Origin of the sequence: Mangrovivirga halotolerans, from assembly GCF_026241165.1 — a bacterium.
GTDB lineage: Bacteria > Bacteroidota > Bacteroidia > Cytophagales > Cyclobacteriaceae > Mangrovivirga > Mangrovivirga halotolerans.
The window spans coordinates 576713-628074 of sequence record NZ_JAPFQN010000002.1 but is presented as its reverse complement, the minus strand read 5'-3'; the positions used below and the strand labels follow the sequence as shown (position 1 = coordinate 628074).

Here is a 51362-nt window from a genome sequence, read left to right as displayed (position 1 = left end):
CGTTGATAGGCTGCAGGTGTAAAGTCAGAGATGGCATAGCCGAGCAGTACTAATTACCTGTAACTTTCCAAGGATCTCCTAAGGATCCGGTCTTAATGTACTTATGATTATTTTTAATCAAAGTTTACTTGTGTGTTTGATATGTCAAAAGATATTAGGTTGACAAAAGTGTCAACAAAGAGTTTATGGTGAAGATAGCGAGGGGGATCACCTTTCCCCATTTCGAACAAAGAAGTTAAGCCCCTCAGCGCTGATGGTACTGCAGTTAAATGTGGGAGAGTAGGTCATCGCCATTTTATTATTATAACCCTGACATCGTTAGATCGTCAGGGTTTTTTTATGCCTGATACTTATAAGAAACAAGATGCTGATAGCCGATAGGCTCGTCAGTATCATCGCCATTTTATTATCAAAGCCTCATCGATTTTCGGTGAGGCTTTTTTTTATGCCTCACACCAACCAAGATTACAGCCTCTCCACTCTCGCTCTCGCTCTCAAACTCACTCTCGCACTTTCTGTAAAGTTTATTATTATTGGTTTTATGCTTTATAATTTAAGTCGAATTATCTCTTTGAATTTTATTATTTCATATATACTATTGTAATTATTTTTTAAACTTTAATTTTTTTATTTATGCTGGGATTTATTTTTTTATTCTGGATTGGTAAATATTTTTATAACCTTGCTGAACGGTTTGGTCGATCAAAGTGGGGGTATGCTATTTTAGGAATAGTAGTATATTATACAGGCACTATAATTGGTGGTTTTTTATTAGGCATTAGCGAAGTGATTTTTGGAACTACATTCTTTACTGATCTACCAGATATAGTTTTTAATTTAATCGCCTTACCATTCGGCTTAATTTTTAACTATATTCTTTATAAGATCCTGGAAAATGCCTGGGAAAAAAGAGGGAAGATTGATGATCTGGATACTCTGGATGGGGGAATGATAAATAAGGGCTGATAATGATATTTTGATTACATCTCCACAGCCGATAATTGAAATGATAAGCTAACCTCTTCTTTAACTTTTACCATTCCAAAAAAACGGTCTGGAGTGTCAAGTCGGAAATCATTAAGTGATATTGTATTTGATCCTTCGCAATTGTATTGATTACTTTCTTTAGCCAGTTCTATTGGGAAGGTATACTTCTTATTTTGGCCGGCTATGTTCAATGTGATTTCTGCTGTGAGATCTTCAGGGGTTCGGTTTGCTTTAATGGAATTAATCCTGACTATTAAATAAGGATATTTATCAGAATCTAATGTTTCATGAAAGTCTTTTGTGAGTTGATTTATTCCGCAATTAAATGATCGGATTGGAACCTGAATATCAGCTTTGTTAAATCTGGCGATTGATTGATCTTTATAAACGTACACTTTAAGTGTGTCGCTTATCTTATCTGCTGATGTTGAACAGGTGAATGAATTGATATTGGTTTTGCAATGAACTTTAAACTCTGCCTGATCAATAATAAAGTAGTGTATGTCTGGTTTTTCTGAATTCGGGGAGATCAATCCGATTACTAACAGTAACATTATTGAATTCAGGAAAGACATACACTACTTATTGGTATTATTTAATAATTAGAATCTAATTTTAGAAACTGATACCTGCTTCTAGTACTACACCGTCAAAGCTTGCATCCTGGTATTTAGTTCCATTCCAGCCATCACCACTGTAATCCTGGGTAACGTATTCTAATTTCACTTTTACATTTTTAGTCATGAACCAGCCACCACCAATGTTCAATCTTGAGATTTCTCTTGTTGGATCGCCTTCGTTCATTTCACCGCTAATCATGTTATAGCGTCCACCTACGTAGAAGTTTTCAGTATTTCCAAATCTGTATAAAACTTCTCCAGCATACTGGTTAAAAGATCCTCCTCCTTCATCGTCTCCGTTTGATATATTTTCAAAGATTCCAAAGAACTCAAGGCCACCAACTTTTACGAATGGGTTAATTTGGAAAGAAGTGTTTTGTTTGAATCTTGGGCCAAATCTTGGTTCAAAATCGTTTCCTCCATCAATGCTATGAAGCACGCCATAGTATCTTCCACCTGCACGGTCACCATTGTAAAGGTAAGTTCCAGTTGAAGTACCACCGTTAGTATACCATGAACCAGTAATTCTGAATCTTACTCCTTCAGTAGCGTAGTTGTCATATCCTACTTTACCGTAGAAAGAAACTTTGTTATCAGTATTATCATTGACTTTTACATTCTGGTTTAGTTTACCATTAGAGATAGCTAACATACCGATGAAGTTACCAGGCATTAAATAAGCTTCAACAAATGCTTCTGTAGTAAATGAATCCATGATGTAGTTACCTACGAATGGGTTGAAAATTACTCTGGCATTATCAGATCTTCTGAAGTGAACGTCACCATAGTTAATTTCATCAAGACCAATTCTCAATCTGGCAATTTTCATGATATCTTCCATGAATCCTTCCTTAATGAAGTCTAGCTTATCAATTTGCAAGTGACCTCCTTTTACCCATGATTCTTCATGGTGTCTGGCAGATAAGTAGGTTCTTAAGTGCATCAACAGTCCATCATAAAGATAAACGTCGAGGTTAAGGTTTGCAGTAGGAAGGTTAAAGTTTGTTCCTAAATCTGATAATACAAGATCATCAGGATCACCTGCTCCATATGCGTTTTCCTGGTTTAATCCCTGGAATTGCATTGCGAAGTCACCTCCTATTAGAACCCTGATTCCATCTATTTCAGTCGTATCGACTTTTGGTGCTTCAAATACATTTAATCCTCTTTTATCATTATATCGATAGTAAGGTAGCTCTCTTTCAAACTGAGCAAACGCTGAACTGACTGTTATGAACATCAGTCCTACTAATAACGAAATTTTAATTAGTGGTTTCATAATTGAAATATGATTTAGTAAAGTCTATTTTATATAATTAACATTGAATTCTATTTTTACATCATCTCCGGTTTTAATAGTACCAAAGACTGCTGTTGGTGGATCGATATCAAAAGATGTCATTTTCATTTTATAACTTCCTTTAATATTTACCTTTGATCCTGATGCATCAGCTGTAACTGTCATTTTAACATTTCTAGCATTACCTGCTATAGTTAGTACTCCAGTAGCTTCTATCTTGCATTTGCCTCCACTCAGGGGTGTGATTTTGTTTACATCAGTAAGCTTGAAGGTTATTTTTTCGTGTTTCTTAGCTTCTAATGCATCATAAGTGTTGTTGTCCATTCCGGATTTCCCACTTTTCAAACTTTTTACTACTACCGAAAAAGTCAGATTATTGATGTCTTTCACTAAGCCTTCTGAAAGATCAAAATTTGCTGATCCTTGCAAAGTATTGGCTTCAATTTCCCAATCATGAAGGGAAGAAGTACCAAAGACTGATAGTGTTGAACTATTACTTTCTACTTTGTATTGTGCTAATAATTCCGAATTAAAAGCAGTCAACATTAAAAGTGAGAGTACAATTCCTATTATTCTGCTGGGATTCCTCATATCTATCGACTTTAATTAAACAATTCTCTGTTCTTTTATTTGTCTCAATTTTAGTAGGTATTTTGTGGATTAAAAGTGACAAATATTTGAGGGGGATATGATATTCGTCATATATGCTCTTTATTTATTAAAATTGATCTTTTAATTTTTGTGTTTATTTCGCTTATTATCAGGATGTTTGGTTAAGGCGTTATTGTCGATTTTTATTAAATTTAACGTGATACCAAAACAGGAATTTTACAATATAATAGTAAAGAGTAATTAAGATGATGGGGTCTTTTAGTAATCTGGGATGGATTCACCTGACTTTTGCTGTTCTTGCTCTAATAACAGGTACTTTAATATTAATACTAAAAAAGGCGACTACTATTCACAAAAGAATTGGCTATGTGTATGTATTTTCTATGGTAGGAGTTAATCTAACTTCTTTTTTTATATACAGATTATTTGGTGGTTTTGGGATATTTCATTTCGCAGCGATTATTTCAGGGGCCACTATAACATTAGGAATGATTCCTTTCATGTATAACAAGCCGAATTTATATATACATTTTTCTTTCATGTATTGGTCTGTGATAGGCCTTTATGCTGCTTTTGCCTCAGAAATACTTACCAGAATACCTGAAACCCCTTTTTTCTGGATCGTTGGATTAGCCACAGGTGTGATTTTCCTTTTGGGAGGAATTAATTTCAGATTTAAAAAGAAAATATGGGCTAAGAGATTTGTCTCTTCTGAAAGGTATGTCTGAATTTTTTAATGGCAGAGAAAAAATCTAACTTGTTCATATCATTTAACCTGGTTACATGTTTCTACATGAAGAAAAAGTATTTGATGATGGATTAAAGATCAAAATCTTTAATGGCAGAGAGAATTTTAAAAGTTGTTTGCTTTTTGCTCCTGCTAATGCAGTCCCCATGGTTTTTTATCAACCCTTAGCTGAATGGATAGCAAAAAATAACAATATTAAAGTTGTTATGCTGGATTATCTGGGTGTTGGTGAATCAACACCAACCCATCCTAAAAAGATAGTGCGAAGCGCTTCTGCCTGGGCAAGAAAAGACATCAAAAATGTAATTGATTATATTAGTGAGGAACTGGAAGTTGAGACTATAAACTATTTAGGCCACAGCATTGGTGGTCAGTTAGTCGGACTCATTCCCAACGTAAACAAAATTGACAAGATCATTTTGGTCGCGTCTCAGAGTGCTTATTTTGGATTTTGGAAGGGCTTTTCGAAGTTAAAGATGATGGCCAACTGGTATGTACTAATTCCTTTAATGGTGAAATTATATGGCTATTTACCAGGGAAGTTTTCTTCAATGGAAGACCTACCCCCTGATGCTGCGTTGGAATGGGCAAGATGGGCAAGGTCTGAAAATTATTTCATGGACCATCAGAATGAGGTTTATTTTAATGAAATCACCAGTTCGGTTGTTTCTATAAGTTTTTCAGATGATAATTATGCTCCATTAGATTCAGTAGAATGGCTGGCTAAAAGGTTTGAAAATGCTACTGTAGAAAGAATTCATTATCGGCCGGAAGATCTCAAAAAGGATAAGATTGGTCATTTCGGATTATTCAAAAAGAAGAATAAGGATCTCTGGCCGATCATTTCAGGACATTTAAAACTTATCTAATTACTATCATCGTTATTGAGTAATTTATTCTCCAGTTTTTTAGCATAATCTTTTAGAAAAGGAACAGAGAATGATACAATAAATTGCCATCTGTCCCATCTCAAATTTCCTGTATCTTCTGTATTTACAATTGGACCTGTATTATTTTCATCAGGGATATTAACTGGTCTGGAAAAATCTGTTTTTCCCCCCGTATGAGTTGCGCCTAAAGTAAAATCTGCTCCCTTGAATGATAAAAGCACACCAGCAGCAGCATGAAAATAATTTGCGTTGATGGCTGAGTTTGAAGCTACTGGTCGCTGATTCATAAATCCTACACCATCCTTTGGGGCAGCACTAAAATCAGTGCTGAAACTTCCATAAAGTCTGACTTTATCGCTTAGATACCATTCCGCACCAATTCCTACATTTAATATACTTCTATATGCATCTACGAGCCTGAAAGATATGACAGAATCAGGTCGGCTTTGCATAGTGTGAGGTTCGATTTCAAAGATGTTATATTGATTTACTTTGTGAAAATATTCAGCACTAAGGTGTATTTTTTTGTCTTTACCATAAGAGTAACTGGTTCCAACTCCAATGGAAAGAGGGGATCTTAATTTTATATTTATGTCATTTTGATAATTATTAGCATAAATGTCTTTCATGGTTGATGCAGAAGGTGTTGAAAAGTAAAATTGGTAATTGTAGGATGCATCTCCTAGAATGTGTAACCTTGGAGTGGTGATTGTTAATCCATAATCTAATTTTTCTTTTGAATAGGCAATTCCGAATTTTGCCAGAAGTCCATAACTATCCAGGCCATAATTTCTTCTATAATCATATATTGCTACCTCACCCTGACTGGTTAGTGCTCTAAGAGAATAATTAGTACCCTTACCAACCTGGCTTTTGGTGGCAAACAAAGAAACCCCAACGCTAAGATTTTCTTTGATCCGATATGCCCAGCTCCCTCCAAACCATTCTTCTCGAGAATTATTTTCAACAGTAACTTCACCTTCAAATAATTCTTCACCAGGAATGTTAGGAAATATGTCAGCTAGTACCTCTTCCCGATAGGTAAATCCCAGATTATTGTTATGTCTTAGAAGTACAGCATATGCGAAATGATGTTTTGGCCACTTTTTTATTTTATAAGAACCCGCTGCAAGACTTGGTGCACCTCCGAATGAATTTGTTTTTAGATCTGCCCGGTTACCTACGGCATCCTCGATTTTGTAAGAATTGAGTTCATAGACATCGGCGCTAATTATAAAAGCAGGGTTTTTAGTAAGGGCTAACCGTGCCGGGTTATAATAAACCGCACCCAGATCTGATACACCTCCGATTACCGATCCACTTAATAACATGGATTCGCTACCATAGTTTCTCGTCCAAAAATGAGAAGATTGAGCCTCTGAGTTTATAAGGGGAGATAATATTAAAACTAATAGTATCAGATATTTCATTAATAGCCAGTTTTCATTAATACCCAGTATTTAACGAATTCATTAAATAATTTACAATAATTAACGGTTAGATTTTACAATTTTTGGCATTCTTTATTTAAGGTTTTGAATCAGTTAATAGTATCTTCCAAAGATTACTTTTCATTTAGTCATAATGTTCACATATCAATTAAAAATAATATTTCGAAGGCTATTAAGATATAGGCTTAATGCATTAATTAATATAACAGGTCTTTCGATTGGGATTGCAGTGTCTTTCATAATAGGGTTATTTATTTATAGCGAGTTAAGCTTTGATACTTTTCACTCAAAGCATCAAAATATTGAAAGGCTTACAATGCATATTAATAAACCAGGATATGATATGCATTGGGCAAGAGTCAATAATGATATTATTAACAGATTCAAAAGTGAATTTGATGAGATAAGACAGCTAGTCAGATTTCAAGATTATTATTCCAGAAATATTAAGGTAGAGGAGCAGTTATTTTCTTTAGATCATGCATACTCAGTAGACAAAGAGGTTTTTTCTATATTTGATTTTAACTTTATTAGTGGGGATGAAACAGCTTTGTCAAAACCCAATACGGTTGTATTAACGAAAAGTATCGCCGATAAATTTTTTGGTGATAACGATCCAATCGGTAAAGAAATTTCAATTTTGCATGCTGATGGTCAAACTGAGGTAAGGTATATTATCACAGGAGTAATTCAGGATCTGCCAAAAAAAACACATCTTCCGGTCAACCTCTTAACATCTATAAACAGAGAGGAAGAAAGATCAGGCTGGGCGTATGTTTATTTATTATTAGATGAGAATGCTGATGCTAAGTTGCTGGAATCCAAAATAGCTTCATTTATTAATGATCATGGTGATGAGAGCCTGAGTGATATCTCGTTTCATCTGCAAAATATTAGCGATATTCATCTTTACTCAAGTTTGGCCAGAGAGATTGTACCTAATGGAGATATTAGCTATGTATATTTATTTGTAATTATTGGGTTTGTAATTCTGATTATGTCGGTGACAAATTTTGTGAATTTGAATACTGCTCAATCTATTAAATTCATGAAGGATGCCGGCATAAGAAAGTTTTTAGGATCTTCAGTTGGTGATCTTAAAAAATACTATTTTACAGAATCATTGGTAATAGTGGCAATTTCGGCCATTATAGCTGTATTCATTATTTTATTTAGCATTCCGTTTTTTAGAGAACTGGCAATTTTGGAATTTCCGGGAATGCTTTTGGGGTTATTTCTGATTCTTACCATTCCATTGATTTCGCTTGCCGGAAGTTATTTTCCTGCAAAAATTTTACCCTCACAAAAAGTATCGGATGCCTTTTCTAATAAATTAGCTGGGTTTACCCTTCATTCAAAATGGAGTCTTAAGAACTTTTTACTGGCATCACAAGTGGTTTTATGTGTAGTTACGATTTCAATAGCATTAATAACTAACTCACAATTTAAATTTATTGTCAATAAAAATCTTGGTTTAGATAAAGAACAGGTTATAGCTATTACAGAAATTCCCGGAGTTGTGAAATGGAAAATGAATAAATTCAGAAATGACCTTAATGCTATTTCAGGGGTAATAGGAGTAACAACATCGATGGAAGTCCCTTCAAGGGAAATCAGGGATTCAGGTCCGGTATATGCTGAAGGTAAAATAGGAGAAGAAAATAAGGATACTTCGATGGATATCCAGGTCGTGGATAAATCTTTCCTCAAGGTAATGGGTATTGATCTGGTTGCAGGCAGGAATTTTAATAAGTTTAAAAGCAATGATATTACCCCGGAAATCGATGTGGATATATATGGGTATTTACAAAGTGCACCAAGGGAGTACCTGATCAATGAAACAGCCATGCGAATGATCGGCTGGGAAGATCCAAATGAAGCTATTGGAAGAATGTTTAGCTGGAGCATTGGTGAAATCGAGCTTCAGAAAGGCCCGATAATAGGTGTAGTAAGGGATTTTCATCAGGAGACTTTAAAAAATAAGGTAGATCCTCTTGTAATGATAAATGAACCTGTTTGGGTAAATAATATTTTAGTGAAAATTGAAGGAAGTAATACGACTCAAACTTTATCAGCGATAGTTGATTCCTGGAAAAAAAATTACCCGGGCCTTCCTATTAAATATAGTTTTCTTGATGACCTGTATAACGATCTTTACAAGGCTGAACAAAATCAATTGAAACTGATCTATATATTTTCCGGGTTGGCAATACTGATCGCTTTTGTTGGAATGTTTGGAGTGATATCATATTCATTGCGATCGAGAGAGAAAGAATTAGCAGTGAGGAAGGTTCATGGAGCGAGTATTAAGTCCTTAGGAATTTTATTAAGTAAAGATTTTCTTATAATTGCTCTTCCCATATTACCGTTTGCATATTGGTTAACCTATACGGGAATGGAAAAATGGCTTCAAAATTTCGTCTACCGGATTGATCCCACAGTATGGCATTTCCTTATAGGTCCTGTATTTATTTTATTGGTAATAGCTATAAATGTTTTAATTCAATTGATTAAAGCTTCAAGTACAAATCCTGCAATAATCTTGAAATCGGAATGATAAAAACTAGTCAGGCTTCACTCCACTAACCAAGTACAGCAATACACCTCCGGAAGAATGAAATTCACCGTGCTGTAAGGCATAAGACTGCCGTGCATCAGAAAAGCTGTATTTGAAGTGGTAACTTTTGTAGAAATCTAAATACTTTGTGCCTAAAGCTTCAAAATAGGTGAGGTCAGATAACCCCTCTTGTTGCTGCATCCCGGCATCATCCCACTGGTCCAGTGCTGCCCGTTGCTCTTGCTTTTTGTATGGAGGGTATAGTGGAATTGCCTTGTCTGATTGGTAAACAAAAATGTTTTTCATTCCTAACCGATTGATAACCCCAGGAAGAAGATCTCCAAAGCTACTATCTCCTCTGCCTAATTTCTTTTTACCCTCTTCGACAATCATCGCATATTTAACATGATCGAGACGAGCTTCCAGGCTATCCTGCCTGCTCAGAGAAGTTTGAATCAATGCCTGGATTCCATTGTTTGGTTCGACGCATAAAAGAAGTCCTCCAGGTTTCAATACTCTGATCATTTCTTTCAATGCTCGTTCCGGATCAGGAACATGTATTAACAAAGTCTGGCAAGTGACCAGATCAAAGGTGTTATTTTCAAAAGGAAGTTCCGCTACATCAGATTGAATTACCTCAAACGAGTCAAGATTATCAAAGCTCTCTTTAAATTTTAAAACTGTTGATTCTGTATATTTACTTTCTTTATCGACACCAGTTAATTTGAGGGGAGAGCCAAGGTAGGGAATTAACTTTTTACTCCAGTGCCCATGTCCAAATCCAGCATCCAGTACTTTATTATATTGATTTAACTCCAGCCTATTGGCAATAAGTTCAAGAAAGTCCTCATTCCACCAATAATCACGATAGTTTCCAAAATATGCTTCTGAATGGCCACCTTTATTTTGATTCATACGTAAAATTAAAATATAAAGATGATTACTTCATCCGCACTTTTAAGAATTATTTGTTCTTAGAGTACATCAGTTCTTTCAATCCAATAAATAAAACCTACCTTTGTCTTATGAGTTTACCCATATCACCAAATTCCTTTATTGAATTAGATCCGGAACAAAGTGTTTTTCTGGCTGAGCTTTCTATGGCCGAGATAGATTTTATAATAGTAGGAGGTACTGCTATGAAGATCTACGGTATAGAAGCTTCTTCAGATGACCTGGATATTTATTTTAAGCCTGAAGAAAGTAATGTAAAAAAACTCATCAAAATAGTGCATGATATGGGATATATCGAAGCGGCATTTCACCTTATGCGCTATCATAAGCCTTTATATCTCGAATTGGGAATGGGCCAATCCAAAATTGATTTGTTAAATGAAACTCCTGGGCTGGAATTTCATGAAGCATATTATGATGCCTGTCAGGTTTTATTAAATAATGTTCAGGTTTCTGTGTTAAGTATTGAAGACCTTATGAGTAATAAGTCCATGCTTCAGCTGGGGCATCATCAAAGAGATGTGAACTATATCCTGGCAACCATGTCAACTCAATTCGCCAATTAAAATTTATAGTTTGATGGTGCGCTTTTCTTGCGAAGCTTTAAATGCGGCCTCAATTATTTTTATGGTATTATACCCGTCCAGGGCAGATACTTCCAGGTCTTTATTGTTATTTATTGCATCAGCTATATTGGAGTAATATCCGCGGTAATCACCTGGGATTGCGATTACTTTTTGCCTGGTGCCATCAGGATTTATTATAAGAGGAGATTTCTCATATGATTCTTTTCCCCAGTGATCTGGTAGATCTTGAGGTTTCGTACCCTCTTTTAAAAGATTTTCCTGTGGGTCAAGCCCGAACTTCAGATAGGCTCCCTTAGAACCCTGAACTAAAATTTTAGGACCGGGGTAGGAAGCCAGCATTCCTGCTTTTAAAATCACTTTGAGTTTCTGATAGAATAATATTATTAAAAAAGAATCTTCAATATTAGCTTCAGAACGTTCTTTCCTAATGTCTGCATATAATTCGACCGGCATTCCAAAAAGATTGAGTGCCTGGTCTATTAAATGAGGACCCAGATCATATAATATACCCGCTCCGGGAATTGCTTTTTCTCTCCAGTCATCTTTTAAATAGTCCCTGAAACGATTGAAATTAATTTCAGCCTCATGAATAGTTCCAAGTCTTTTTTCTGACAAGATATTTTTTAAGGTTAGAAAATCAGTATCCCATCGCCGGTTATGATATACGGATAAGACTAAATTTTTTTCTTTAGAAATTTTAATCAGTTCAGAAGCCTGAGTAGAAGTAATGGTCATTGGTTTATCAATAACGACGTTTTTACCAGCCTCAAGTGCTTTTTTAGCTAATTCGAAATGTGTATCATTAGGAGTGGGCAATACAATCAGATCAATTTCACTATTTAGCAGATCTTCATAAGAGGTGAAAACAGTAGTATGAGGGTAATTTTTCTTTATAAAGTCCCTGGCATCATCATTACTTGTATTTATTCCATAGAGTATAGTTTCATCACAAGAATTTATTATCGGAGCATGAAATACTTTTCCTGACCTGCCAAATCCCGAGATTCCAGTTTTTATTTTATTTTTAGTCCCACTCATATTTTTTTTACTTCTATTGATAAAAATTTAGCTAATACCCTCAGGTTTTGTAAAAGAGAATTTTCTTCAGAATCTTTTAATAAAAGAAAATTATCTTTTTCGGTATGTAAAAATGCTCTGAAGTTATTTTTTGGCTTGATTATCCCTTTCCCTTCATCTTTTTCGGTATTAACATAATAGATGTGGTCTGCAATAGAATATTGCCGCGGTTTGCCAATTCTGATAAACAAGACAGAAGTGTATCTTTTAACCGTTTTATTTTTTTTGTTTATTTCAACTCCCTCAAATGAAATAATAGCAATTAAGGCGGCAATAGCATTTATTATTCCTATAAGTGGTTGTGAATTAATATAATATATTCCGACGATGATTAAAACTATCCCAAATAAACGGAAGGGAAGGGCAAACATCTTCGGCCCCTTAATATCGATAATGTCTCCTTTCATAGATTAAAGATACGATTTATTAGTTCTTATTAAATCTGGCAGCTAATGAATATGAGTTCTGAAGGTGATAATGTATATTTATTAAAAGCCAAAAACCGAATATGGAAGGACTAAACGGAAATTTGTATACAGATTTATATCAGCTTTCAATGGGGCAGGCCTATTTTGAAAAGAACCGCCATGAAAATATTGCCTCTTTTGATTACTTTTTTCGGAAGATCCCATTTAATGGCGGTTATGTAATTACTGTAGGACTTGAGGATGTTATTGAAGCACTTGAAAATTTCAGTTTCGCAAAAGATGAAATTGAGTATCTTGAAAGCATAGGTTTTAAAGCCGATTATCTTAACTATCTCAAAAAATTGAAGTTTACCGGAGATGTCTTTGCAGTTCCAGAAGGAGGGGTAGTATTTCCGCAAGAACCTGTTGTGAGAGTGGTAGCCCCAATGATCGAAGCTCAGTTAGTTGAAACCATGATTTTGAATTTGATGAATTATCAATCTTTGATAGCAACTAAGGCGGCACGGATCAGGCAAGTGTCAAATGGACGGCCTCTGGCAGAATTTGGAATGAGAAGAGCTCATGGCTGGGGAGCCATGCAGGCATCGAGAGCTGCTGTGGTCGGAGGGTTTGATTCCACATCAAATGTCCTGGCAGGTAAATATTATGGTATACCTGTAACTGGAACTATGGCGCATTCATACATTCAAAGTCATGATGAGGAACTCACCGCATTTAGAAATTTTGCAGAATCAAGGCCAGATAAATGTGTTTTGCTTGTTGATACATATGATACTTTACGATCAGGAATTCCTAATGCAATTAAGGTTGCTAAAGAGATGCGTGAAAGAGGGCACGAACTTAATGGGATAAGGCTTGATAGCGGAGACCTGGCATATTTATCCAGGGAGGCAAGAAAAATGCTCAATGAAAATGACCTGGAAGATGTCAAGATAGTTGCTTCTAATCAGCTTGATGAAGGGGTAATTAAGAGTTTACAGGAACAAAACGCAGCAATAGATATATATGGGGTGGGAACTAACCTTGTGGTAGGTAAGCCAGACAGTGCATTGGATGGAGTTTATAAATTGGCATATGCGGATGATAAACCAAGATTGAAAATTTCGGAGAATATCAAAAAGTTAACTCTGCCCGGGATGAAGAAAGTCCATAGATACATAAACAATGACGGTCAGTTTGTAGCAGATGCCATAGCTACACTTGACGAAGGAGTGCCGGACAAAATGATTCATCCATATGAATTAGATAAAGAAATGTCACTCAAAAGATTTGATCAAGAAGAATTACTCACCCCGGTAATGAAAAATGGTGAAAGAGTAGCAGAAAAAAAATCACTTGATGAACTTAAAGAATCTGTACAATTCAATTTGTCCAATCTCCCGGATGAGCATAAACGTTTTAATAATCCCCACATTTATAAAGTTGGAATCAGTCAGAATTTATTGAAACTAAGGCAAGATCTTAAAAACGAAAAAACATCCAAGCTATGAAAACCTTATTAATTGTTGATGTTCAATATGATTTTCTGCCAGGAGGAGCATTGGAGGTTCCTGAGGGAGATAAAATTATAGATGGAATAAATGAAATTCAAGACAAATTTGACCTGATTGTTGCTACACAAGATTGGCATCCGGAAGGTCATTTTAGTTTTGCCAGTGGACATGAAGGAAAAGACCCATTTGATAAGATTTCTCTGGATAATGGAAAGGAGCAGATTTTATGGCCAGACCATTGCGTACAAGGATCAAAAGGGGCAGAGATCTCAAAAGATTTGAATACAAATAAAATTCAGGCTATTATTAGAAAAGGCACTAACCCTAAGATTGATTCTTACAGTGGCTTTTATGATAATTTCAAGGAGAAAAATACCGGATTGACTGGTTATCTTGAAGATCGTGAAGTTTTTGATCTTTATATCTGTGGACTTGCTGGAGATTTTTGTGTTTATTTCACTGCAATGGATGCTAAAGATGAGGGATTTAATACATTTTATATTGAAGATCTTACCAGGCCTATTGATCAGGAAGGTTTTGAGGAAGCCAAAAATGAAATGGAAAAAGGCGACATCAAAATTATAAAATCAAAAAATCTTGACTGGTAAAAGCAACTATCGGGTTGACTTTTGCATCTGAATAATAATATCTATCACAAAACCAATTATAGTATGAAGCCAGCATTGTTATTTTTAATTGTGTCCGTCTTATGTTTAGAAACATGGGCTCAGGATGAAGAAATAGAAGAAATATACCGTAAACGAATCGATAATACCTACCATAAGATAGGTGGTGAATTAATATTTCAGTTTGCAGATGTTGAAAGATTTGGAGTAGATCTGGGAAGTCCGGTTAGATTTAGTGCAGTTTTTCATATCAACCATGAATGGCATGTTGACTTTAGTAATAATTTTGGAATGTATTTTGGTGCATCAATCCGGAATATTGGCATGATTACCAGAGATGAGGCTCCTTATAGTGAAGAAGATAATAAAATAAAGAGAAGAGCATATACAATAGGAATACCTCTGGCTTTTAAATTGGGTAATTTTGATGAACGCATTTTTTTCTTTGGAGGAGGAGAATTGGAAGTCCCCTTTGTTTACAAAGAAAAACTATTTATTGAAGGTGATAAAGAGGCCAAAAATACAGAATGGTTTTCAGGTAAGGTAAATCCATTGTTACCAAGTGTATTTGCCGGGTTCCAATTTCCAAAGGGCACCAGTGTCAAATTTAAATATTACCTCAATGACTTTCTTGATGATAGTTATTCAGGTAGGTCTTTCGGGCAGGAAGATGACTTTTCATCTTTTGGTAAATCACAAATATTTTATATATCGATTTCTCACATGCTGCGTACAAGGAAGATTATGAGGGAGATTAGAGAATTGTAAAAACTAATTATTTACGACTTTATCAAAGTGCAATTAATTGAAATTGATTGCACTTTTTTTATTATAGAAATGTTAATCAAATGATATTTTTTTCATTTTCAGAATAAGTTGACAGGGTCTGGTAAAGAAAATTCCATTAATTATTAGTAATTTTACATCTCAAATCCAGTTCCGCCGATTCAAGGCGGTTTTTTTTAACCACTTTAAATTAATCTTAATGAGTAAACCTACAATTCAGAGAACCAAAGCACAAGAATCAAGACAAGCTATCGAGCGACTGTACATCGTAATGAGGCATTTATTTTACAGAGGGTATTACAAACCTCTAGGGGCATCAGGCCAGGCTTTGTTGAATTCTTTGAGGGTTTTAAGTCCAGAAATCTACGGCAGTATGAATGATACTGAGAAAGTAGAACTTGATGGTCTTGTGTATGTTATTGACAGGCTGCCTAAAGGAATCGAGGAATGTCGATTTGTTAAGCTAACCTCAGAAGAAGGGTATGAGCACAGTACTTTCGAGGTTATTGTTCCGTCTAAAAGACGAAGGAATTGTTATCGTGTGGATCGAGAAACGATGTGCATTGAGGTTACCAGGGGGCGCTCTGAGATTTATGACATCCTTACTCATCTAACTTTTATGTATAATGAGGCTTTAAAGATCAAAAATAATGCAACTAACGAAAAAGGGTTAAAAAGAAGAGAGTGGGAAAAACTGGAAGATATCGTATTAAAAAAAGGAGGAAAGCTCAATAAAGAAGATAGAGAAGTGGCATTTACTTATCTGTCAACTTTGTTAGGTCGAACCTATGAAGAAACTGAAAATGCTTACCTGCGACTTGAATCTAACCGGGCAGAAAATAATGGATTGTACCAGGTAGTATACTGGTTAGGTAAACTGGCCATAATATCCGAAGAAGATGGAGTCGGTAGAGAAGTGAGTTTTACTTCAACTTTAAGAGAACGAATCGGGCATCATATCTACGGTGAGCAGTGGGCAGATAGAATCAAGTCAGTGCTGGCTAAAAAAGATCTTCTCAGCAGACCTATACACATCATCAGTGCTAATTTACACTCGGTAGTCAATAGCATTTATGCAAAGGCAGCAATATCTGAATTTAAAAAAGAAGAAATTTCTTTTGATGATATGATCGTAAAGATCGCTAAGGATGATAGTGGAGCCCTGCAGAATAGTATTTACTCATATGCTAATAAAAATGGGCTGACATTTATCGAAAGCAGGAGTGGTACGAATTTATCCGTACAGATAATAGACACAAGCAAACTTCCTTTGACTAACGTCCATGAAGAGTTGGGGCTAGAAGCCGACTATATCAAAAATGAAAAACCAGTCATCTTCGTCATGGATTATGCTTTTGGAGAGCAGGCATTTGAGACGATGGATGAACTGTTAAAACCATATTACCGGGATGAAGAGGAGATTAAAATGAACATTGCGTCCATATCTATTATGGGGAAAGCCGGAATCCTCGAAGGTGATAAAGGTGACATTATGATACCAAATGCACATATCTTTGAGGGAACTACAGATAATTATCCGTTTAAAAATGATCTGGCTGCAGATGATTTTAAGGATGAAAAAGCAGATGCTTTTGAAGGACCAATGGTCACGGTATTAGGTACCAGTCTTCAGAATAAAGATATTTTGCAATACTTTAAAGAAAGTTCCTGGAAGAGTATTGGACTTGAGATGGAAGGGGCACATTATCAGAAAGCTATTCAGCTAGCGTCTAAGATCAGAGGATTTATAAAAGAAGATGTAGTCGTAAGGTATGCTTATTATGCTTCGGATAACCCGTTATTAACCGGTAAGACACTTGCCTCAGGCAGCCTGGGAATGGCAGGAGTAAGACCTACATATTTGATTACCAAGAAAATACTTCAGAAGGTATTTAAGCCTGCTGTTAACGAAAAAAATAATAAGGAAAAGGTTGTGACGGCTTAATTAGTCGTCATCATCTTTTTTGAGTGACTTAATGAACTTAGCCCAGTTAAATGGATTAAGCAGAGGGTTTGACCATGATCCATATCGTTGATGCATTCGTTCATATTGAATGTTTTGCATGTATCGATAATTCAGAGTTCCGTCATACGGAGTGTTACGGAGCATCTGCTCCATAGCTTTATCACCATAAAGCTCTCTATAGTCAATATTATTTCTTTCCTCAGGTAAATTAAGAGCCAATACTGCTTCTTTAAATAATTCTTCTGTGGGCAAAGGAAATACAGTTACTTCTGGTAATTGAGTGACATCCTCATTCATTTGTATTCGTACTGTATAATTATCTTCAACATCTGCAGGGATAACAATTCTTTTTTTCTTAAAACCAATTGCACTCACTACGATAGTATCACCTGCCAGAGTAGGCATGGAGAAAAAACCTATGTAATTAGTCGTGGTTCCTCTTCCTGTTCCGGGGACGTATAAGTGAACTCCTGGAATACCTATGGAGTCTGTATCGATCACGATGCCTGAGAATTGAATAACAGTTCTATCCTGCGCTTTAATATCGTGGTCAGAACCAAAAATTAATGCGAGAGAAAGTACTGCTGTGAATATAAATGCGTTGGAATAATTCAATACTTTATTTACCATTAGTTATCTTGCAAGATAGTAATCTTAACGCACTTCTCTTATCTTGTGTTTATAATATTGTGTTAAAATTCGATAAATCATGAGGCTCAAAAACTTTAGTCTTACTTTCGGAGTTCAGGTGTTTAAATCGCTTTCAGATGATGCCCGGGTAAGGATTTTAAATCTGATGCTTAATTATGGAGAACTTTGTATTACAGATATTGAGCTTATTTTATCATTTACTCAAACAAAAACCTCCAGGCATTTGTCTTATTTAAAAAATGCCGGCCTCGTGGGAACCAAAAGGTATGACAAGTACGTTTTCTATTATATCAAAGACGAGGTTCTCGACATTCTTCAACAGGTTTTTTCTTACCTTGAGAAAGATGTTCAGTTGACTGCAGATAAAGATACCTTTGTGGTGTTGTACAAAAACAGAGAGTTGGTGTTAAATAAATTAAAAGGTATACAACTTTATCCTGATTTATGAAGAAATCATATAAACATGTATTTTTTGACCTGGATCATACCCTTTGGGATTTCCAGGTAAACAGTCATGTCACACTTAAAGAGCTTTTTTTTGAGTTCGGTTTGTGTGATCTGGGTGATTTTCTGGTCGATGAGTTTATCTCAGTTTTTGAGGAGGTTAATTTTGAGTTGTGGGATTTGTACAATAAAAATCTTGTTGATAAAGAAACTATTCGTGATGTCAGATTTAAAAGAGCTCTAAGCAGGTTGGGAGTTGAAGAAAAGGCAATACCCGAAATGCTGGGTAAAGAATATTTGTTGAGATGCCCTACCAAACCAGCGGTAATAAAGTTTACTTTTGAAATACTTGATTACCTGAAGGAAAAATACAATCTCCATATTATTACCAACGGGTTTAAAGAAACACAGGCTACTAAATTAAAACATAGCGGATTGAATGACTACTTTCGATCGGTAGTCACATCTGAATGTACCGGATATAAAAAGCCTCATTTAGAAATATTCAGATTTGCTTTGGAAAATGTTGAAGCTCTGCCTGAAGAAAGCTTAATGATTGGGGATAATCTGGAAGCAGATGTCAAAGGGGCGATGCAGTATAATGTTGATGCTGTGTATTTTAACCCTGAAAAAGTCCGTCATAATTCTGAAGTAAGCTATGAGATAAGCTGTCTGAGCCAGCTTAAATATATATTGTAGTTCCATCAGGCGTGATTAATTAGTTATCAATTGGTGTTAAATTTTGCAATGGTTAACTTTGCGGACGAATTTAAACTAATTGTAAAATGCCAAAAGGAATATACGACATACCCTACCCAACTAACGAACCGGTAAAAAGCTACGCACCGGGGTCACCTGAACGTGCTGAATTAAAAGCAGCATTAAAGGAACTAAAATCTCAGGAAATTGATGTACCAATGTATATCGGTGGAGAAGAAGTAAGGACTGGAAATAAGATCCCTATGAATCCTCCTTACGAACATTCTCATGTTCTAGGGCATTTCCATGAAGGAGATTCTTCACATGTAGAGCGAGCTATAGAAGCAGCCTTAAATGCCAGAGAGCAATGGGCAAGCCTGCCATGGGAACAAAGAGCTTCAATTTTCTTGAAAGCTGCAGATCTTCTTGCCGGACCCTACAGAGCAAAGATCAATGCTGCTACCATGCTGGGTCAATCTAAAAGTGCCTTTCAAGCTGAGATAGATGCTGCATGTGAGTTTATTGACTTCCTTAGATTTAATGTTTATTTCATGCAGCAAATTTATGCTGATCAGCCTGATTCATCACCTGGTGTATGGAATAGAATGGAATACAGACCATTAGAAGGTTTTATTTTTGCTATTACTCCTTTTAACTTTACAGCTATTGCTGGAAACCTTCCTTCTGCACCCGCAATGATGGGGAATGTCGCTGTTTGGAAGCCTGCTTATACTCAGGTTTATTCAGCTAATGTCATTATGGAAGTATTCAGAGAAGCTGGACTACCTGATGGTGTGATCAACCTGATTATGGTTGATGGCCCGGAAGCAGGAGATGTAGTATTTAATCATCACGATTTTGCTGGTCTTCACTTTACAGGTTCAACGGGTGTTTTCAGACAGCTTTGGAAAACTATCGGGCAGAATATTGATAAATATAAATCATATCCAAGAATCGTTGGAGAGACGGGTGGTAAAGACTTTATCGTTGCTCATCCATCTGCCAATGCTAAAGAAGTTTCTACAGCTATCGTACGTGGAGGATTCGAATTCCAGGGACAAAAATGCTCTGCAGCCAGTCGAGTATACTTACCTAAGAGTATGTGGAATGAGGTGAAAGGATATATCGAAGATGATTTTAAGGATATTCAGATGGGTAGCCCTGAAGACTTTGAGAATTTCTTCAATGCAGTGATCGACAAACGTGCTTTTGATAAGATCTCTAAGTATATCGATGATGCAAAAGCATCTGATCTTGTAGAAGTAGTAGTTGGTGGTGAATACGATGATTCGAAAGGATACTTCATCCAGCCAACAGTATTATTGACTCAGGATCCGATGTATACCACTATGGTAGAAGAAATTTTCGGGCCTGTTGTAACGGTTTATCTTTATAATGATGAAAACTTTGAAGATACTCTGACTTTAGTTGACGAAACTTCTCCATATGCATTAACAGGTGCAATTTTCTCTAAAGATAGATATGCAGCTGACCTTGCGACTAAGAAGCTTGTCAATGCTGCAGGTAATTTCTATATCAATGACAAGCCTACCGGAGCAGTAGTTGGACAACAACCATTTGGTGGTGCCAGAGGCTCAGGTACAAATGATAAAGCAGGATCTATGCTTAACTTAATGAGATGGGTTAGTCCTAGAACTATTAAGGAAACGCTAGTTCCTCCTACAAATTATAGATATCCATTTATGGATAAAGAATAAGTTTCTGATAATCCGAGGGTTGTAAAAAACCTTCGGATTTTTCTTAAATTTTTTTGTTTGAAGTGTTGCAAAAAAGATAGAAGCCGACTAATATTGCATTCCCATTTGAGGGGAAAACAAATAAAAAAGATTCCTCAGTAGCTCAGCTGGTTAGAGCACCTGACTGTTAATCAGGGGGTCGTTGGTTCGAGCCCAACCTGAGGAGCAAAATTCAAAAGTCTTCCATAATAATATGGAAGACTTTTTTTGTTATAATGTTTCTTTTCAATTATCTGATTTCATAAAGTCTTTTGGCCTTCCCTGCCCGCTCTTATCATTTAATTTAAGTTTGATTACTTCTTTGCGATAATTTCAATATATTATATAATTATTTCGTGCTAGCACGTGTTTAAATAAAAATGCTATTAAAATCGCATTTAATAGAATTAACATCTTGTATCCAACTAATGATTATATGAAATTAATCCGTCCTTTTCCGGTTATTTTATTCGTTTTATTTTCTTTATTTCCCCGACAGGCTAACGCTCAGGTATTAATATCCTTGTTGTTGGGAGATAAACTGAATACCGAAAAGTTGGAGTTTGGTTTAGTTACAGGAATAAACAGGTCTTATTTATCAGGTATCGAATCGGCTAAAGGGCTTAATAATTTTAATCTGGGATTTTATTTTCATATTAAAATGCTTGAATCATCATATTTGAGTACCGGAGTACTCGTTAAGTCTAACGTAGGGGCTCAAAACATGTCTGTTTATTCTACAGGAGATGACAATATTGATGAAATATTTAATAATGGAGAATTAACTAAAAGAATCAGTTACTTCTATGTGCCTGTGCTGTGGCAGCAGCGATTAAAAGCCAGATGGTTGCTCGAGGGAGGTTTTCAGATGGGGTTAAGAAATAAGGCGAAAGATATTTTTGAAATTGATGATGGTAAAGGTGAAGCTACATATGAAATGGATGTAGGAGACCTTTACACACGATTTGATGCTGGGATTATAGGTGGTATTGGTTATAAGCTAAAAACTACTCCAAAAAGTATGAGTATAGGTGTGAATTATTATCAAGGGTTTACAGATATTGTAAAATCTGGATCCAATACGGTAAGGAACTCATCATTATATTTTTACTTTAAAGTTCCGGTAGGTACCGGTAAAGAAGCTTCAGTTGATTGATGATGCGAATGCTTGGATAGAAATGAAAAAATAAAAGTGTGACTACGTATGTTGATATAGTTCGATTTTCATGGGGTAAGAGAGTGTTATTACTATTTATGTTTTTGGCTAATAGTTTCGTTATAGCTCAAGAAACAGAAGACGAATCTTTAACAGTCCCTAGTGAAGACGAAATTATCATTACAGCAGAAAGGTATAAGCCCCGGCCGACTTTTTTAGAACTATCCTATGAATCATTTCAGTCTTTTTTTGTCAAAGCTAAATATCAGGGCTTAACAGAATCTGCTCAAGTCGAACAGAATCTGGTTAGAAAAATCAAATTTAGATTTCCTATTATTCTTAAAGAAAGAATGAATCTAATTGGAGGGTTTGGATATCGCCATGAGCAATTTAAGTTTGAAAACCAATCTGATCCCGATTTTCCATTATTTGTTAGATTTGAGGACAAACCCCTTAAGCAAATTGCTTTTAAGCTTTATTTTAAAAAAGATCTGGAGAAAGATCGATTTCTGTATATTTATCTCCAGAGTTCGCTGAACAGTGATGTTCCTTCATTTAATGATCTAAGTGATCAGCTAAAACTTTCGTTAACTTCTATTTATGGAAAATATATAGGTCCTCACAAATCTATTGGTTACGGTATATCTTTTGGGTATGATTTTGGAAGGCCTGCTATTTACCCTGTATTTATTTTAAATAATAACTTCAATTTGAACTGGGGGTATGAGCTTCTTCTACCTAAAAAGGCTCAGATCAGGTATTCTCCTAATAATTCCAATCATTTTTATACTGGGCTTGAAGTGCAGGGGGCTAGTTATAATTTACGAAATGAAGTTCTTCCGGAGTTTTCTAGGTTAGAATTCAGAAGGTCATCAATTCGCGCTTTGTTTACTTATGAGAGAGAGGTTTATGATTGGGTTTGGGTTAGCCTGAAGATCGGGTACCGGTATCCGATCAATATTTACATCAGTGAGCCAAGAAAAAGAAGAAAAGATGCGCTAATCTTGTTAGATGCTAATGGGGCTCCATACCTTAGGTTTTCAATTTTCTTAGTTCCACCGAAGGTTTTGGTCGATAAGGCGAAAACCAGCTTTTGATGTTGTAGCTTATATTTAAATTGGGTTGATTTTTTAATTTTTTGAACGCTATTTTTTATGGAAGGGCTAATATCCGAAGCTAGTAAATTAATTCTTTTTCAAAATAAAGAAACAAAGATTTTACTTTCTCCTAAAGCCTTGTGTTTGAAGTTGGGTGATGTGATCAGATATGAGAAGGTTAGATTTTATATCATTGAATCAGAATCTGAAATCCCCAGGCCTTTTATAAATACTCCTTACCATTTTGTTTTTACTGATGATGGCACCCTTAGTTATCAATCTTTTGGGTTGAAAGATAAATTTGTAGCAGAATTATCTAAATATATAACTCCGATTCGTTTGAAGTCAACAAATGTGGTTAAGAAGGGTGATGTTCTGAGTATAGAATTAGACAATGGAAGTAAATTCAGGTCAGAATATTATTTTAATTTAGATACTGGTGATAGATGGTACGAGTTTTATCTCGAAGAAGATGGGAATGAAATTTTCTCTTCTCGCGATGAGTATTTAAATGACATTATTGGTTCCGGAGGATTGGATTCTATTTTGCATGAAGTGTATCCCGACTCCAGCATGGATATGAAATTGAATTTTTTTAACGCATGGAAGACCGGAAAGCTTGGGAAGCCGAAGAAAGAAGTCAGTAGTAAACGAATATTAGCTTTTGTTGTTAACGTGGTAGGGGTAATATTGGTATTGACGATGATCTTAATGGAATGTCAGGGATAAAAAAAAGCTCCGAAACCGGAGCTTTAATTTTTTACAAACCTCGAAACATTCTTCCAGCCTGATCCCATGGTATTCGGGATAGTACCAAAATCAGAGCTATCAGGTTAAATATCAACATGTTTTTGTATTTAGCCTTTTCTTCAGTAGCCTTTTTAATCTTTACCCGACCGATTTGAGCAACAGCAATAGCTATGATCATCACAGTAATGTGCTCTACTGCCCAGTATCTTAGAGAGGCCTCTTTCATTACGTTGGCATCACTTTGAAAAGCCTGGTATCCCACCGGGCTTATGAATAGATATAAGATCAGCCCTGTTAGTAATTGTAGGTGCATGCTCCCAAGGAATGCAGCACTCATAGCATTTTGAGCTTTTCCAAAAGTTTTGTTGCCAGACATTCCGGTCAGACCCATAAAGATCGTTATGATAGCCAGAATTAAAATTATCCATCTGACCCAACTGTGTACAAATAATATAAAAGTATCGAACATTGTGTGTAGCGTTTAATCTGTATGGTAAAAATAGGATAATATGCTGTTTGCACCAATTCTTTTTGAATTTTGATTAAAAGGAGAGGTAAACGGAATTTAAAACCTCTAAATAAGACATGTTGTCAGCTATCATCTAGTTGGAAGTCTTTTTTAGGACAAAAAGTCAGTAATAATACCTTGATTTTGGTTTGGCATATTTTTGAATGCTATGAATCTGAAAAATGATTATAAACAAAAAAAATTATAGATATGGCATTATTAACGTACAAACCGAATGTAGAGAATTCACTGGATAGTGTTTTTAGAAAATTATTTGATGATCTATCAGAAGGTGTTGTGGATTCAAAACCAAATTCTTTTTCTCCCAGAACCGATATTTATGAAACAGAAAAAGACTTTATAATGGAGCTTTCTGTTCCGGGAATGGAAAAGAAGGATTTCAAAATAGACCTTGATGATGATGTGCTTTTAATATCAGGGGAGAGAAAAAGAGAGGATAAAGAAGGTGTGAAATATCACAGAAATGAACAGCTATTCGGATCCTTTGAAAAGTCATTTAAGATGACCGAGGTTATTAACAAGGAAAATATCAAGGCATCTTATGATGCTGGAATTTTAAGAATCACGCTTCCTAAAATCGAAAAGAAAGAAACTAAAAAAGTGATTGACGTCAAATAAAATTGATAGGTGAATGGTTTAAAGGGGCGCAACAGGTGTCCCTTTTTTTTTGATTTTTTAAACTGCTGGGTTAAAGATTGTTAAAGGTAAACACTTTACTAAAGTAGTGCGTTAAATTATTATGTAAACTAAGAAATAGGCTATGAACAGATACAATTATTTTATTGGATTATTTGTTGCTGCATTTTTTGGAGGAATTGTAGCAATAGGAGGATTTTATTTTATTGGAGGTCAGGAGACGAAAGTAATTGAAGCCAGTCCTAACGAAACGGTTAGATTTTCAAATTTTGTTCCTGACGAGGACTATGTAGTCCCTGAAGGGTTAAATTTCATTCATGCTGCTGAGAAAGCAACACCTGCCGTAGTGCATATCAGATCAAAGGTAATTCAGCAACCAGCAAGCGGGAATTCTCAAAATCCTTTATTTGACTTTTTTCAACCAAGGGGAGGGCAACGAATGCCAATGGCCGCTTCAGGATCAGGAGTAGTAGTTTCATCTGATGGTTATATTGTAACAAATAATCATGTTATTGATAATGCAGATGAAGTTAGTGTTACTCTTTCTGATAACAGGCAATATACAGCTGAGGTAATCGGCACAGACCCTAATACAGATCTTGCACTTATAAAGATCGAATCAGAAACAAATCTACCCTATCTGAAACTCGCTAATTCAGATGATGTAAAAGTCGGAGAATGGGTTTTGGCAGTTGGTAATCCATTCGAATTAAATAGTACAGTAACAGCAGGTATTGTAAGTGCAAAAGCGAGAAATATTAATATAATGAGAACTCGCTACGGGATTGAGACTTTTATACAAACAGACGCAGCAGTAAACCCTGGAAATAGTGGCGGAGCATTGGTTGACCTGAATGGAGATTTGATCGGTATCAACACAGCGATAGCGTCTAATACTGGTAGTTACCAGGGGTATAGTTTTGCAGTACCATCATCTCTTGTTAAAAAGGTGATGGAAGATTTAAGAGAGTATGGGGTGGTACAGAGACCTTTATTAGGTGTGGAGATTGTATCTAATAATGCTCAGATCGCACAACAGGAAGATCTTGAAGTTGTTGATGGTGTTTATATAGCAAATGTATCAGCAGGAGGAGCTGCAGAAGAAGCTGGAATTAAACCTGGAGATGTAGTAATAGAAATTGACGGTCAAAAAATAAATAATTCTGCCGAGCTTCAGGAAATGGTCGCTCTTCACAGACCTGGAGATGTGATCGAAGTAAAAGTTAATCGCGATGGGAAAAACAAGACTTTTGAAGCTAAACTTAAAAACCAGAATATGGGTTATGAGGTTGTCGAACGTGAGGAAAGCGGTGAAGCCGGTGGCGCTACAGTTGTCGTGCCTTCTGCGGATGTGAAGGAAAAGCTAGGTATCGATAATGGGTTAATGTTGAAAGACATTTCCGGCACTCGTTGGGAGCAATTAGGAATTGATGAAGGATTTATTTTGACAAAAATCAATAATCGTGAGATCAGCAGTCCTGATGAGCTTAGTCAGATACTCAGACAGTCGGATGGAGAAAGAATTAAAATAGAAGGAGTTTATCCAGACGGTCGTGAATTAGTTTATGGTTTTACATGGTAGCAAAGAATAATCAAATATTTGAGAGCGGTGAGATTAAATCACCGCTCTTTTTTTTGCAATATGTTTCAGAGCAAAAGTTAATTATTATCTTTAAAGCCTCAATAACAAACACAACCAAAAATCGAAAGCAATGAGTATTAAAAAGTCATTTGGAATCGAGGAAGCCCTGAATTTATTCGGAATCAAAGATAAAAATCCAGGAACCCTTGTTGGTGAAAAATCAATTACCGGCACAGGAGAATATATCGAAAGCACATCCCCAGTAGATGGCGGATCATTAGGTAGCGTTGATGTGACTTCGAAAGAAGCATATGACCAGGTGATCGAAGAAACTTCTAAAGCGTATAAAGAATGGAGAATGATGCCTGCTCCGAAAAGAGGAGAGGTTATCAGGCAGATCGGAGAGGCTTTACGAGAGTATAAAGAACCTTTAGGAAAGCTTGTTTCCTATGAAATGGGTAAATCTCTGCAGGAAGGATACGGGGAAGTACAGGAAATGATCGACATCTGTGATTTTGCTGTAGGTTTAAGCCGTCAGCTTTACGGATTAACAATGCATTCGGAAAGACCAGGACACAGAATGTATGAGCAGTATCATCCATTAGGAGTTGTAGGAATTATCTCAGCTTTTAATTTCCCGGTAGCAGTTTGGAGCTGGAACTCTATGCTTGCATGGGTATGTGGAGATGTGTGTGTCTGGAAACCTTCAGAAAAAACTCCAATTACTGCATTAGCATGCCAGAAGATCACAACAGAGGTATTAAAAAAGAACAATGTTCCAACCGCTATATCATGTGTAATCAATGGTGATTATAAAGTGGGTGAAATGATGACTTCAGACAAGCGTGTACCATTGATATCAGCTACCGGAAGCATTCGAATGGGTAAAATTGTAGCTCAGGCAGTGGGAGCGAGATTAGGTAAAACTTTACTGGAACTCGGCGGTAATAATGCAATAATTATTTCCAAAGATGCAGATCTTGATATTGCTATCAGAGGAGCACTTTTTGGAGCTGTAGGAACTGCTGGTCAGAGATGTACAAGTACCCGTCGCCTGATCATTCATGATGACGTATATGATGAAGTGAAAGAAAGGTTAGTTAGCGCTTATGGAAAACTTAAAATTGGTAATCCACTGGATCAATCAAACCAGGTTGGGCCATTGATCGATGCTCATGCTGTAGATCAATATCTGAAATCTATTGAGGCGGCAAAAGCAGAAGGAGGAACAACAGTTATTGACGGTGAGGTGTTAAAAGGCGAAGGATATGAGACAGGTACCTATGTGAAGCCTGCTATATTTGAGGTCGAAAACCATTACGAAATAGTTCAGCACGAAACGTTTGCTCCGATACTTTACCTGATGAAATACAGCGATCTTGAAGATGCAATTGAAATGCAAAATGCAGTACCTCAAGGGCTTTCATCAGCTATTATGTCTACGAATATCAGAGAGACTGAAATGTTCCTTTCTCATGCAGGTTCTGATTGTGGAATTGCAAATGTAAACATTGGAACATCAGGTGCTGAGATCGGTGGTGCCTTCGGTGGTGAAAAAGAAACAGGAGGAGGACGTGAATCTGGTAGTGATGCCTGGAAAGTGTACATGAGGAGACAAACTAATACTATCAATTACTCTACTCAGTTACCTTTAGCACAAGGTATAGAGTTTGATATCTAGTTTTAGATCGTAAAAACATTTTGATACTAATAAGTCTCTACATATATTGTGACACAATAAGACATATTTGAACCTCATATTTTGAGGTTCACTTTAAATGTTTTATTTTGGTACCAATACAAATTATAACAGGATTTAAGATATATAATAGATGGCAGATAAGAAATACTTTTCGGTAATGCTCATTGATGATAATGAGATCGATAATCTGATCAATCAGAAAATGATTGAAGCTGCAAATATTACTGAGCATATTTATGTACATACTGGCGCTAAAAGTGCGATTGAATTTCTGAGAAATATTGAAAAACTCGGTGATAATATCGGAAAGGTATTGCCGGAAGTAATATTTTTAGATATTGATATGCCTTTAATGGATGGTTTCCAGTTTCTGGATGAGTTTGAAAAGCTCTCTGAAGATACAAAAGGGCAGTGTAAAATTGTGATGTTGACTTCTTCAATAAATCCTCAGGATGTAAACAAATCTCAGAAGTACAGCTACGTGAAGAAGTATATTAACAAACCACTTTCTCAGGAAAACCTGGAAACGTTGTCTATTTAATACTGTTATTTTATTTGAATATACTGTTTTAGCAAATAAAAAAAGCCGGGTTTTGCCCGGCTTTTATATTTTAAGACCTACTTGTTTTTACAAGTGGATTACTTCATCATATGCAGCTGCTGCTGCTTCCATTACAGCCTCAGACATAGTAGGGTGAGGGTGAATTGCTTTGATCAATTCATGGCCCGTAGTTTCAAGCTTTCTTACAGCAACTATTTCAGCGATCATTTCGGTAACATTATTACCAATCATGTGCCCGCCAAGTAATTCACCATATTTAGCGTCAAAGATTAATTTAACAAATCCATCTGAAGCACCGGCAGCTTTAGCTTTTCCAGATGCTGAAAAAGGAAACTTACCCACTTTAATGTCATAGCCGGCTTCTTTAGCTTGCTTTTCAGTATAACCAACAGACGCAACTTCAGGGGAACAATAAGTACAACCCGGAACGTTTTTGTAATCAAGAGGCTCAGGATTCTCTCCAGCAATCTTTTCAACACAGATGATTCCTTCTGCAGAAGCAACGTGAGCCAATGCCGGTCCGTGAACAATATCACCGATAGCATAATAACCCGGCATATTTGTCTGATAATACTTATCTACAACAATTTTACCTTTATCAGTTGAAATACCAACATCTTCAAGACCGATGCCTTCGATATTTGTAGCTACTCCAACCGCTGATAATACCACATCTGCCTCGATCTGCTCTTCACCTTTCTTGGTCTTAACAGTTACCTTGCATTTTTTTCCTTTGGTATCAACATTAGTAACTTCTGAGCTGGTCATGATTTTCATGCCCGCTTTTTTGTATGTTCTTTCTAGTTGCTTACTAACTTCTTCATCTTCTAGAGGAACAATTCTGTCCAGATATTCAACAACAGTAACTTCAGTTCCTATAGACTTATAGAAATATGCAAACTCTACTCCGATTGCTCCTGAACCTACTACAACCATGGATTTTGGTTGTTTGTCAAGAGTCATGGCTTTTCTGTATTCAATAACTTTTTTACCATCGATAGGAAGGTTAGGAAGTTCTCTTGCTCTTCCACCAGTAGCAATGATGATGTGCTTTGCTTGATATTTGGTAGCTTTCCCTTCTTCATCAGTTACTTCAACAACTTTGTTTGGTTGTACTTTACCAAAACCGTTGATAACATCGATCTTATTTTTCTTGAATAAGAACTGGATACCTTTACTCATGCTGTCAGCAACTCCACGACTTCTTTTAACCATGCTTTCGAAATCAGGCTTCGCATCCTTTATCGTAATACCATAGTCTTCAGCGTGGCTGATATATTCAAATACATTAGCACTTTTTAATAGTGCTTTGGTAGGAATACATCCCCAGTTAAGGCAAATACCTCCTAGAGATTCCTTTTCTACAACTCCTACTTTCAAGCCAAGCTGACTGGCTCGAATAGCAGCAACATAACCACCGGGACCTGATCCCACAACTATTAAATCATATTTTGCTGACATTATACTATATTTTTAATTTGGTATGTTTGAATCATTTATGAATGATGCAAATTTACGTTATTTGCTTAGATATGCAATGAATTAATATGCTACAGAGCTATTTATCATCTGCCAGGCAGATTTAATTGATAAATATTCATAGATTTGCCACACACAACCTTGTTAACTTATATTATCAGGCAATAACAGATTGATCTGTGAGCTTTTCAAATTAAATATTTTATACAATGAAATTATTAGATGGCAAAGTAGCCTTGATAACTGGAGCTTCTAAAGGAATTGGAAGAGCAATTGCAACAGCTTATGCCGAAGCAGGAGCAAATATTGCTTTCACATATTTATCCAGTGTCGAAAAAGGTCAGGCTCTTGAAAAAGAATTAGAGGCCTTCGATATAAAAGCTAAAGGATTTAGATCTGACGCTTCTGACTTTTCAGCAGCCGAAAAATTGATCGGTGATGTAGTAGAAGAATTTGGACAGCTGGATATTCTTATTAATAATGCTGGAATCACCCGTGATAACCTTTTAATGAGGATGACTGAACAAATGTGGGATGATGTGATAAATGTAAACCTGAAGTCTTGTTTTAATACTGTTAAAGCAGCTACAAGGACATTTATGAAACAAAAAAGTGGTTCAATCATTAATATGTCATCTGTTGTAGGAGTAAAAGGTAATGCCGGCCAATCTAATTATTCTGCCTCAAAAGCTGGAATAATTGGTTTTACCAAATCAGTAGCTTTAGAATTAGGGTCAAGAAATATCCGTGCGAACGTGGTTGCTCCAGGTTTCATTGAAACGGAAATGACAGATGTATTGGATGAAAAGACTGTTCAGGGTTGGAGAGATGCCATTCCATTAAAAAGGGGAGGAACTCCAACTGATGTAGCGAACTTATGTGTATTCTTAGGGTCTGATATGTCTTCTTATATTACCGGGCAGGTTGTACAGGTAGATGGAGGTATGTTAACCTGATGAAATTAAATAAATAAAAATCTAAGGGGGTATTTTACCCCCTTTTTTTATGCTTCAGGAGTATTTATTTTGTAGATTTAGAAATTAACATCTCCATTGTATGATATCAGATATATCAACTCAATACAGTTTTTTATGGTTGTTGCCTGCTGCAATCCTTGCAGTGGTATTGTCTTATTTTTTATATTCTAAAAAAGCTCCATGGGGAAAAAAACTTAATTTATTACTCAGTATCTTCAGAGGAGTACTGATCTTTATTCTGCTTGGACTTTTACTCGATCCTGTAATCAAGCAATTAATAAATGAGGATGAAATACCATTGGTTATTGTGGGGATAGATAATTCTCAAAGCATTAGTGAAAGTCTTGATTCTGTAAAAGTAGTTGAGCTGAAAAATAAAATAAACGAACTACAAGACCATTTTAAAGAAGAGGATGTTGAGGTGATATTAACAGACATTGCCGGTCAGACATATGAATCTGTGGATAATCTTCAGTTGGGACTTAATTATACAAATCTTAATCAGTTTTTTGAATATATATTAAACAGGTATTCAAACCGGAATTTATCTCATGTAATAATAGTTTCCGATGGTATAATAAACAGGGGGGTGGATATTCGCTACAAGAACTATCCATTTGAAGTTTCAGCCGTGGGTGTTGGGGATACCACCACATATAAAGATGTTTCTATTAGTGAAGTGTTAACTAATTCTATAGCATACCAGGGAAACAAGTTTCCTGTTAATATTAAATTACTTGCTGAGAAAGCCATTGGTGAAAACATTAGAGTTCAATTATTAAAAGGGAGTAAAACAGTATCTGACACAACCTTGAAAATAAATTCCGTTGTTCAGTCATTTGATTTTACTTTTTTACCTGAAGCTAAAACTCAGGGCTTAAATGAATATGAATTGGTTGTTTCTACTCTTGAGAATGAAAGAAACGTGATCAATAACAAGGAGAAGATATTTATAGAAGTTCTGGAAGGAAAAAAGCAGGTTTTAATTTATGCTAATGCTCCTCATCCTGATATTGGAGCTATCAGATCTGCAATCGAATCTCGCGATGGTTACAAAGTAAACTTATTTATCAGATCGATCAGTACTCGTGACACAATCATGTCTACAAATTTAAAACCCGATCTTGTCATTACTCATGGTTTTCCTTCAACTGCGAATGAAATGAGTATTTTCAGAAATATCGAGAAAAAATTTGGCTCACCTGTTTTTATAACCGGAATTGAGAGAAGGGAAATAGTATACGTTTCTAATATTTACAGCGGCCTGAATATTGATCAGATAGGATCTCAAATTGATTATGTAACTCCAGTGCTTAATAATTCTTTTAATCTGTTTTCATTGCCGGAAAGTACCCCTTCGGTATTATCTGAAGTGCCTCCGGTGCTTACTCCATTTGGTGAATATTCTATTACCAAAGGAGGAACTGTAATTTTAGAACAACAAGTTAATGGAATTAATACCGGGAGGCCTTTGCTGGTTTTAGATCAGGAGGAAGGCGGTAAAAAAGCATTATTATTCGGAACCAAGTGGTGGGCTGTGAGATTGGTTGAGCATAAAGAGACAGGTAATAATGAAGTATTCGATGAAATAATAAATCAAACGGTGCGCTGGTTAACAGCAGACTCAGATAAAAAGAAATTTAAAGTTTATCCACAAGACAGAGAGATTCTTGAACAGGAAAACCTGAACATAATGGCTGAATTTTATAATGATATATATGAACCAATCTATGGAAATGCTGTCAAAATCAAGATATTTTCAGGAGATTCTCTGGTTCAGGAATATGAATTTAATAATAGTCGCTCGCCGTATAAGATTTCAGGCTTAAAAGCTGGGGTTTATCGGTATGCTGCAAGCGCCGAACTTGAAGGTAGGAGGGTGTCAGATCAAGGACAGTTCGTTGTTAAGCCATTTAGTCTTGAGAAAAATAATCTAAAAGCCAATTGGACTGATCTTAAATTTTTTGCAGATAAACAATCAGGGAATTTTTATTCTATGGATCAGCTGGGAGAAATTCACAAAGATATTTCTATTGATAAAACAGTAAAGATCCATTCTAAAATTAATTACAGATCCCTGGTAGAATGGAAGTGGTTATTGGCAATTCTTTTGCTCTGGGTGTCGGTGGAATGGTTTTTAAGAAAATACTTCGGAGGATATTAAAATAAAAAAGCCCGACATTTAAGCCAGGCCTTCTTGGTCAAATATTATTCTTAATACTTACTCTTCGTCCTTTTTAGCAGATTTTTTAGATCTTTTCACCTTAAGTGTAAGCTGATCTTCATCTTTCTTATGATCTGCCAGGATAACGTCACCTTCTGAGATATCCCCTTTTAGAATCTCTTCTGCTACGTTGTCTTCCAGGTATCGCTGTATTGCTCGGTTGAGCGGTCTTGCTCCATATTGTGGGTCATACCCTTTGTTAGACAAGAAATCTTTGGCAGCGTCCGTAAGTTCGACGTCATAGCCAAGATCCTTTATTCTACTGAATAATTTTTCCAGAGAAATGTCGATGATCTTATGGATGTGTTCTCTTTCCAGAGAGTTAAACACGATCACATCATCAAGACGGTTAAGGAACTCAGGACTGAATGCTTTCTTGAGTGCACTTTGAATTGTAGACTTCATTATTTCATCCATGCTTTCCTCTTTTTTCTTGGTACTGAAACCTATACCGGCACCGAAGTCCTTAAGGTCTCTGACTCCAATATTAGAGGTCATGATAATGATAGTATTTCTGAAGTCAACTCTTCTGCCGAGTCCGTCTGTCAGGATACCGTCGTCAAGAACCTGAAGTAGCAAGTTAAAAACATCCGGATGAGCTTTTTCAATCTCATCAAGAAGTACCACACTATATGGTTTACGTCTTACTTTTTCAGTTAACTGACCACCTTCTTCATACCCGACATAACCCGGAGGCGCTCCGACAAGTCTTGATACAGAGAATTTTTCCATGTATTCAGACATGTCAATTCTGATCAGACTATCCTTCTTGTCAAATAAATAAGAAGAAAGAACTTTAGCTAACTCAGTTTTACCAACACCAGTTGGGCCTAAGAATATGAACGAACCAATTGGTTTTTTCGGATCTTTCAATCCAACTCGGGTTCTCTGAATTGCTTTTGTCAACTTAGCGATTGCTTCATCCTGACCGATCACATTTTTCTGAAGCTCTTCTTTCATACCGAGAAGTTTAACGCTTTCAGTTTCTGCAATTCGTTTGGTAGGAATTCCTGTCATCATCGCGATTACATCAGCAACAGCAGATTCATCGACAGTGTAACGCTTAGTTTTAGTTTCTTCTTCCCACTTCTTTTTCTCGAAGTCTAGTTGTTCAAGTAGTTTTTTCTCTTTATCTCTAAGTTGCGCAGCCTCTTCGTATTTCTGGCTTTTTACAACTTTATTTTTTTCGTCTTTTATATCTTCAATAGCCTTTTCAAGGTTGAGAATCTCATCAGGAACATGAATATTGTTAATGTGAACCCTTGCTCCAGCCTCATCCAGAATATCTATTGCCTTATCCGGAAGATATCTGTCACTAATATATCGGTCAGATAATTTAACGCAGGCTTCAATTGCTTCAGGAGTATAGTTTACATTATGATGATTTTCATACTTGTCCTTAATGTTATTGAGGATTTCCATTGTCTCTTCAGGCGATGTTGCATCAACCATTACGATCTGGAATCTTCTCGCTAAAGCACCATCCTTTTCGATATACTGACGGTACTCATCCAGAGTTGTTGCTCCGATACATTGTATTTCACCTCTTGCAAGTGCGGGTTTGAACATATTGGAGGCATCAAGTGATCCTGAAGCTCCACCGGCTCCTACAATAGTATGAAGTTCGTCAATGAAAAGTATTACATCAGGAGATTTTTCAAGCTCACTCATCACGGCTTTCATCCTTTCTTCAAACTGACCGCGGTATTTTGTTCCCGCTACTAGTGAAGCCAGGTCTAATGTAACGACGCGTTTATTGAAAAGGACCCTTGATACTTTTTTCTGAACTATTCGTAAAGCTAAACCTTCGGCAATGGCCGTTTTACCAACACCGGGCTCTCCTATAAGTACAGGGTTATTCTTTTTTCTTCTACTCAGTATCTGTGCTACTCGTTCGATTTCTTTTTCACGACCTACGATTGGATCGAGTTTGTCATCATCGGCAAGTTTTGTAAGGTCTCTTCCAAAATTATCCAAAACAGGAGTTCTGGACTTTTCAGTTGTTTTGGAAGATCCACTACTTCCTGAAGATGATCCGCTTCCGAATATTCTTGAAGTTTCCTCGTCACCATCATCTGTATCTGATGATGCACTTGGATGATTCATTTGATATTCCAGAAGATCTTTTACGACATCGTAGGTGACATCAAATTTTTCGAGAATCTGAGTGGCGATATTATCTTCATCTCTCAGGATACTCAGTAATAAATGTTCAGTACCTATTAATTGACTTTTAAAGATTTTTGCTTCTAAATATGTGATCTTCAGAACCTTTTCAGACTGCCTGGTCAAAGGTATATTTGCCAGATTTTTAACATTACTTCCTGCAGTAGATCTCGTGTTTTGCTCTATGGTCTCTTTTAACTCTTCTATTGAAACGCCGAGCTTCTTAAGCAGGCTAATTGCCACACCTTCACCTTCACGAATCATGCCTAGCAGGAGGTGTTCTGTCCCAATATACTCATGCCCCAATCGCAACGCTTCTTCACGGCTCATGGAGATCACCTCTTTTACTCTATTTGAAAATTTTGCTTCCATTCTAATCCGGCTGATTTTTTATGAGAATTAAAGCGGTAAAATCGCTTTAATCAATCTATTTAATTCTTTTGAATTATACTAGTTAACGTAATAATTATTTGTATTGTTTTATATCTCTTTTTATTCTGGCTTAATGAAGTTTATTGCATTTGGTCCTTCACAGAAAATTAAGTCTAATACACTTAAATTGCACTCAAATTTGTTGCCAAAACATTGAAAGTAAGGTTTAGGTGTAAAATTTAGCGAATCTTTTAATGATTTTTTAGGATTAATCACAGATCTGAGGTCTATATTATGATTTTTGGAATAATATGAAGTTTCTGAGAACTGGACAGAAAGTCCGAGTAGGTCGCGACATGTTGTCAGAACATCAAGATTCAGATCCCATAAGTATTTATAATTCTTCTGAAAAAATGGCTCTATATAGTCGATGTAGTGATCGTAAAAAGGACTTTTACCATAGGAAGCCTGAATACTTCTGAGATGGATCGATTGCCATCTTTGAGAATTTTCAATTTTAATATCTTTAGTTTTTATTTTTTTCTGGGCTCCGATTACAGGTACAGTAAGTCGAACTATATTATTGGGACCCAGAATGTGGCATCGGTTTCTGTAAGTTTGTTTTTCGAAAAACTCATGCTTTTCAAGAGCTATTTCTTCGAGGTCAGATACTGCATGCCACCAGGCAATTGATGGAAAATACTGGGTGTCTATTACTGGCGCTTCATTATTAATCATATTGTAAAAATGGCCAAAAAAACTCAAAAAAAAATGGCTGTTCATTTTTTGAACAGCCATTAACCAATCAACTAGCACTAATCAACTAAAACCTATAAACAACCACTATAAACCATGAAATTTTATATCATAATAGCCAGGTTTTTTAATTCACCTGAAACTAATAATCCTTTTCTCTTGAGATTGTCTGAGTTCATTTCAAATCGAAGCTTACCACCTACATTGGTGAAATTGATCTCAGATCCTTTTTTAGCAAAGCCACTTTTTTCGGTTACTATCAACGTAGGAGAGTTTCCTACAGCTTGTTTGACTTGCTCTATATTATCAACCTTGTCTGTAACAAAAAGAATATTACACTGCTTAGCCTGAGACAAACTGGTGATTTTTATCACATTGATCCCCGTTCTTGTCTTTGCCATATTGACCAGGGCATTATAAATTGGACCATCACCATAAACTCCATAGGTGAATGCCCCATTGTTTCCAGGCCATTGGATGTATCTGGAAAACTGATATAAAAAGGCAGTTTTAATTTTTTCGTTTTGTGCAACACTGTCAAAATTCAGTGTCAATGCTAAAATTGCTATTGCAAATAATTTAAAAAAATTCTTCATGTATCAGCTTTGTTTTACAGTGCAAATCTGCTGACTATGAATTGAATAAAAAAGTTTGTTAAGAAGGGGGGTGTGTAATTTGAAGTGTCAAAAGAAACCTTTTACTATTCTTTCATGACGAAAATTATGAAATAATATTTTGTTTCAACCTGTTTGAGTGTTGCTTTTATTAGTGAAAATTCTGTTAAATATCGTTTAAAACGATTGCAGGATTTGTTCTTTGGTTTTCAACTATCTTTCGAGACAAAATTATGTTACAAGTAAGTTTTTTTCAGACATTAAATATATCAAATAAGCAAATCTTCTGTTTTTCCTAATCCTTCTCGTAAAAGTACAGCCTGGTCATCCGAACAGTCGATTACTGTTGATGCAATGTTTCCACCGTAACCGCCATCGATAACTATATCTACAAGATTTTTGAATTTTTCATAGATCAATGAAGGGTCAGTACTGTATTCTATAATTTCATCTTCATCTTTTATTGAAGTAGTAATGATGGGGTTGCCTAATTCATTAACTATCTCTCTTGGAATATTATTGTCAGGAACACGGATACCAACTGTTTTCTTTTTGACGTTTAGGATCTTTGGAACTTTGCTGGAAGCATTTAATATAAATGTGTAAGGTCCGGGTAATGCTCTTTTCATTAATTTGAACGTGCTATTGTCTATATTTTTAGCATATTCGCTTATATGAGACAAATCATAACAAATAAAAGAAAGGTTTAGCTTTTTAGTTGATATCTGCTTTATCCGACAAACTTTTTCTATAGCTCTGCTATTTGTTAAGTCGCAACCAAGTCCATATACCGTGTCGGTGGGGTAAATCACTAGCCCGCCTTCTGCCAGTACCTGTGCTACCTCCTTTATTTTCTTAGGATTTGGGTTGTCAGGGTGTATTTGAATGAATTTCGCTTCCATTTAGTAAGGAGTTTGACCAGTGAATAAAAATGTAAAAAGAAAAATACTAATTTTGCAGTAATATGAAAATACGAAAAAGATTAATTTTTGCTTTAGTAGCTGGAACAGTGATCCTCTCAACTTTTTCACTGTACATTTATCAAATGCTATATACTCCAAATGTTTTGGTCGAAAGAGATGCCAAAATAGTTTATGTTAATGATAGTACAGATTTCACCACCTTTTTAAAAAAGCTTTTTAAAGATAAGGTGGTAGAAGATCCGGCGACATTTGGTTTTGTGGCAAAGGCCATTCTGGATTATGATGAAAATATGAAGCCCGGTAGATATTTACTGACTCCGGATATGACTAACCTGGAAGCGATCAGACTTTTGCGAAGTGGGGCACAGGAACCAGTAATGATTACATTTAATAATGTGAGATTTAAAGAAGATCTGGCAGGGAAAATCACTAATAATATTGAACTGGATTCAGCTGCTTTTCTGGAAGCATTAAATAATGATGATCTTTTGAATAAATATGGGTTTAATGATACTACTATCCTTGCTATGTTTATTCCGAATACTTATGAAGTTTACTGGACCATTTCTTCTGAGGAGTTAATGGATAGAATGAAAACTGAATATGATCGTTTCTGGACGGATGACAAACGAGCTAAAGCTGAAAAGGCAGGGCTTACCCCAATAGAGGTAGCAACTCTTGCCGGTATCATTCAGGAAGAAAGTAATAAGCCTGAGGAGTATTCTAAAATTGCCGGGGTATATATTAACAGATTAAAAAAGGGGATGTTATTGCAGGCTGATCCTACCTTGAAATTTGCTGCTGGTGATTTTTCTATAAAACGAGTTTTAAATAAACATAAAGAAATAGATTCTCCTTATAATACTTATATGTATGCGGGTTTACCTCCGGGGCCGATTAATTGTCCTGAGATAGCTTCATTAAATGGAGTATTAAATTATCAGGATCATAATTATTATTATTTTGTCGCTCGACCTGATTTTTCCGGTTATCATGATTTTTCTACTACATTATCCCAGCATCTGGTGAAAGCTCGCCAATATCAAAATGCTTTAAACAAAGCTAAAATTTACGAGTAATATGTACGTACATGAAACGCAGATAAGAGTAAGGTATGCTGAAACCGATCAAATGGGGTACGTGTATTATGGTAATTACGCGATGTATTTTGAGGTTGGAAGGGTTGAAGCTTTAAGAGCGCTTGGGTTTAGTTATAAACAATTGGAGGAGGAAGGATATATGCTTCCTGTTTTGGATAGTAGATTTAAATATCTGGCTCCGGGAAAATACGACGATCATCTGAAGGTAATTGTTAAAATACCTTTGAAACCCAGTTTAAAGTTTTATTTTGAGTACGAAATTTTGAACGAACAAAATGAACTGTTAACAGAAGGAAGTACGACACTTGTTTGTGTTAATAAAGATACTGGTAAGCCTTGCAGGCCTCCTGCAAAGCTTATTGATCTTTTTGATGAATTCTATTAATGAGGAAAAGAGTTGAACGACGTATATTGCAATCTGAAGCTTACAGGAAAACTGTAAGCAGACTTAAAGAGAAACGTCTTAAGAAGCACGATATTTCTTTTTATTCTGTTGTGATTATTTTATTGCGAAAGCTTCAAACTGATAGAATCTCAGAAAAGGCGAGTAGCGTTGCTTTTAGCTTCACCCTGGCTATCTTTCCTGCTATTATAGTTCTTTTCACTTTGATACCTTATATCAATACGGGGGATATTGACTTTACTCAGAATGTGATGGATTTTCTGGCTGAAAACATGCCTGAAAGTGTCTATCAATTTACTAGTACAACTATAGAAGATATTATCAGTAAGCAACGTGGTGGACTACTTAGTATTGGTTTGATAAGTTCACTATTTTTATCTTCTAATGGAATGATGTCATTAATGTCGGCATTTAACAGTATCCACAGGACTATAGAAAAGCGAGGTTTTGTAAAAGCAAGACTTATTGCTCTTGGGTTAACTTTTGTTCTTGCCTTAGGCTTAATTGTAGCTACTGCCTTGTTAATTGTAGCTCAATATGCCATCGAGATCTTAGATCAGATGGATATAATATTTATTTCGGATAAGACATTTGTGCTATTTGTTGTGCTAAGGTATGTGATTCTCTTTGCTGTGTTCTTGTTGACAATTGCCTCGATATATCATTTTGCTCCAAGCTTGCACAGTCGACTAAAGTTTTTTAGTCCCGGAGCAATATTCGCCTCTATATCTCTTATGCTGGCGTCTATGGGATTCTCATTTTACATTAATAATTTCGGAACTTACAACAAATTCTATGGTTCCATTGGTGCTTTGATAGCAATCATGGTTTATTTATATATTTTATCTATCATCTTTCTCCTTGGTTTTGAGCTAAATGCGAGTATTGATAAAGCAAAACATGAAGATTATGGATAAAATTTTTATCAAAATATTGGCGTAGTTTAAATCTGTATTTATATTTGCACTCCCGTTAACAAAGAGACGGGGAAGATCACGAAGAGGAGTGGCAGAGTGGTCGAATGCACCGGTCTTGAAAACCGGCGTGCCGCAAGGTACCGGGGGTTCGAATCCCTCCTCCTCTGCAGACAAAAGCCGAGCACGAAAGTGCCCGGCTTTTTTTATTTTATATCCTTTGCTTTATCAAAAGAAATGAAATAAGAAAGTCGGCTAGCGATAGCCAAGGGAAGGCTATTGATTGCTCCCACGCCCCATTCGGGGTCATGAAATAATCCCTACTCCTCTAAAAATCAAATCTGAACTTGAGTTAAACTTTGGTTTACTAGCTCTACCGGATAGCTCAGAACTTTATTCTTTAGGGGAAGACTAAAAGGATTGTGAGCCAATTCAAAATTCCGGTCACATTTTTTAAGTAAATAATTAACTATATCACTTATGTTTAGTTAGGATATTTCTTATCGTTTGTATAACTTAAGTACCAGGAAGTTAATGTGCATATATATGCATAAATTTGATGTTTAGGGTAGCTCAACTTAAACATTATCAACGAATAAAGAGGATTAAAACGTGTTTATTAAATGAAATCATTTACTGATATCATCAGACGTCAGTTTAAAATGCTTATGTCTGTGTTTGCTTTTAGTGATCATGAAATTAATGAAGCAATAACTATTTCAAATAATTGCTATGGAAACATCGATGTAGTTGGTGATGTTCAATACTTATGTATTTCAATAAAAGGTATAATAGAACCTAAGGACTTTGTGGAAATAATGGAATGGGGACTAGATAAGGTCTCAAAAGGAAACAATAATATTATAATTAATTCAAGCGATCTGAGAGCGATGCCGGGAGAATCAATTAAATATATGGAGGAAGAATGGCTTCCAAATGCTTTAAAAGAAAACGTGAAGCTATTAGTTTTCATAAGACCAAAAGACTTATTCGGGTATATATCTCTGGAGTCAATCAGTAAAAAATTTCCGATTATTAATTATAAGTTTGTTCCTTCTTTATTAGACGCCCAGTTAGAAATATTGAAAGTCAATTAAAAAAAATAAACGGACAAAAATTTGCCCGTTTATCTGATTGATAGATTAGTCTTCCGTAATTATTAACAAGTTTTTATGTGTGATCGAATTTCAAGTTTCAAATTATTGAAAACTAAAGTATAGTGGTGGTGTTCGATTACTTTTTGTTAATTTTTCATGAATATATTACATATATTTTTAATGTCAAAATCTGACAAATATTTTTTTAAATTTTCCAATTAAGTCAGGGGAATTTCAAAAATCTTGTTGATTAATAAGATTTTAGTTGTTAAGGATAAAAAGCAATAACAAAATTTGCCAGACTGTATTATTTGTTGTTTTCTCTTAGAAATGCTCTTACCTTACATTTATTCAGCTGAATATTCGGTTGGTTTACAGATTTTGTCATTAATAATATTGGTGAATTTTATAAAAATGAAAACCGGAAAGAATATTAATACGTTTTAAGGATATACCCCGAGACAGAATAAAAAAAGGCTGCCTTCAATAGGCAGCCTTTTTTGATTTATAAGTTTTTATTTTCCAGGTCTAATATGAAAGCATATTCAAGAGCAGTTTCTTTTAAGCTTTCAAATCTTCCTGATGCCCCTCCATGACCTGCTTCCATATTGGTTTTAAGTAAAAGGAGGTTTTTGTCTGTTTTATAATCTCTTAATTTCGCTACCCACTTTGCTGGTTCCCAGTATTGCACCTGGCTATCATGTAATCCGGTAGTTACGAGTAAGTTTGGATAATCTTGTCTTTTCACCTGGTCATAAGGAGAGTAGGACAACATATATTCATAAGAATCTTTATTTTTAGGATTTCCCCATTCGTCAAACTCATTTGTAGTTAATGGGATACTTTCATCCAGCATCGTCGTAACAACATCGACAAAAGGTACTGCGGCAACCACTCCATTGAAAAGTTCAGGAGCCTGGTTAATTACAGCTCCCATAAGTAATCCTCCGGCACTTCCACCCATAGCATACATATGCTCAGGGCCTGTATATTTTTTTTCAATAAGACCTTTGGCCACATCGACAAAATCATTAAAGGTGTTTTGCTTTTTAAACATTTTACCTTCTTCATACCATTCTCTCCCCTTAAGTTGACTGCCTCTTACATGGGCAATAGCAAAACAAAACCCTCGATTTAAAAGACTCAACCTGGCGCTTCCAAAATAAGGATCGATTGTGTTTCCATAACTTCCATATCCATAAAGTAATAATGGGCCGTTTCCATCCTTTTTAAAACCTTTTTTATAAACTAATGAAACGGGTATTTCAACCCCGTCACGAGATTTAATAGATATTCTCTCGGTTTCATAATTCTCTTTTGAATATTCCCCAACTACTTCCTGCTGCTTGATCAGGGTTCTTTTATTGGTCTCAACATTATAATCAAAATGAGAAAAAGGGGTAGTTAGTGAACTGTAATAAATTCTAAGTACATCTGTTTTATAAACATCATTAGAGCCAATACCAGTGATATATGCGTTTTCCTCAAATTTAATTTCGTATTCTTTTTCGGTGGCCTTATTCCTTACTTTTAGGTGAGTGAGGCCATTAAATCTTTCTTCAAATACAAGATGGCTTTCAAATACCTCCATGTTTTCAAGTAATACATCTTTTCTGTGGGGAATCTCAGTTTTCCATTTACTTATATCTAACCCGATCTGATCGGCAGACATCAGTTTAAAATTCAAAGCGTCTTTATTAGAGATTATCCAGAACTTTCCGTTGTCTGGGAAAATACTATATTCATGTCCCGAACTTCGTTTTGTGAATTGTTTGAATTCTCCCTGAGGATTATTTGATTCTAATAAGTGGTAATCACTTGTAGTCGTACTGCTGTTCCAGATAATAATATATTTACCAGTTTTTTCCCTGTAAACCCCTATATAAAATGACTGGTCTTTTTCTTCATACACTAGCTCATCATTTTGTTCATTAATGTTGTGCCTGTATACTTTTTCACTTAGGAGGGTTTCGGTATTTTTTGAAGTATAAAAGATGTTTTCATTATCATCAGCCCAGGCGTATCCTGGTGAAGTATTAGCAGCTGTAACAGGTAGTAATTCTCCGGTTTCAAGGTTTTTAATGTGTAAAGTGTATAACCTTCTGCTTACTGTATCTACCCCAAAGGCTAATAGTTTATTGTCTGGACTCACTTCAAGGCCGGCAACATTAAAATATTCATGTCCTTCAGCCATTTTATTAGCGTCCAGAATTATTTCTTCCTCAGCTTCAAGTGTTTCTTCTTTTCTGCAGTAAATAGGATATTCTTTATTTTCTTCAAACCTGCTATAATACCAATACCCGTTACTTTTGATAGGAGCAGATTGATCTCGCTCTTTTATTCTGCCTTTCATCTCCTCAAATAAACTATCCTGAAGTTCAGTGGTATGAGCAAGAATATTTTCTGTGTACTCATTCTCTGATTCCAGGTAAGCAATAACTTCAGGATTTTCTCTGTCGCGTAACCAATAATACGGATCGACTCGTGAATGTCCGTGAATTGTCAGGGTTGTATCTTTTTTTTCTGCTTTTGGTGCACTCATCTCTTTTTCACTATTTTCTTTATTACTACATCCTGTCATTAATTGTAACAGGAACATAAGAAATGCTAAACTTAAACTTTGGCTGAAGATTTTCATGGTAGATAAAAAGTTATTCTGATTTTATTTGAAGATAAATTAAATATGGGATAGGAACAATAGGGGAACCTGGTATTCCAACGTTATTTAGCGATTTAGTTCTGGCAATTCCAACTTGCTCTACTTTTACACCTTCAACTTCCAGGCCTTTTGATCTTAAATATTCATAAATAGGCCGATAAGCTCCTGATTCGTGAATCATTAATCCGATTGCCTCATAGTCATCCAGAAATGGTTTTTCTTCAAGATCCAGATAATGACTGGCTAATCTTTTCAATACATCATTAAACTTTTCAGGTTTATCTATTTGAATAGTTTTTACTTTCAGGTTACCACTTTTGACAGCAGACTCCCACATTAAGTTGAAAGTAGTGATTTCATTAGCCAGATTTAAACTGTCTTTATCGCTTGCATCGATTTTATATTTAGCATGATCAAATTCTTTTGTTGAATCATTTTGATGTAAGTATAAAAATGATTGGCTACTTTTTTTCTTCACACTAAAAAGTTCATCCCCTACCAGAGAAGCTTTTTGCACCTGGCCATAAATAAGTGTTTGAAAAGCAAGTAAAATAAAAGCAAGTAAGGTTCTCATTAGATTGAAATTAAAAAATGAAAGGCAATTTAAAGTTTTATTTTAATTTGCGCCTATTATATTTCAATATCGAAAGATAATACTTTTTTGTATTTACTTACAAAGGGGTTACTTTTTTGATTATTTCCATATTATATATAAAGAACCCTGATAAGGAAAAAACATTCAATCTGTATGAAAACAAAATCATTTTTTTTAGGGCTGTTTCTACTTTTTAGTATATCAGCATTTGCCCAGGTAAAAGTTCATGTTGGTGCTACCACCACCGGTCAGATGAATTTTGTATTGGATAAAGGATTAAAATCTGATCCGAGATATGTTCAAACTAACGATATAAAATTTGCTCCGATCGGTCTTGCATTTGGTGTTGACCTGACTGATAATTTCGGTTTACAACTTGAATCGATTTACTCTATTCAGGGAGCGTATTACCAAGTAGTTGACATTTATGAAACTGTTCAGGGATACCGTGATTTCGAGGCTAATTATATTCATCTCCCTGTGTTGTTAAAATTCATGAGTGCTTCAGTTGACAGGACTAGATTTAATTTTATGATCGGTCCTCAGCTTTCATTTTTAACATCCGGCAGTGAAAGAATTAAATATGACGCATCACAATACTATATTCCAGAGGGTGTAACTCCACCTGAAGGAGCAGAGCCTGTTCCTGGAGAGGATTATTATAATGTTCCTGCTACAGATGGTGAGATAGTGCTATTTACCACTGAGGAGGAAATTGTCAGAGAGTTTAAAGAAGCTGAATTTCAAATTGCAGCAAGTATGGGATTTGATATTGATATCGCAAGAAACTTATCGATCAGCACTCAGCTTAGAATGAATTATGCTATTTCTGATTTTAGAAATGAGGATTTCATTCAGCATATGCAGGAACAGAAGTATGATGAGCTTTACGAAAGAAGGTCTTCTTTACTTGTTGGTGTTCAAATAGGTGTAAATTATGTATTTGGTGGAACCAGGTTTTTCACCAGATAAAATAAAAAATTGAAAGAGTCTTTTTTTAAGGACGTATACGAAGTAGTGAAATTAGTGCCTCATGGGAGGGTGACTTCCTATGGGGCCATTGCTAATTACTTAGGAGCAAAATCATCTGCCCGGATGGTTGGTTGGGCTATGAACAGTTCTCACAATATACCCGATGTTCCGGCCCATAGGGTTGTGAATAGAAATGGTATGCTAACAGGTAAACACCATTTTGAAACACCCGACAGAATGGAAGAACTTCTTAACAGAGAAGGAGTTCTGGTAAAGAGTGATAAAGTGCAGAATTTTAAAGAAATTTTCTGGGATCCTTCTTTAGAACTTATCTGATTTAAGATCACTATCTAGTGCATCCACTTCGGATGACCAGTCTGTGATAAATAAGAGTCCAATGATTGTCAAAAGCCCGTTTATTAACAACCTTTCAAATCCAATTTCATACCCATTAAAGAGTACCACTGAATATTCAACTAATAAATAGGTTATTACAGGAGCAATAATGGCGATTACAGGGACTAAAAATTCCTTTGATAGTTGTTTTTTTATAAAAAGGCCATAAGCAAAGAGCCCGAGTAGGGGTCCATAAGTAAAGCCTGCTGCATTGAATAGTTCTTTAATCACATTGTCTCTTTCGATCTCATTAAAAATCAAAATTACCACTAGTAAAATTGTTGACATACCAATGTGAGTAAGGAGTTTGATTCGTTTTCTTTCCTTTTCAGGATACTTTTTAATATCGAGAAAATCATGACAGAAAGATGTTGTAAGGGCAGTTAATGCTGAATCCGCGCTGGAATACGCTGCTGCTATTATACCAAGCATAAACAAAATGCCTGCTGCTGATCCTAAATTATTCAGAGCTAATAGCGGATAGAGGTCATCTGTGTTTTTTGGAATGGGAATGCCGTTTTTCTCTGAATAAATAAAGAGTAATGCCCCAAGACTAAGAAAGATAAGGTTTACAAAAATAAGAACAACACTAAACCATAGCATGTTTTTTTGTGCATCCTTCAAAGATTTACACGTCAGGTTTTTTTGCATCATATCCTGATCCAGTCCCGTCATTGTTAATGTAATGAAGGCTCCTGCAATAAAGTTTTTAAGCCAGAAATTTGACTCATTGACATCCGTTTCAAACCATTTACTGTAGGAGGAATTTTCTACATTTGTAACGATCTCTGATAAGCCCCATCCCATTTCATTTCCAATGATGATTATAGTCACTGAAACGGCTAGCAACATGAATAAAGTTTGCAGTGTGTCAGTCCATACTACTGTTTTTATTCCCCCTTTTAATGTGTAAACCCAGATCAAAGCAATAGCAACTGTTACCGTGACTCCAAAAGGTACTCCCCAATGATCAAAAACGGCTAATTGAAGAACTCCGGCAACCAAAAACAGACGAAAGGAAGCACCAATGATTCTTGATATTAAAAAGAATCCTGCTCCTGTTTTATAGCTGTAAAAGCCAAATCGCTTTTCCAGGTAAGTATAGATAGAAACTAAATTAAGCTTATAGTAAAGAGGTAATAATATAAATGCAATAGCAATGTAACCTGCTAAGTAACCCAGAACCATAGCCATGTAAGTGAATTCGCTTGAACCAACCCATCCTGGAACAGAAATAAAAGTCACTCCGGAAAGAGAAGCTCCGATCATACCAAATGCCACTACATACCAGGGAGATTGCCTGCCTGCAGTAAAAAAAGTTTCTGTATCAGCTTTTTTTCCCGTAAGCCGGGCAATGATGAAAAGCACTAAAAAATATACAGTAATTATGATTGCGACAGAAGTAGCTTCCATGCTGTTCTATTTCATTTTTTGTAACTAAAATGTCATAAAGCTGTTAAATTAAAGTGAGAAAAACTATATAATTTGTAATTTCGCTTTAAAATTAAATTTTATTTAAACCATGAGATATTCCCATCAGGAAGAAACGCTTGAAGAAGTATTGGAGGTGGTCACTGACCAGTCTGAACGGAATTTGATGGTATACAACGATGACTTTAATACTTTCGAACATGTGATCAACACCTTGATCAAGGTTTGCAAGCATAACCCTACACAGGCAGAACAGTGTACATATATTATTCACTATAAAGGCAAATGCTCTGTGAAGCAAGGAACCTACGAAAAGTTAAAGCCCATGAGAAATTCGATCAGAGAGGCAGGTATAGACGCTAAAATAGTTTAAGGAAACCTATGGAATATCCTTCTAAGCTGATCGAAAATGCCGTTCTGGAGATTTCCCGACTTCCGGGTATCGGTAAAAAAACCGCTTTCAGACTTGTTATGCATCTGTTAAGAACTGAAGAATCAGCTTCTGTCAGTCTTAGTGATGCCATAATAAAACTCAGAACTGAAACCAGGTACTGCAATAATTGTGGTATGGTGAGTGAAGATGTTTTGTGTAAATACTGTTCATCAGCTAAAAGAGATCACTCTCTTATTTGTCTGGTAGAAGATATCCCCGATGTAATAGCTATTGAAAACACAGCACAGTTTCAAGGGGTTTATCACATACTTGGAGGATTGATTTCACCGGTAAATGGTATAGGTCCTGATGATCTTCGTATTCAGGAATTGTTTGATAGAATTGAAAGCAAAAAGAATACTGTAAAAGAAGTTATATTGGCGTTAAGTCCGACAATGGAAGGCGATACCACCGCTTTCTATCTTAATAAAAAGCTTTCTGAGAAAGGAATTGAAGTTTCGACCATTGCACGGGGTGTTCCTTTGGGTGGAGAACTTGAATATGCTGATGAATTAACACTTGGAAGAAGTATTGTAACACGAACAAAATACGATTAAGTTAAATAATTTTTATTTTTTCAGGCCTTTCATTAAATAATTACCCTTCCTTATTAAAAAAAATGCAAAGTATTAGGTCTGAATCAATCATGGTTTTAATTTTGGGCATCAAATATTTTTAAACCTAAATCATTATGGCGATAAAATTGGCAGACCGGGTCACTTCTATGGAAGAATCAGCTACGCTAGCTATGGCTGCGAAAGCCCGGGAATTTAAAGCGAGAGGAATTGACGTAATCAGTTTAAGTCTTGGCGAACCGGATTTTAAAACACCTAAGCATATACAGGAAGGTGCTAAGAAAGCAATTGATAGCGGTAAGTATTTTGGTTATCCTCCGGTGAATGGATATGCTGACCTTCGCGAAGCAATTGCCAATAAGCTTAAAAATGAAAATAATATTGAAACTACACCTGAGCAAATTGTAGTTTCAAATGGTGCTAAGCAATCATTAGCTAATTTGTTTCAAGCGATAATTAATCCAGGTGATGAAGTGATTATCTACACACCTTTCTGGGTTTCTTATGAGGCCTTAGTGAAGTTAGCTGGTGGTGTGCCTGTTTATATCACAGGTGAACTTGAAAATGAGTATAAAGCTTCAGCAAAGCAATTAGCAGATGCTATTTCTGATAAAACAAAAGCGGTGATTTTTTCATCTCCTTGTAATCCAACAGGGTCTGTATTTACTAAAGAAGAACTCAGCGAAATGGCTGACGTTCTTAAGAAACATCCTGATATAATAGCAATTGCTGATGAGATCTATGAATTAATTAACTATACTGGCAACCATGTGAGTCTGGCATCTTTGCCTGGAATGGTTGATCAGACAGTGACGGTTAATGGGTTTGCCAAAGGCTTTGCTATGACTGGATGGAGGGTAGGGTACCTTTCCGCTCCATTGCCTATAGCTAAAGCATGTAGTAAAATTCAGGGACAATTAACCAGCGCGAACTGTTCAATTGCTCAAAGAGCAGCTCTCACTGCTTTAACAGAAGATCTGGGACCTTCTAAGGAAATGGCTCAAGAATACTTGAGACGAAGAGACTTTGTTTTGGAGTTATTAAATGAATTACCAGGTTTTAAAAACAACACACCAAAAGGTGCATTTTACTTTTTCCCTGATGTTTCGTATTATTTCGGGAAATCTGATGGAAATAAAACTATTAATACTTCATCTGATCTCGCAATGTATATTCTCGAAGAAGCAAATGTTTCTACAGTAGCAGGAGAGGCTTTTGGTCTTCCTACTTCTATCAGATTGAGTTATGCAGCTTCTGAGAGTGAACTAAGAGAAGCGATCGAACGAATGAAAGTTGCTTTAGCTAAATTGAAATAATGGATTATTCATCAATAGACGACATTTTAAAAGCTTTTTCCAAACTAAAAGTACTCATTATCGGGGACGTGATGATCGATGCTTATACATGGGGGAAAGTTGACAGAATATCTCCTGAAGCCCCTGTGCCAGTAGTAAATGTATCGAGAAGAGAGAAAAGGCTTGGAGGAGCAGCAAACGTTGCAATGAATATCAGGGAGTTGGGCGCAACTCCTATTCTATGCTCAGTAATTGGTGATGATGCTGAAGGAGATGAATTTTTACATTTGCTTAAAGATAATGAACTGCCTGATCAGGGTATTATCAGAAGTAAAACCAGGATGACTACCACTAAATTGAGAGTGTTGTCTGGTTCACAGCAAATGATGAGGATAGATCATGAAACTGATACTCCCCTGGTAAACCTGGAAGAGCAAAGCCTGATTGGACATATTAAAAGATTAATTGATAAAGAGGTTGATGTAGTTATTTTTGAAGATTATGATAAGGGCACGATCAATGAACATGTAATAAAGGAAACTGTTGATTATGCCAAATCAAAAAATGTACCTACAGTAGTCGATCCAAAGAAAAGAAATTTTAATTTTTATAAAAATGTAACACTTTTTAAACCTAACCTGAAAGAACTCAGGGAAGGTTTACATCTTGAATTACATAGTAACAACCGCCCGGAAGTCGATAAAGCAGTCAAAGTTTTGAGAGATAAACTTAATGCAGAGTCTGTACTTTTAACATTATCAGAGCATGGGATCCATTATAATGCCAATGGAAGGTCTATTTACCTTGATGCTCATTACAGAAGGATTTCCGATGTTTCTGGTGCAGGAGATACTGTAGTGAGTATAGCAGCATTATGCCTTGCGCTAGGCCTCGATCCTGATACTCTTGCAGGTTTGGCTAACCTGGGGGGTGGTATTGTATGCGAATATCTTGGTGTTGTTCCGGTTGACCGGGATAGATTAAGAGAAGAGGCATTGAAAAACAACATACCTTCATGACGTGGTTAAATCTCTGATAGACAGAATAAATACAATACTTTTTGATAGTAAGGAGGCTGTACTTAAAGCAGTCAGCGGCCTTGGGAGTGTTGCATTTATTGCAGGATTTAGCCTTCTGATCTATTTACAGGGATTTGATCTACCCATTAGCGCACAAAAAGCACTGGCTTTCTGGCTGGAAGTCGTTTTCGGTGTTTTTATTTTCACCTTTGCTGTTAAGTTGCTTTATAATTCTGACAGAAAGCAATTTTTAAGAGCCAATCTGATAGAGTTTATAATGCTGTTCCTGATACTTTTGAACGGCGTATTTAATTTATTTACTGAAGCCAGCTTATT

Annotated in this window: 49 protein-coding genes, 2 tRNA genes and 1 rRNA gene (1 of these 52 cut by a window edge); 35 read left to right on the top strand and 17 right to left on the bottom strand. The window is 35.9% G+C overall.

Features of this window, described 5'->3' with window-relative positions:
• The first annotated feature begins 184 nt into the window (after window positions 1-184).
• Window positions 185-296, top strand: a 5S ribosomal RNA gene (rrf, locus tag OO013_RS03870).
• Window positions 297-633: 337 nt separating this feature from the next.
• The gene (locus OO013_RS03865) at window positions 634-966 is read left to right on the top strand and encodes a hypothetical protein (protein WP_266055337.1); all 333 of its coding nucleotides are present in this window, start codon (window positions 634-636) and stop codon (window positions 964-966) included.
• Window positions 967-980: 14 nt separating this feature from the next.
• Here OO013_RS03865 and OO013_RS03860 read toward each other — a convergent pair whose 3' ends face one another.
• From OO013_RS03860 to OO013_RS03850, 3 genes are all read right to left on the bottom strand, one after another.
• Entirely contained in the window at window positions 981-1541 is a 561-nt protein-coding gene (locus OO013_RS03860) for a YceI family protein (protein WP_266055336.1), read from the bottom strand.
• Window positions 1542-1602: 61 nt separating this feature from the next.
• Complete coding sequence (locus OO013_RS03855; RefSeq protein WP_266055335.1) at window positions 1603-2886, bottom strand: hypothetical protein; 1284 nt, start codon at window positions 2884-2886, stop codon at window positions 1603-1605.
• A 24-nt stretch (window positions 2887-2910) separates the two neighbouring features.
• A complete protein-coding gene (locus OO013_RS03850; protein ID WP_266055334.1) occupies window positions 2911-3498 on the bottom strand; it encodes a YceI family protein in 588 nt (195 codons plus the stop codon).
• 266 nt (window positions 3499-3764) lie between these two features.
• Here OO013_RS03850 and OO013_RS03845 point away from each other — a divergent pair, with 266 nt between their 5' ends.
• Together OO013_RS03845 and OO013_RS03840 are read left to right on the top strand one after the other, a co-directional pair.
• Complete coding sequence (locus OO013_RS03845; RefSeq protein ID WP_266055333.1) at window positions 3765-4247, top strand: DUF2306 domain-containing protein; 483 nt, start codon at window positions 3765-3767, stop codon at window positions 4245-4247.
• Window positions 4248-4302: 55 nt separating this feature from the next.
• On the top strand, window positions 4303-5136 hold the full coding sequence (locus OO013_RS03840) for an alpha/beta hydrolase family protein (RefSeq protein WP_266055332.1): 834 nt from the start codon (window positions 4303-4305) through the stop codon (window positions 5134-5136).
• On the opposite strand, the gene OO013_RS03835 is transcribed toward OO013_RS03840, so the two are convergent.
• The gene (locus OO013_RS03835; RefSeq protein WP_266055331.1) at window positions 5133-6587 is read right to left on the bottom strand and encodes an OmpP1/FadL family transporter; all 1455 of its coding nucleotides are present in this window, start codon (window positions 6585-6587) and stop codon (window positions 5133-5135) included. The genes OO013_RS03840 and OO013_RS03835 overlap by 4 nt on opposite strands.
• A 154-nt stretch (window positions 6588-6741) precedes the next feature.
• Between OO013_RS03835 and OO013_RS03830 the strand changes: the two genes are divergently transcribed.
• On the top strand, window positions 6742-9165 hold the full coding sequence (locus OO013_RS03830; RefSeq protein ID WP_266055330.1) for an ABC transporter permease: 2424 nt from the start codon (window positions 6742-6744) through the stop codon (window positions 9163-9165).
• A gap of 6 nt (window positions 9166-9171) precedes the next feature.
• Here OO013_RS03830 and OO013_RS03825 read toward each other — a convergent pair whose 3' ends face one another.
• Window positions 9172-10080 (bottom strand): class I SAM-dependent methyltransferase, encoded by a 909-nt coding sequence (locus OO013_RS03825; protein WP_266055329.1) that lies wholly within the window; start codon window positions 10078-10080, stop codon window positions 9172-9174.
• Between the two features lie 110 nt (window positions 10081-10190).
• Between OO013_RS03825 and OO013_RS03820 the strand changes: the two genes are divergently transcribed.
• Window positions 10191-10685: a nucleotidyltransferase gene (locus tag OO013_RS03820; RefSeq protein WP_266055328.1), complete on the top strand. Its 495-nt coding sequence runs from the start codon at window positions 10191-10193 to the stop codon at window positions 10683-10685.
• A gap of 3 nt (window positions 10686-10688) precedes the next feature.
• Here OO013_RS03820 and OO013_RS03815 read toward each other — a convergent pair whose 3' ends face one another.
• Together OO013_RS03815 and OO013_RS03810 are read right to left on the bottom strand one after the other, a co-directional pair.
• Complete coding sequence (locus tag OO013_RS03815; protein ID WP_266055327.1) at window positions 10689-11744, bottom strand: oxidoreductase; 1056 nt, start codon at window positions 11742-11744, stop codon at window positions 10689-10691.
• Window positions 11741-12190, bottom strand: coding sequence for a hypothetical protein (locus OO013_RS03810; protein WP_266055326.1), 450 nt, complete (start codon window positions 12188-12190; stop codon window positions 11741-11743). Before OO013_RS03810 ends, OO013_RS03815 begins: the two co-directional genes overlap by 4 nt.
• A 101-nt stretch (window positions 12191-12291) precedes the next feature.
• On the opposite strand from OO013_RS03810, the gene OO013_RS03805 reads away from it, so the two are divergent.
• The 4 genes from OO013_RS03805 (at window position 12292) to OO013_RS03790 (ending at window position 17061) form a co-directional block, all read left to right on the top strand.
• On the top strand, window positions 12292-13701 hold the full coding sequence (locus OO013_RS03805) for a nicotinate phosphoribosyltransferase (RefSeq protein ID WP_266055325.1): 1410 nt from the start codon (window positions 12292-12294) through the stop codon (window positions 13699-13701).
• Window positions 13698-14312, top strand: a complete 615-nt coding sequence (gene pncA / locus OO013_RS03800; protein WP_266055324.1) for a bifunctional nicotinamidase/pyrazinamidase — start codon at window positions 13698-13700, stop codon at window positions 14310-14312. The genes OO013_RS03805 and pncA overlap by 4 nt, the downstream gene beginning before the upstream one ends.
• A gap of 63 nt (window positions 14313-14375) precedes the next feature.
• Window positions 14376-15098 carry a hypothetical protein gene (locus tag OO013_RS03795; protein WP_266055323.1) on the top strand — a complete coding sequence of 241 codons (723 nt, stop codon included), beginning with the start codon at window positions 14376-14378 and terminating at the stop codon, window positions 15096-15098.
• 217 nt (window positions 15099-15315) lie between these two features.
• On the top strand, window positions 15316-17061 hold the full coding sequence (locus OO013_RS03790) for a DUF6909 family protein (protein ID WP_266055322.1): 1746 nt from the start codon (window positions 15316-15318) through the stop codon (window positions 17059-17061).
• Here the strand turns inward: OO013_RS03790 and OO013_RS03785 are convergent, their stop codons facing one another.
• The gene (locus OO013_RS03785) at window positions 17062-17712 is read right to left on the bottom strand and encodes a carboxypeptidase-like regulatory domain-containing protein (protein ID WP_266055321.1); all 651 of its coding nucleotides are present in this window, start codon (window positions 17710-17712) and stop codon (window positions 17062-17064) included.
• 79 nt (window positions 17713-17791) lie between these two features.
• Here OO013_RS03785 and OO013_RS03780 point away from each other — a divergent pair, with 79 nt between their 5' ends.
• The 7 genes from OO013_RS03780 (at window position 17792) to OO013_RS03750 (ending at window position 23594) form a co-directional block, all read left to right on the top strand.
• Window positions 17792-18181 carry an ArsR/SmtB family transcription factor gene (locus tag OO013_RS03780; protein WP_266055320.1) on the top strand — a complete coding sequence of 130 codons (390 nt, stop codon included), beginning with the start codon at window positions 17792-17794 and terminating at the stop codon, window positions 18179-18181.
• Window positions 18178-18876 carry a YjjG family noncanonical pyrimidine nucleotidase gene (locus OO013_RS03775; RefSeq protein WP_266055318.1) on the top strand — a complete coding sequence of 233 codons (699 nt, stop codon included), beginning with the start codon at window positions 18178-18180 and terminating at the stop codon, window positions 18874-18876. Before OO013_RS03780 ends, OO013_RS03775 begins: the two co-directional genes overlap by 4 nt.
• Window positions 18877-18962: 86 nt before the next feature.
• Window positions 18963-20594: an L-glutamate gamma-semialdehyde dehydrogenase gene (gene pruA / locus OO013_RS03770; RefSeq protein ID WP_266055317.1), complete on the top strand. Its 1632-nt coding sequence runs from the start codon at window positions 18963-18965 to the stop codon at window positions 20592-20594.
• Between the two features lie 131 nt (window positions 20595-20725).
• Window positions 20726-20799, top strand: a tRNA-Asn gene (locus OO013_RS03765).
• Between the two features lie 249 nt (window positions 20800-21048).
• Window positions 21049-21768 carry an outer membrane beta-barrel protein gene (locus tag OO013_RS03760; RefSeq protein WP_266055316.1) on the top strand — a complete coding sequence of 240 codons (720 nt, stop codon included), beginning with the start codon at window positions 21049-21051 and terminating at the stop codon, window positions 21766-21768.
• 38 nt (window positions 21769-21806) lie between these two features.
• Entirely contained in the window at window positions 21807-22865 is a 1059-nt protein-coding gene (locus tag OO013_RS03755) for a hypothetical protein (RefSeq protein WP_266055315.1), read from the top strand.
• 57 nt (window positions 22866-22922) lie between these two features.
• The gene (locus OO013_RS03750; RefSeq protein WP_266055314.1) at window positions 22923-23594 is read left to right on the top strand and encodes a hypothetical protein; all 672 of its coding nucleotides are present in this window, start codon (window positions 22923-22925) and stop codon (window positions 23592-23594) included.
• Between the two features lie 31 nt (window positions 23595-23625).
• Here OO013_RS03750 and OO013_RS03745 read toward each other — a convergent pair whose 3' ends face one another.
• Window positions 23626-24084 (bottom strand): hypothetical protein, encoded by a 459-nt coding sequence (locus tag OO013_RS03745; RefSeq protein WP_266055313.1) that lies wholly within the window; start codon window positions 24082-24084, stop codon window positions 23626-23628.
• 249 nt (window positions 24085-24333) lie between these two features.
• On the opposite strand from OO013_RS03745, the gene OO013_RS03740 reads away from it, so the two are divergent.
• The 4 genes from OO013_RS03740 (at window position 24334) to OO013_RS03725 (ending at window position 28605) form a co-directional block, all read left to right on the top strand.
• Window positions 24334-24762, top strand: a complete 429-nt coding sequence (locus OO013_RS03740) for an Hsp20/alpha crystallin family protein (protein WP_266055312.1) — start codon at window positions 24334-24336, stop codon at window positions 24760-24762.
• Between the two features lie 142 nt (window positions 24763-24904).
• Entirely contained in the window at window positions 24905-26362 is a 1458-nt protein-coding gene (locus tag OO013_RS03735) for a Do family serine endopeptidase (RefSeq protein WP_266055311.1), read from the top strand.
• Window positions 26363-26492: 130 nt separating this feature from the next.
• Complete coding sequence (amaB, locus tag OO013_RS03730; RefSeq protein ID WP_266055310.1) at window positions 26493-28043, top strand: L-piperidine-6-carboxylate dehydrogenase; 1551 nt, start codon at window positions 26493-26495, stop codon at window positions 28041-28043.
• 151 nt (window positions 28044-28194) lie between these two features.
• The gene (locus OO013_RS03725; RefSeq protein WP_266055309.1) at window positions 28195-28605 is read left to right on the top strand and encodes a response regulator; all 411 of its coding nucleotides are present in this window, start codon (window positions 28195-28197) and stop codon (window positions 28603-28605) included.
• 87 nt (window positions 28606-28692) lie between these two features.
• Here OO013_RS03725 and lpdA read toward each other — a convergent pair whose 3' ends face one another.
• The gene (lpdA, locus tag OO013_RS03720) at window positions 28693-30090 is read right to left on the bottom strand and encodes a dihydrolipoyl dehydrogenase (protein WP_266055347.1); all 1398 of its coding nucleotides are present in this window, start codon (window positions 30088-30090) and stop codon (window positions 28693-28695) included.
• A 224-nt stretch (window positions 30091-30314) separates the two neighbouring features.
• On the opposite strand from lpdA, the gene fabG reads away from it, so the two are divergent.
• Both fabG and OO013_RS03710 read left to right on the top strand, forming a co-directional pair.
• Window positions 30315-31061 carry a 3-oxoacyl-[acyl-carrier-protein] reductase gene (gene fabG / locus OO013_RS03715; protein ID WP_266055308.1) on the top strand — a complete coding sequence of 249 codons (747 nt, stop codon included), beginning with the start codon at window positions 30315-30317 and terminating at the stop codon, window positions 31059-31061.
• Window positions 31062-31161: 100 nt separating this feature from the next.
• Entirely contained in the window at window positions 31162-33246 is a 2085-nt protein-coding gene (locus OO013_RS03710; protein ID WP_266055307.1) for a hypothetical protein, read from the top strand.
• A 57-nt stretch (window positions 33247-33303) separates the two neighbouring features.
• Here OO013_RS03710 and OO013_RS03705 read toward each other — a convergent pair whose 3' ends face one another.
• The 4 genes from OO013_RS03705 to OO013_RS03690 form a co-directional block, all read right to left on the bottom strand.
• Window positions 33304-35844, bottom strand: a complete 2541-nt coding sequence (locus OO013_RS03705; RefSeq protein ID WP_266055306.1) for an ATP-dependent Clp protease ATP-binding subunit — start codon at window positions 35842-35844, stop codon at window positions 33304-33306.
• A 120-nt stretch (window positions 35845-35964) separates the two neighbouring features.
• Window positions 35965-36627 carry a WbqC family protein gene (locus tag OO013_RS03700; protein ID WP_266055304.1) on the bottom strand — a complete coding sequence of 221 codons (663 nt, stop codon included), beginning with the start codon at window positions 36625-36627 and terminating at the stop codon, window positions 35965-35967.
• Window positions 36628-36704: 77 nt separating this feature from the next.
• A complete protein-coding gene (locus OO013_RS03695; RefSeq protein ID WP_266055303.1) occupies window positions 36705-37196 on the bottom strand; it encodes a YfiR family protein in 492 nt (163 codons plus the stop codon).
• A 287-nt stretch (window positions 37197-37483) separates the two neighbouring features.
• Window positions 37484-38116 (bottom strand): L-threonylcarbamoyladenylate synthase, encoded by a 633-nt coding sequence (locus OO013_RS03690; RefSeq protein ID WP_137089856.1) that lies wholly within the window; start codon window positions 38114-38116, stop codon window positions 37484-37486.
• Window positions 38117-38178: 62 nt separating this feature from the next.
• Here OO013_RS03690 and mltG point away from each other — a divergent pair, with 62 nt between their 5' ends.
• The 5 genes from mltG (at window position 38179) to OO013_RS03665 (ending at window position 41651) form a co-directional block, all read left to right on the top strand.
• On the top strand, window positions 38179-39216 hold the full coding sequence (mltG, locus tag OO013_RS03685) for an endolytic transglycosylase MltG (protein WP_266055302.1): 1038 nt from the start codon (window positions 38179-38181) through the stop codon (window positions 39214-39216).
• Between the two features lies 1 nt (window position 39217).
• On the top strand, window positions 39218-39622 hold the full coding sequence (locus OO013_RS03680) for an acyl-CoA thioesterase (RefSeq protein ID WP_266055301.1): 405 nt from the start codon (window positions 39218-39220) through the stop codon (window positions 39620-39622).
• The gene (locus OO013_RS03675; protein WP_266055300.1) at window positions 39622-40557 is read left to right on the top strand and encodes a YihY/virulence factor BrkB family protein; all 936 of its coding nucleotides are present in this window, start codon (window positions 39622-39624) and stop codon (window positions 40555-40557) included. The genes OO013_RS03680 and OO013_RS03675 overlap by 1 nt, the downstream gene beginning before the upstream one ends.
• An 82-nt stretch (window positions 40558-40639) precedes the next feature.
• Window positions 40640-40724: transfer RNA gene (locus OO013_RS03670), tRNA-Ser, on the top strand.
• A gap of 453 nt (window positions 40725-41177) precedes the next feature.
• The gene (locus OO013_RS03665) at window positions 41178-41651 is read left to right on the top strand and encodes a hypothetical protein (protein ID WP_266055299.1); all 474 of its coding nucleotides are present in this window, start codon (window positions 41178-41180) and stop codon (window positions 41649-41651) included.
• A 505-nt stretch (window positions 41652-42156) separates the two neighbouring features.
• Here the strand turns inward: OO013_RS03665 and OO013_RS03660 are convergent.
• Together OO013_RS03660 and OO013_RS03655 are read right to left on the bottom strand one after the other, a co-directional pair.
• Window positions 42157-44289 (bottom strand): S9 family peptidase, encoded by a 2133-nt coding sequence (locus OO013_RS03660; RefSeq protein WP_266055298.1) that lies wholly within the window; start codon window positions 44287-44289, stop codon window positions 42157-42159.
• A gap of 13 nt (window positions 44290-44302) precedes the next feature.
• Window positions 44303-44884, bottom strand: a complete 582-nt coding sequence (locus OO013_RS03655) for a hypothetical protein (protein ID WP_266055297.1) — start codon at window positions 44882-44884, stop codon at window positions 44303-44305.
• Window positions 44885-45058: 174 nt separating this feature from the next.
• Here OO013_RS03655 and OO013_RS03650 point away from each other — a divergent pair, with 174 nt between their 5' ends.
• Both OO013_RS03650 and OO013_RS03645 read left to right on the top strand, forming a co-directional pair.
• Window positions 45059-45877 (top strand): outer membrane beta-barrel protein, encoded by an 819-nt coding sequence (locus OO013_RS03650; RefSeq protein ID WP_266055296.1) that lies wholly within the window; start codon window positions 45059-45061, stop codon window positions 45875-45877.
• Window positions 45878-45886: 9 nt separating this feature from the next.
• Window positions 45887-46213 carry an MGMT family protein gene (locus tag OO013_RS03645; protein ID WP_266055295.1) on the top strand — a complete coding sequence of 109 codons (327 nt, stop codon included), beginning with the start codon at window positions 45887-45889 and terminating at the stop codon, window positions 46211-46213.
• On the opposite strand, the gene OO013_RS03640 is transcribed toward OO013_RS03645, so the two are convergent.
• Complete coding sequence (locus OO013_RS03640; RefSeq protein ID WP_266055294.1) at window positions 46199-47686, bottom strand: sodium:solute symporter; 1488 nt, start codon at window positions 47684-47686, stop codon at window positions 46199-46201. The two genes, OO013_RS03645 and OO013_RS03640, sit on opposite strands and share 15 nt — an antisense overlap.
• A 109-nt stretch (window positions 47687-47795) precedes the next feature.
• Here OO013_RS03640 and OO013_RS03635 point away from each other — a divergent pair, with 109 nt between their 5' ends.
• The 5 genes from OO013_RS03635 to OO013_RS03615 all read left to right on the top strand — a co-directional run.
• Window positions 47796-48077 (top strand): ATP-dependent Clp protease adaptor ClpS, encoded by a 282-nt coding sequence (locus OO013_RS03635; protein ID WP_266055293.1) that lies wholly within the window; start codon window positions 47796-47798, stop codon window positions 48075-48077.
• An 8-nt stretch (window positions 48078-48085) separates the two neighbouring features.
• Window positions 48086-48694, top strand: coding sequence for a recombination mediator RecR (recR, locus tag OO013_RS03630; protein ID WP_266055292.1), 609 nt, complete (start codon window positions 48086-48088; stop codon window positions 48692-48694).
• A 134-nt stretch (window positions 48695-48828) separates the two neighbouring features.
• Window positions 48829-50028: a pyridoxal phosphate-dependent aminotransferase gene (locus tag OO013_RS03625; protein WP_266055291.1), complete on the top strand. Its 1200-nt coding sequence runs from the start codon at window positions 48829-48831 to the stop codon at window positions 50026-50028.
• Window positions 50028-51026 (top strand): bifunctional heptose 7-phosphate kinase/heptose 1-phosphate adenyltransferase, encoded by a 999-nt coding sequence (locus OO013_RS03620; RefSeq protein WP_266055290.1) that lies wholly within the window; start codon window positions 50028-50030, stop codon window positions 51024-51026. The genes OO013_RS03625 and OO013_RS03620 overlap by 1 nt, the downstream gene beginning before the upstream one ends.
• 1 nt (window position 51027) lies before the next feature.
• Window positions 51028-51362 carry the 5' end (the start) of a TrkH family potassium uptake protein gene (locus OO013_RS03615; RefSeq protein ID WP_266055289.1) on the top strand. 1474 nt of this gene lie beyond the right edge of the window, so the window shows 335 of its 1809 coding nt (coding positions 1-335); the start codon lies at window positions 51028-51030; its stop codon lies beyond the right edge, outside the window.

What these genes read in the sequence shown, in the direction of transcription:
- OO013_RS03865 (WP_266055337.1), top strand. Translation starts at nt 634, where the DNA reads ATGCTGGGATTTATTTTTTTATTCTGGATTGGTAAATATTTTTATAAC.
- OO013_RS03700 (WP_266055304.1), bottom strand. Translation starts at nt 36,627, where the DNA reads ATGAACAGCCATTTTTTTTTGAGTTTTTTTGGCCATTTTTACAATATG.
- OO013_RS03710 (WP_266055307.1), top strand. Translation starts at nt 31,162, where the DNA reads ATGATATCAGATATATCAACTCAATACAGTTTTTTATGGTTGTTGCCT.
- pruA (WP_266055317.1), top strand. Translation starts at nt 18,963, where the DNA reads ATGCCAAAAGGAATATACGACATACCCTACCCAACTAACGAACCGGTA.
- OO013_RS03625 (WP_266055291.1), top strand. Translation starts at nt 48,829, where the DNA reads ATGGCGATAAAATTGGCAGACCGGGTCACTTCTATGGAAGAATCAGCT.
- OO013_RS03680 (WP_266055301.1), top strand. Translation starts at nt 39,218, where the DNA reads ATGTACGTACATGAAACGCAGATAAGAGTAAGGTATGCTGAAACCGAT.
- pncA (WP_266055324.1), top strand. Translation starts at nt 13,698, where the DNA reads ATGAAAACCTTATTAATTGTTGATGTTCAATATGATTTTCTGCCAGGA.
- OO013_RS03760 (WP_266055316.1), top strand. Translation starts at nt 21,049, where the DNA reads ATGAAATTAATCCGTCCTTTTCCGGTTATTTTATTCGTTTTATTTTCT.
- recR (WP_266055292.1), top strand. Translation starts at nt 48,086, where the DNA reads ATGGAATATCCTTCTAAGCTGATCGAAAATGCCGTTCTGGAGATTTCC.
- OO013_RS03795 (WP_266055323.1), top strand. Translation starts at nt 14,376, where the DNA reads ATGAAGCCAGCATTGTTATTTTTAATTGTGTCCGTCTTATGTTTAGAA.
- OO013_RS03855 (WP_266055335.1), bottom strand. Translation starts at nt 2,886, where the DNA reads ATGAAACCACTAATTAAAATTTCGTTATTAGTAGGACTGATGTTCATA.
- OO013_RS03835 (WP_266055331.1), bottom strand. Translation starts at nt 6,587, where the DNA reads ATGAAATATCTGATACTATTAGTTTTAATATTATCTCCCCTTATAAAC.
- OO013_RS03810 (WP_266055326.1), bottom strand. Translation starts at nt 12,190, where the DNA reads ATGAAAGGAGACATTATCGATATTAAGGGGCCGAAGATGTTTGCCCTT.
- OO013_RS03690 (WP_137089856.1), bottom strand. Translation starts at nt 38,116, where the DNA reads ATGGAAGCGAAATTCATTCAAATACACCCTGACAACCCAAATCCTAAG.
- OO013_RS03790 (WP_266055322.1), top strand. Translation starts at nt 15,316, where the DNA reads ATGAGTAAACCTACAATTCAGAGAACCAAAGCACAAGAATCAAGACAA.
- OO013_RS03620 (WP_266055290.1), top strand. Translation starts at nt 50,028, where the DNA reads ATGGATTATTCATCAATAGACGACATTTTAAAAGCTTTTTCCAAACTA.
- OO013_RS03745 (WP_266055313.1), bottom strand. Translation starts at nt 24,084, where the DNA reads ATGTTCGATACTTTTATATTATTTGTACACAGTTGGGTCAGATGGATA.
- OO013_RS03845 (WP_266055333.1), top strand. Translation starts at nt 3,765, where the DNA reads ATGATGGGGTCTTTTAGTAATCTGGGATGGATTCACCTGACTTTTGCT.
- fabG (WP_266055308.1), top strand. Translation starts at nt 30,315, where the DNA reads ATGAAATTATTAGATGGCAAAGTAGCCTTGATAACTGGAGCTTCTAAA.
- OO013_RS03675 (WP_266055300.1), top strand. Translation starts at nt 39,622, where the DNA reads ATGAGGAAAAGAGTTGAACGACGTATATTGCAATCTGAAGCTTACAGG.
- OO013_RS03640 (WP_266055294.1), bottom strand. Translation starts at nt 47,686, where the DNA reads ATGGAAGCTACTTCTGTCGCAATCATAATTACTGTATATTTTTTAGTG.
- mltG (WP_266055302.1), top strand. Translation starts at nt 38,179, where the DNA reads ATGAAAATACGAAAAAGATTAATTTTTGCTTTAGTAGCTGGAACAGTG.
- OO013_RS03750 (WP_266055314.1), top strand. Translation starts at nt 22,923, where the DNA reads ATGGAAGGGCTAATATCCGAAGCTAGTAAATTAATTCTTTTTCAAAAT.
- OO013_RS03735 (WP_266055311.1), top strand. Translation starts at nt 24,905, where the DNA reads ATGAACAGATACAATTATTTTATTGGATTATTTGTTGCTGCATTTTTT.
- OO013_RS03830 (WP_266055330.1), top strand. Translation starts at nt 6,742, where the DNA reads ATGTTCACATATCAATTAAAAATAATATTTCGAAGGCTATTAAGATAT.
- OO013_RS03780 (WP_266055320.1), top strand. Translation starts at nt 17,792, where the DNA reads ATGAGGCTCAAAAACTTTAGTCTTACTTTCGGAGTTCAGGTGTTTAAA.
- OO013_RS03705 (WP_266055306.1), bottom strand. Translation starts at nt 35,844, where the DNA reads ATGGAAGCAAAATTTTCAAATAGAGTAAAAGAGGTGATCTCCATGAGC.
- OO013_RS03725 (WP_266055309.1), top strand. Translation starts at nt 28,195, where the DNA reads ATGGCAGATAAGAAATACTTTTCGGTAATGCTCATTGATGATAATGAG.
- OO013_RS03820 (WP_266055328.1), top strand. Translation starts at nt 10,191, where the DNA reads ATGAGTTTACCCATATCACCAAATTCCTTTATTGAATTAGATCCGGAA.
- OO013_RS03740 (WP_266055312.1), top strand. Translation starts at nt 24,334, where the DNA reads ATGGCATTATTAACGTACAAACCGAATGTAGAGAATTCACTGGATAGT.
- OO013_RS03825 (WP_266055329.1), bottom strand. Translation starts at nt 10,080, where the DNA reads ATGAATCAAAATAAAGGTGGCCATTCAGAAGCATATTTTGGAAACTAT.
- OO013_RS03650 (WP_266055296.1), top strand. Translation starts at nt 45,059, where the DNA reads ATGAAAACAAAATCATTTTTTTTAGGGCTGTTTCTACTTTTTAGTATA.
- OO013_RS03655 (WP_266055297.1), bottom strand. Translation starts at nt 44,884, where the DNA reads ATGAGAACCTTACTTGCTTTTATTTTACTTGCTTTTCAAACACTTATT.
- OO013_RS03850 (WP_266055334.1), bottom strand. Translation starts at nt 3,498, where the DNA reads ATGAGGAATCCCAGCAGAATAATAGGAATTGTACTCTCACTTTTAATG.
- OO013_RS03805 (WP_266055325.1), top strand. Translation starts at nt 12,292, where the DNA reads ATGGAAGGACTAAACGGAAATTTGTATACAGATTTATATCAGCTTTCA.
- OO013_RS03660 (WP_266055298.1), bottom strand. Translation starts at nt 44,289, where the DNA reads ATGAAAATCTTCAGCCAAAGTTTAAGTTTAGCATTTCTTATGTTCCTG.
- OO013_RS03860 (WP_266055336.1), bottom strand. Translation starts at nt 1,541, where the DNA reads ATGTTACTGTTAGTAATCGGATTGATCTCCCCGAATTCAGAAAAACCA.
- OO013_RS03785 (WP_266055321.1), bottom strand. Translation starts at nt 17,712, where the DNA reads ATGGTAAATAAAGTATTGAATTATTCCAACGCATTTATATTCACAGCA.
- amaB (WP_266055310.1), top strand. Translation starts at nt 26,493, where the DNA reads ATGAGTATTAAAAAGTCATTTGGAATCGAGGAAGCCCTGAATTTATTC.
- OO013_RS03665 (WP_266055299.1), top strand. Translation starts at nt 41,178, where the DNA reads ATGAAATCATTTACTGATATCATCAGACGTCAGTTTAAAATGCTTATG.
- OO013_RS03635 (WP_266055293.1), top strand. Translation starts at nt 47,796, where the DNA reads ATGAGATATTCCCATCAGGAAGAAACGCTTGAAGAAGTATTGGAGGTG.
- OO013_RS03695 (WP_266055303.1), bottom strand. Translation starts at nt 37,196, where the DNA reads ATGAAGAATTTTTTTAAATTATTTGCAATAGCAATTTTAGCATTGACA.
- OO013_RS03775 (WP_266055318.1), top strand. Translation starts at nt 18,178, where the DNA reads ATGAAGAAATCATATAAACATGTATTTTTTGACCTGGATCATACCCTT.
- OO013_RS03840 (WP_266055332.1), top strand. Translation starts at nt 4,303, where the DNA reads ATGTTTCTACATGAAGAAAAAGTATTTGATGATGGATTAAAGATCAAA.
- OO013_RS03815 (WP_266055327.1), bottom strand. Translation starts at nt 11,744, where the DNA reads ATGAGTGGGACTAAAAATAAAATAAAAACTGGAATCTCGGGATTTGGC.